This is a genomic window from Hymenobacter psoromatis (genome assembly GCA_001596155.1).
In the GTDB taxonomy this organism is placed as follows: Bacteria; Bacteroidota; Bacteroidia; order Cytophagales; family Hymenobacteraceae; genus Hymenobacter.
On sequence record CP014771.1, the window covers coordinates 692056 to 749726 of the forward strand.

The following is a 57671-nucleotide window of genomic DNA, read 5'->3' on the forward strand; positions in this document are numbered from 1 at the left end:
GGCTGGCCGCCGCCTTCAACACCCCGCTCGGCGGCATCGTGTTCGTGGTGGAGGAGCTGACCCAGATTCACTTGTCGCGCTTTCGCATGGCCGTGTTCGCGGCCGTTATCATCGCTGGGCTCACGGCCCAGCAGTTTCTGGGCCCTTATCTCTACCTGGGCTTCCCGAAGGTGACCTCGCCGGCTGGCTGGTTTCAGGTGCTGGCAATGGGCTGCGCGATGGTCTGCGGCCTGGCGGGGGCGCTTTTTGGCAAAACCCTGCTGGGGGTGGCGCAGTACCGCAAGCGCTTCACCACCCTGGGCGCGCAGATGGGCTGGGTAGTGGGCTGCGGCTTCGCGCTGGCCACGCTGGCCTACTTCGTCGGCGTGGATGGGGTAGGAACCGGCAAGCCGATTATCAACCGCCTGCTGTTTCAGAACAGCGGCACCACGCCCTTCTACCTGTTTCCGGTGCGCTTCGCGGGCATGGTGCTCAGCTACAGCGCCGGCGGGGCGGGGGGCATTTTTTCGACTTCGCTGAGCGCGGGCGCGCTGCTCGGCGATGGCCTGGCCCGCCTGGCCGGCGTGCCCATCGTGGACCGCAACCTGCTGATTCTGGTCAGCATGGTGGGGTTTCTGACCGGCGTGGTGCGCTCGCCTTTCACGGCCGCCATCCTGGTTTTGGAGATGACGGACCGCCATTCGGCCATTTTCCAGCTGCTGATGGGCGCGCTGCTGGCCCAGGCCGTGGCCGCGCTCGTGGACCCGCACTCGCTCTATGAGCACCTCAAGCACGGCTTCATCCGCGAGGCGCTGGCTCAGGAGCTGAGCCCGCAGGCCGCCGCCCTACCCCCCGACCACGACGACGAGCACGACCACGAGCAGGAAAACGTGAAGCCCCAGAAAACGCAGCCAACCGAGTAGCGCGAACTTTCCAGTTCGTGCGCGAGCGCAACGAGCAGGCGGGGCCGCGCGGCGCGAATGACCCTGCTCGCTGGTGCTCGCGCACGAACTGGAAAGTTCGCGCTACTTACTTTTTCAGCTGCCTGAGCATTTCCTCGGCGGCGGGGCCTGACGAGGCGGGGTTCTGGCCCGTGATGAGGTTGCCGACCGTCACCACGTGGGGCTGCCAGTCGGCCTTTTTCGAGTAGATGCCGCCGTTTTCCTTCAGCATATCTTCCACCAAAAAGGGCACTACGTTGGTGAGCTGCACGGCCGCTTCCTCGGTGTTGGTGAAGCCCGTTACGGCCTTGCCTTTCACCAGCGGTTCGCCGTTGGCGGCCTTCACGTGGCGCAGCACGCCGGGGGCGTGGCACACCACGGCTACCGGCTTGCCGGCGGCGTAGGCCTTTTCAATCAGCGCGATAGAGTCCTTATCCTCAGCCAAATCCCAGAGCGGGCCGTGGCCGCCGGGGTAGAAAACGGCGTCAAAATCCGCAGCCTTAATCGTGTCGAGCTTCACGGTGTGGGCCAGCGCCTGCTGGGCCGCCGGGTCTTGCTTGAAGCGCCGGGTGGCATCGGTCTGGGTATCGGGCGTGTCGCTGGCCGGGTCGAGCGGCGGCTGGCCGCCCTGGGGCGAAGCCAGTGTGAGGGTCGCGCCGGCATCCTTGAATACGTAGTAAGGCGCGGCAAATTCTTCCAGCCAGAAGCCGGTTTTGTGACCCGTGTCGCCGAGCTGGTCGTGCGAAGTCAAAATGAGGGCAATTTTCATGATTTTGCGAAATAGATGGGGTAAGAATAAACGGATGACCGCGAAAGCGAACCCGGAATGCTTTTATAATTAAAAATTAAGAATAATAAATAAAAACTATGGTGACTACATTTTTAAATTATCATTCTTAATTTTTAATTCAACTAAGCCACTTTCACCACCGCCTTGCCCGTGTTGTCGCCCGCGAACAGGCCCAGGAAAGCAGCCGGAATCTGGTCGAAGCCTTCGGTAATGGTTTCCTCGCCCTTCAGCTGGCCGGCCGCGTACCATGCGGTCAGCTGCTGCACGCCTTCGGGCCAGCGGCTGAGGTAGTCGCTCACGATGAAGCCTTGCAGCTTGGTGCTGGTTTTGAGGATTCCCTTCCGGGCGCGGCCCCATCGGCGTTTCCGTCGCGTTATAAGTTGAAATCTGGCCGCAGAGCGCGATGCGCGCGTGCTTGTTCAGCAGGTCATACACGGCGTCGGTGATGGCCCCGCCCACGTTGTCGAAATAGCAGTCCACGCCGGCCGGCGCGGCGGCGGCCAGCGCCTGGGCCAGGTTGGGCGTAGTCTTGTAATTGATGGCCTCATCAAAGCCCAGCTCCTTCAAATAAGCCACCTTCTCATCGGAGCCGGCGGTGCCGACCACGCGGCAGCCCCGGATTTTGGCCAGCTGGCCCACGATGCTACCCACCGCGCCCGCTGCCCCCGACACCACCACCGTTTCGCCGGCCTGGGGCTGGCAAATGTCGGGCAGCCCGAAATAGGCCGTGAGGCCGGGCATGCCCAGCAGGCCCAGAAAGTAGCTGGCCGGCGCCTTATCGGCCGGCACGCGGCTCAGGCCCGTGGCATCGGCCACGCTGAACTCCTGCCAGGGCAGGTTGCCGACCACCACGCTGCCCACCGGCAGCGCCTCGCTGTGGCTGGCCACCACCTCGGCCACCACGCCGCCCGCGATGGGCTGCCCCACCTCGAAGGGCGCGATATACGACTTCGCCGCGCTCATGCGACCCCGCATGTAGGGGTCCACGGACACGTACAGCGTTTTGAGGAGCACTTGCCCTTCGGCGGGCACCGGCACCTCGCGGGTTTCGAAGCGGAACTGCGCGGCCGTGGGCACGCCCTGGGGGCGGCTGGCCAGCAAGATGGTATTGGTAGTCATAAGGTATTGAGTAACAGTCGCCCCAAGTGGGGGTAGGGAAATAAAAAACGCCCAGGCTCAACCCGAGCTTTTTTAAGGGAGTTAAGAGTTGAGAGTTAAGAGTTAAAAATCAGGCGAAAAGGTTTTTAACTCTTAATTCTTAACTCCCTTAATTCTCGCCTAAATACAGCTGCGCGGAAATTGCTTTAGGCGTTGGTCGTAGTGGTGAGGGTAACTTCGATGTTGCCCCGCGTGGCGCGCGAGTAGGGGCAGATGCCGTGGGCGGCTTGCACCAGCTCCTCGGCCTGCGCCTGCCCGAAGCCGGGTAGGTTCACGTGCAGGTCGGCCGAGACGCCGTAGCCACCATCTTCGGCCTGGCCAAAGCCGATAAATGCTTCTACCGACACGTTTTCGAGCTTCACTTTGGCCTGGCGGGCGGCCACGCCGAGAGCGCCCTCAAAGCAGGCGGCGTAGGCGGCGGCAAACAGCTGCTCGGGGTTGGTCGCGCCGGTTTTGCCGGGGCCGCCCATCTCCTTGGGCGTGCTCAGGGTGAGGTCGAGCACGTGGTTGTCGGATGTTACGTGGCCGTCGCGGCCCCCGATGGCTTTCGCCTGCGCGGTAAATACTTTGTTGATTTTCATGGTTTTATAAAAAATGCCTGGCTAAGCCAGACGGGTAAGAATCTGCGTGAGCTGCGTGCGCAAAGCGGCCAGCTCGGTCAGCGTGAGGCCCACCCTGGCCAGCAGCTGGGCCGGAATGTGGCCGGCCCGCGCTTCGAGCGCCCTACCCCCCGGCAGCAGCCCGATGACGACCGAGCGCTCGTCGCGCGGGTCGCGGCGGCGGCTGAGCCACTGTTGCTGCTCCATGCGCTTGAGCAGCGGCGTGAGCGTGCCCGAATCGAGCAGCAGCTTTGTGCCCAACTCCTTCACCGTCAGCTCCTCATGCTCCCAAAGCAGCAGCAATACCAGGTATTGCGGGTAGGTAAGGCCCAGCGCCTGCAAGTAAGGCTGGTAGGCTTTGGTGAGCTGCCGCGACACGGCATAAAACGGAAAGCAAAGTTGGTTTTCCAGCTTCAACAGCTCGTTCGGCGCGGAAGGGGGGGTAGGGACGGTTGGCATGGCGTTCGGGTAGTAAACTACGGTTGATTGCGCAATGTTTAATTGTGCGCAATTTATTTTTATAAAGGTTGTGTACTACCCCGGTAATTGCTGATTGCCTTCACGCTTTGGCCGTCGGCCAGCGCGGGATTACGCTGCGGAACTCGCCCTAGTTGGGAGGTGCCTAATTATCATCAGGGTATCGCTCGCTTGGTTCTTCATCCCAGCTTTGAACGAAACGAAAGCCTGTGTCGAGTAAAAGTGTTCGCAGCTCAGGAGCATCCAGGCTTTGCGCAGGCCGATAATGCCAATGGTAAAAGCCGTATTCCAGATTATAAAGCTCCTTGGTTTGCTTAAATCCTAATGCCATTATTGCTTCACCGAAGCTGATAAATAGTTTTTCGTCTTGGGTCTGAAAAAATATCTTCTTATGCTCATTGAGGGTAAGTATTATTGTATCAGAGTTCAGAGTAACGGCACACTCCACAAAGCCATTCCGCAGGATATTCTCCTTATTTTCAAGCAAAAAATATTCTATACTGGTTGGTAATTTGCTGGTATCAATGGCCCATAATTCACTCTTTTGATTATGCCAATGGCCCTTTATACATACTTCTATTCTGTCTGGCGATGGGATAAATTTTAAAGTTTTAATAAATGTCTCCAATAATTTATCCTTTCCCACAACTAACTCAAAATCAAAGCTATTATTATCCTTATCGTGAAGCGCGATAAACCCTTCTTTAATCAATTCATACTCGAACTCGCCATCTTCATTCGATTTAATAATTCCAGTTGGTGAAATAAAATCCTTATCCTGTGAGTCCAAAGGATAAGAGTAGCTTTGCGGTCCGGTAAGGACTAAATCGGTAAGATTGATAAGGTCCTCGGGCTCTTCAAAATTATCAAGTATATCCAGCCGAGCAGCTTCCGTAGCTTCTGGATTAAGTATGCCAAGTTCTTCAGCAGCAGCTTGTAAAGCATTATCCAAGGCTTCGCCACAATGCTGCCCATAAGCATAGAAATTAGCAACAGTGCCAGAAAGCTCGTTGGTCGGGCCACCAATCAGAAAGTACCAGTATTGATTTGGGGTTGGCATATAATTGCTTTGAGGAGAGATGCACAAATCTACTGTCTTCTTAACATTAGAAACTTCTAATTTGCCTCCAATCCTACGTTAATACCCCTGCCGCACCTTTGGGTAATTCCTCCGCGAATAACTCACTGGTATGGTCACTTTTATGCGTTTCTTCGGGCTGCTGGCAACGCCGGCGGTGGCGTGGTCGGCCGCGACGGGGCCCACCGCGCCGGCGCGGGTGCTGACCCTGCCCGAGGCGCTGACCCTCAACCAGACGAGCGACCCGGTTATCAGGGCGCAGCAGGCGCGGCTGCAAGGCGTCACGTTTCGCACGGCCGAAGCGCAGCTCACGGCCGTGCCCAAAGTTATTGCGCAGGCGCAGGCGTTTTATGCCACCAGCAACCAGATTCGGGGCGCGTTTTTTCCTAATGGCGGCTCGGTGCCGGCCATCGAGGGCGGCTACCGGCCCAACGGTGCTAACCAACAGCAGGCCAACGGCAGCCCGCTCACGTGGTCGAGCTTCGGCACGCTGCTGGCCGACGGCCCCATTGCCACCTTCGGCAAAACCCGCGCGGCCATGCAGGTGGCCCGCACGGCCCAAAACCGCCAGCAGGCGGCGGTCGATAACACCGTTTTCCGGCAGCAGGTCGAAACCGCCAGCGCCTACGTGGCCGTGCTCGATGCCGCCGCTGAGGCCCGCGTGTGGGCCGGGCAGGCGCGCCGCCTGGCGGCCTTGCGCCAGGTGGTGCTGGCCCGCACCCGCAGCGGCCTGCGGCCGGGTGCCGACTCCTCTTTAGTGAATGCCGATTATGCCCGCGTGCACCTGCGCGCCCAGCAGGCCCAGTTGCGCGAACAGACCGAGCGCCTGCGCCTGGCCGAGCGGGTAGGGCTGCGCGCTAGTGAGTTTGTGGTTGATACCGTGTCCTTTGCGCGCATCGCCCCCAGCCAGCTGCCCGGCGCGCCCGTGGCCGACAGCCTGCTGCTGGCTGCCCACCCCGCCGCCCGCCTCCGCCAGGCCGACCTCGACCTGACCCTGGCCGGGGCCGAGGTGCTGCACCGCGCCCGCTGGCCTAGTCTGCGCGGCATCGCGGCTTTCTGGACGCGCGGCTCGGGCATCGGGCAGGGCGAGTATAACGAGCTGAATTACAACACGAATATCTGGGCTGGTTTGCAGCCGCGGGTGTTCAATGGCATGGTGGGGGTAGCGCTGGTGTGGGACTTCACCGAGGCCTGGCACCTGCACCACGCCGAGCAGGAAACCCGCCTGTTCGCCAGCGCCCGCCGCTACGACGCCCAAACCACTACCCTGGCCCTGCGCCGCGCCTTTGCCACCGCCGACCTCGACGCCCGCGCCAGCCAGCAGCTTCAGCAGCAGGCCGCTACCCAAACGGTGGCCTCCCGCGCTGCCTACACCGCCCTGCTGGCCCGCTACGACAACGGCCTTGCCAATGCCGCCGACCTCAACCAGGCCCTCGACGTGCTGCAAACCGCCGAACTGCGCGGCCAGCAAGCGCGCTTCCAGGGCTGGCAAAGCCTGCTTAACCAAGCGGCGGCCGCTGGCCGCCTGCCCGATTTTTTAACTGCTTTGAAAGGATAAAAAATAGACTTGTTGTGATTTGAAAGTCAAGGACATAGATAAAAATTCCACAACCCTGCACAAACTCCTAACACGTTGTCGTAGCGTTTCCAATCGTGCATTCGTAGACGGTCACTCAAAATCCGATAACGTTTCCAGCCACCGATAGCATGTTCCACTATAATACGTTTACTCGCCTGTTCTTTATTTAGGGCTCGCTGCTCCAGGGTCAATTCTTTTCCCTTAGGTTTTTTAATTGGTAGAAAATAGGTAGGACACTTATAATCCTTACCAAACCCCAGAAATCCTAAATCCAGGCGAACAGTAAATTTTCTAAACCACTGTTTATCAACAGGAAAGAGTTGTTTAAGTAACCCATAATCATGCTGTTTTCCCGGTTGAAAATGACTTAAAAACCCAATCCACCTAGTGGTAGTAGCAATGACTATTTCTTTTAAGGTATTCGCTTTTTTTTACCACTATACGAGTCTTTCTGAGTAGTATAATCTTGCGGTCGTTGTATCCGTTGTTCCGTTCCGTCTAGTAACAACGTTTCGTGCTGGCTAAAATAAGCTTCAAATTCGTCTACGCTAGCAAACGCTCGTTTAGGCAAATGACCAGACAGTGTTAAAGCTTCTTGAAGCACCATAATTCCTCGGTCTTGATAACGTTTAGCATTCGCGGTATCCATCCCACTTACAAAACCAAGTAAATCGTAAGTTAAACTGGTTTTAAAGCTAAATAGGGTAAATAGCAGCAGTTCTTCTTCCGTTTTAATAATGGACTCATGAATGGCAAAAGCATCACGGTCAGCTATTTGTAAATCAAATAAGCGCGAATAAGCTTGCTTAAAATGAGTCAGTAATTTTTCAAATCGAGCTTGTGTCAAGCCAGTTGCTGCTCGCCATTTACGTTCGGTAGTAAGGGTCGAAGTGGAAAGTTGCATAACCTAAGCGGAAATATATTTCTCACAAATTTACGTCACCTTGTACCTCGCAACAAGTCTAATAAAAAAGAACGTCGTGTTTATCTGGCGTTCGCTTGTCAAAGCATGACGTTCTGAATTGCCTCCTAATTTCCATGAAATCGCTCCTACCCCTCCTTCTTGCTCTGGCCGCGCCGCTGGCGCTGCTGGCCCAGCCGGCGGCCGGGCCGCCGCCGCTACCCCTGGCGCAGGTGCTGGCCCTCACGGCCGCGCACTACCCCAGCATCAAGGGCCGGCAGGCGGAGCTGGACGCCGCCCGCTACGCCGTGAAGGAGCGCCGGGACGACTACCTGCCCAAAACCGTGTTTCAGACCCAGGCGCTGTACTCGACCAGCAACCAGGTGCAGGGCACGTTTTATCCTAATGAGGGCTCGGCCATTCCGGTGGTGGGCTCGATTAAGCCCAACACCAACACCTCCGACATGACTTGGACCAGCGGCTCGACGCTGTACACCGACTGGTCGTTTTTTAACTTCGGCCGCGTTAAGGCCGGCGTGCAAGTGGCCAGGGATGAGGTGATTACCCGGCAGGCGGCGCTCGACAATGAGGTATTTCAGCAGCAGATTCAGGCCGCCGACGCCTACCTGCTCGTGCTGGTGAATGAGGAAATTGCCGAGCGCCAGGCTGCCAACGTGCGCCGGGCCGAGGTGTTCCGGCAGGTGACGGCGGCGCGGGCCGCGTCGGGCCTGCGACCGGGCGTCGATTCGTCGCTGGCCGATGCTGAGGTGGCCCGCGCCAAGCTGTTGCTGACCCAGGCGCGGCAGCAGGCCCAGCAGCAGCGCCTGCGCCTGGCCGAGCTGACGGGCCTGCCGGCCGCCAATATCGCCGTGGACACGGCCAGTTTTTACCAGCAAATGCCTACCCCCCCCACTTCGCCCAATGCTGGCGGCGTGCCCGATTCGCACCCGATTTTGCGCCAGGCGCTGGCCGAGGTGCGCCGCAGCCAGGATGCCGTGCGCCTGGCCCGGCTCTCGTGGCTGCCGGGCATCCGGCTGTTTGCGGCCGGCTTCAGCCGGGGCTCGGGCATCGATAATGAGAAGGCGGCCGACGGCGGCCTCATCTACCACAAGGGCCTGTGGGACGGCATGAAATTCCGGGCTTACGACTTCATGGTGGGCCCCATTACGTACTGGAACCTGACCGATGGCTTCCGCGCCCACAACCTCGCTCAACAGGCTAATTTCCTGAGCCAGAGCCTACAATTTGACCTCGATGAGCAGCGCCTCGGCCTGGAGCGCGAAAACGAGGTAGCCGACCTCACCATCGCCTACGCCACCGAAAACGTGACGGCCGCCGACCAGCAGCTCGCCGCCGCGCGGGCGTCCTACGGCCAAAGCCTGGCCCGCTATCAGGCCGGCCTCGCCAACGCCGTGGAGCTAACCCAGGCCGTGACCATCCTCAACCGCGCCGAAATAGACCACGCCGTGGCCGTGGCCGGCACCTGGCAGGGCTTGCTGAAAAAAGCCGCGGCGACGGGCGATATGGCGGTGTTTACGAGTCAGGCGAAGTAGGGGGTAGGGCCACCCACCTGTCCTTGCGAGCGCAACGAAGTGGAGCGCGGCAATCTTTCCTGGTCGTTCGCTTCACCAGGTTAGTAACCCCGACGTGAAGGAAAGATTGCCGCGCTTCACTTCGTTACGCTCGCAAGGACAGACGATTTATTGGAAATAGTACTAAGTTGATAAACTATGAATAAACTAATCATCGCGGCCCTTACCCGGCCCGTAACGCTGGTGGTGGCCGTGCTCGGGCTGCTGGTGTTTTCGCTCATGGCCGTGATGAGCATCCCGGTGGACATCTTCCCCAAGCTCAACTCACCGACGATTTACATCGCGCAGAGCTACGGCGGGATGCTGCCCTCCCAGATGGAAGGCTTCATGGCCACGCGCTACCAGAATCAGATGCTGTATGTGTCTGGTATTAAGAATGTTGAAGTAAAGAACGTGCAGGGCCTGACCCTGGTAAAGTGTTCTTTCTACGAAAATACTAACATGGCGCAGGCGGCTGGCGAGGTCGCTAATCAGGTGTCGCGGGTGCAGTCGTACCTGCCGCCGGGCTCGCAGCCGCCGGTGGTAGTGCGCTTCGATGCCTCCACGCTGCCGGTGGGCGAGCTGGTTTTCAGCAGCGCCACGCGCTCGCTGAGCGAAATCCAGGATTTGGCTTCTACCAAGATTCGGCCGCTGCTGGCGCGCATTCCGGGGGCCTCGTCACCACCGCCGTTCGGGGGCAATGAGCGCACGATTGTCATTCGGGTGGACCCCGACAAGATGCAGAGCTACGGTTTCACGCCCGACCAGATTGTGCAGGCCATCGTGAAGGAAAACCAGATTTCGCCGGCCGGCGTGGTGCGCTCGGGCGACATCGCCTACCTGGCCCCCAACAACTCTACGGTGGACAAAGTATCCGATTTCGGGCAGATTCCGCTGCGGCTCGGCACCGGCCCCACGGTGCTCGTCAACGACCTGGCCACGGTGACCGACGCGGCCGACCAGACTGTGGGCTACGCCCTCGTCAACGGCAAGCGGGCAGTGTATATCCCGGTTACGAAATCGGGCGATGCCTCCACCATGTCGGTGGTGAAAGCGTTGAAAGCCAGGCTGTCCGAAATGCAGAGCCTCCTGCCCCCCGACGTGCGCCTGAGCTACGAGTTTGACCAGTCGGTGTACGTGTCGAACGCCGTGAGCGGGCTGGTGAGCGAGGGTTTGATTGGCGCGATTCTGACCGGCCTGGTGGTGCTGCTGTTCCTACGCGACTGGCGCTCGTCGCTCATCGTGGTGCTCACGATTCCGGTCGCCATCCTGGCTTCGGTGATGCTGCTCAACATGACGGGTAGTACCATTAACATTATGACGCTGAGCGGCTTGGCGCTGGCCATTGGCATTCTGGTGGACGAGGCCACGGTGACGATTGAGAACATTCACCAGCACCTCGAAATGCGCAAGCCCAAGGCCCGCGCCATCCTCGACGGTTGCCTGGAAGTGGCCTTCCCCGAGTTCCTGATTCTGGTGTGTATTCTGGCCGTGTTCGCGCCCTCGTTCCTGATGACGGGCATCCCGAAGGCCATGTTCCTACCCCTCTCGCTGGCCATCGGCTTCGCCATGATTGTGGCCTTTTTAATGGCCCTGACGCTGGTGCCGGTGCTCTCCAACTGGTGGATGAAGGTGCATGGCACCGAGCACTACCACGTTGCGCAGGTGCTGGATAAGCGGGAGTTGCAGGAGGAAGAAGGCCACTTGCGGTTTGAGCACCATCCGCAGGCCAGCCAGCCGCGCCAACCGCGCCAGCGCATTTCGGGCTTCGTGAAGATTAAGCTGACGTACCAGCGCCTGCTGCGCCGCCTCATGCCGCACCGCGGCCTGGTGGTGGGCGGCTACCTGGTGGTGACGTTTGGACTGGCGGCGCTGCTGTTTTTGAATATTGGGCAGGATATGCTGCCGCACAGCAATGTGCACCAGTTTCAGGTGCGCCTCATTGGCCCCACCGGGATGCGCATCGAGCGCACCGAGCAGCGCGTGCGCAAGGTGCTGGCCATTATTGACCAGATGGTGGGCCACCAGAATGTGGAGATTTCCTCGGCGTTCGTGGGCCTCACGCCCAGCAGCTACGGCACCAGCAACCTCTACGTGTTCAACGCCGGCCCCCACGAGGCTACCCTGCAAGTAGCGCTGAATGAGGACCTTAAAATCAACATGGATGCGTTTAAGGACCAACTGCGGGCGGCGGTAAAAAAGGATATTCCGGGCGAAAGCCTGAGCTTCGAGCCCATCGAGCTGACCGAGAAAATCATGAGTCAGGGCGCATCCACGCCCATTGAGGTGCAGGTGGGGGGTAAGAGCCTGGAAGACGGCAAAGCCTTCGCCGACAAGCTCTTGGCGAAGATGAAAAACGTGCCCTACCTGCGCGACCTGCGCATCAAGCAGCCCCTCGACTACCCGGCCCTCAACATCAACATAGACCGCCAGAAGGCTGCCCAGTTTGGCCTTACGGCCGAGGACGTGTCGAAGTCGCTGGTAGCGGCCACGTCATCCAGTCGCTTCACGGCCAAGAACTTATGGCTGGATAAAAAGTCGGGCTACGCCTACCAGGTGCAGGTGCAATTGCCGGAATACGACATGTCATCCATCGCCGACCTCGAAACCTTGCCCCTGGTGCGCGGCCAGCAGCGCCCCACGCTGGGCGACGTGGCCACGGTGACCCGCGAAACCATTCCCGGCGAGTACGACCGCAGCGGCCCGCGCCGCTTGGTCACGGTGTCGGCCAATATCTCGGGCAAGGACCTGGGCTCGGCCTCCCGCGAGGTGCAAAAACTGATTGACGGCCTGGGCACGCCGCCCGCCGGCACCACCGTGGAGCTGCAAGGCCAGGCCCAGTTGCTGACCGAAACCCTGAGCAGCCTCCAGACCGGCCTGGGCCTGGCCATCGTGGTTATCTTCCTGGTGCTCACCGCTAACTTCCAGTCGTTCAAGATTTCCATAGTGGTGCTTTCCACCATTCCAGCCGTGCTGGCGGGTTCGCTGGGTCTGCTCTGGCTCACGGGTAGCACGCTCAATTTGCAGTCCTACATGGGCATTATCATGTCGGTGGGCGTGTCGGTGGCCAACGCTATCCTGATGATTACCAACTCCGAAACCCTGCGCGTGCAGTTCCGCGACTCGACGCGGGCGGCCGTCACGGCGGGCGGAATGCGCCTGCGCCCCATCCTGATGACTTCCATCGCCATGATTGCCGGGATGCTGCCGATGGCCTCGGGCCTGGGCGAAACCGGCGACCAGTCGGCCCCGCTGGGCCGCGCCGTTATCGGCGGGCTGTTTTTCTCGGCCATCGCGGCGCTGCTCATCCTACCCCTGGTTTTTTCGCTGGTCATGGGCAAGTCGTCGGTTGACTCGGTATCGCTGAACCCGGACGACACCGATAGCTTGGTATATGACGCGCCGGAAATGACGCTGAAAAAGGTGGCGTAGGCGGGGCTTGGTACTTATTGAAAATTAATTGAAATTAAAAAGAACGTCATGCTCATCTGGTGTCCGCTTGCCGAAGCATCTCTACCGCGTAACTAACCTCTAACGTTAAGATTACTAACGCGGTAGAGATGCTTCGGCAAGCGGACACCAGATGAGCATGACGTTCAATAAAAAGACTTTCCCCATGATATCCCGCCGCCTCCCTCTCCTAGCCCTCGCCGCCAGCCTCGCCGCCTGCTCCCAAAATAAACCCGATGCGGCCGCCGCCACCGCCACCGCCCCGGCCGAGCCTACCTACGCCACCATCCAGGTGGCGCGGCACACCAGCCGCCAGGAGTTGAAGCTGCCCGGCGAGCTGCTGCCGCACTTTGAGGTGGCGCTGTATGCCAAGGTGAACGGTTTCGTGAAAAGCATTTCGGCCGATGTAGGCGACCGCGTGCATAAGGGCCAGGTGCTGGCCCGCATGGAAGCCCCCGAAATGGCCGCCGACCTCAACCGCGCCCAGGCCGATATTCAGGCCGCCCGCGGGAAGCTTAAAATCAGCCAGATAACCTACAAGCGCCTGCACCAGACCGCCCGCACCGCCGGCGCGGTGGCCCCGCAGGAGCTGGACCTGGCCCGTGCCAACGTGCAGGCCGACAGCATTGCCCTGCTGGGCAAGTACCAGCTGGCCGCCGGCTCGCGCCAGATGAACAGCTACCTGACCCTGACCGCGCCCTTCGACGGCATCGTGACCGAGCGCTTGCTGAGCCCCGGCGCGCTCGTCGGCCCCGCCGAAAAGGATGCCCAGCCCATTATCAAGCTCAAGGAAGTGGACTTGCTGCGTTTGCAGGTGGTGGTGCCCGAAGCCTACGCCGGCCAGCTGCACGAAAACGCGCCCATTACGTTCACGGTCAACGCGTTTCCGGGTGAGGAATTTGCGGGCAAAGTCAACCGCGTGTCGCACAACGTGGAGCGCGCCGTGCGCGGCGAAATGGTGGAAATGGAGGTAAAAAACCCCGGCCTGAAACTCGCGCCCGGCATGTTTGCCAGCGTGGAGCTGCCGGTGCATCGCGACGCGAAGTCGCTCTTCGTGCCCAAAACCGCCCTCGTGGTGAGCATGGAAAATAGCTACGTCGTGGCCGTGCGCAACGGCAAAACCCACCGCGTGCCCGTGCAGGCCGGCCCGGAGGAAGGCTCCGCCATTGAAGTAACCGGCGACGACCTCCAGCCCACCGACCAGGTTATCGCCAAAGCCAGCGACGACATCGCCGACGATATCGCCGTGCATACTACGGCTACCAAGGCCGACGATAACGTGGCCGTGAAGTAGCGGGCGGCGCACACGCGTAGTCCCTACCCCCGCCTAAAACGCGTAAGCCCTTTAGCCCCCGAAAAAATAGGTGGCTGTGAGTTGCGCCACGCGGTTGTGAGCCACCTCGTCGCTGAACTGGCGGCCGTAGTCGCGGTTGCTGAAGGGGAATAGCTCAGCGGAAGTTTTATACGCGTTGAGCAGCCCCAGACCGTAGCCCAGCTGCACTTGCAAAGGCCCCTGGCGGTAGCCGATGCCAAAGTTCAGGCCCGCGTCCAGGCGCTGGTTGCTGGTGCCATAAGTGATTGATTTATCAAAATCAGCTACCTGCCCAGGCAATGGGTCAATAGCTGGAGCATAGTAAGTGCGGGTACCCTTCTGCCGCCCACCTATGGCTAGTGCCACATATGGCCCGGCAAATACTTGCAGGCCGTGGTTGCCATGCAGCGTGTATACAAAGTTTAGTGGCAGTTCCAGCCAATTGGTGCGATTAGTGCCGGTGGCTTCCTGAGCGCTGTAGCCAATCACGCCGCTCGTGTAGGTGGACGTATGGAACTGGTTGCCCTTCTGCGAAAACACTAATGCTGGCTGGAAGGCAAATTTGCCGGAGCGAATTTCGCTTACTACCCCCGCCTGCCAGGCATACAGCGCCGACTTATCCGTGGAGTAACTATAAGGGTAGCTGCCACTGGAGTTGCTGGCCGGGTCCACCGTCGTCAACGCCCGGTTGAGGCCGCCGCGCAGGCCGAAGCGGAAAGTGGTTTGGGCCGAAGCAGCGGCGGCGCTCAGTAGCAGGGCGGCCGCCAGCGGGAGGGTAAGCAGTTGTTTCATGGGAGAAGGAAGAATGGGCTGTTTTGATGAGTGCCTGGCGATAGGATAGGGTTGCATGCGCCCCGCCCCACTCCGCTAAAACACATCCCCCAGATTAAAAAACACGCCCTGCGAACCCTGAATGCCGAAGGCATAATCCACGGCCAGGTACGTGCTGGACCGCTTGCTCAGGCACAGCCGAAGGCCGGTGCCCACGCCCGGTGCCACGCGCCCGTAACCGGTTTCGGGGTTGCGGGCCGTTTCGCCATTCAGAAACACTACCCCCCCCAACACCCGCGAAGGCGTGAGGTTGAAGCGGTATTCGGCCTCGCCATACACGAGGCTGGTGCCCCGGAAGCGGCCCTGAATGTAGCCCCGGCCGGTGACGCTGTAGGTGTCCCAGCCGGTAGAGGGCAGGTCGAGATACGGTGCGGCTTGGCCCAGGGCAAAGTCGCCGTAGAGCCAGAAAGCCAGCACGTTGCCGCGCGGCCCGGCCCGCAGGTAGCGCCGGGTGTCGAACTGCGCGAAGCGGTAGTTGGCATCCGAGCCCAGAACCTGCATATTGGACCGCAGGGCCAGAAACAGGTAGCTCTCGCCGCCGGCGGGGCGCAGCTGGTTGTCGCGGGTGTCGCGCAGCACCGACACCACCAGCCCCGACGACGTAGAGCGCCCCGCCACTCCCGGCCGGTAGCCCGAAATGACGTACACCTGCCGCCCGTTGCCATCCACGGTCTCAATATTCCAGCGCGAATCCAGAAAATAGCCGCCGCCCACGTAGAGGTTGCCCCTGGGGCCGATGCGGTGGTAGTAACTCTGATGCACGCGCAAGAAGTTGTAATCCATGCCGATAGCATCGCCGATGTTCGAGCTGCTGCCCAGGCCGTAGGTCTGCTGCGGGTAGTGCAGCAGGCGGTAGTCGGCCAGCCACAGGCTATGGTTGTGGCTCGTCCAGAGCGGCCCGTTGAACGCCAAAATCAGCTGCTGATTCTGGGTATAAGTGAGCGTGGCCGCCAGCGCCGATAGGTTGGCCTCGGGCCGCTGAAAGGTGTAGCTGGTGGTGATGGTGGCCAGTAGGCGGGCCTCCAGGGTGTAGGCCACGGCCGGCAGCGGCACCAGCGAGTGCGTCTTGGGCGGGCGCAGGTGGGCCGAATCAAGGGGGGTAGGGCGCGGGTGTCGGTGCGGAAATACCTGGCGCACCAGGTCGCCGAGGTCCTTGGTGGGGTGGGGTAGCGAGTCGGGCCGCGCCGGGCTGGGCGTTTGGGCCTGGGTGCAAAAAGTAGTTAGCGCCAGCAGCGCCAGGATGCGTAGTCGTTCAGCAATCATCAGTTCTCAATCCGCCATTCAACCAGCAGACGCGGCTAATGATTTGATATTTTCAATGGGTAGTGAGTAAACCAGAACGTCATGCTGACGACAGGAAGCATCTCGCTCGCGTAAGTAATTCTACCTTTTGGAGTTAGTGACGCGATAGAGATGCTTCCTTCGTCAGCATGACGTTCTGGTTTTGCTCAATATGCACCGCGCTACAACTCGCCTACCCGTCGTCCAACCTGCCGGCCCAATAACGGGTGTTTGGCCCCGCCCACCATCTGCGAGCCGTAGATGCCGCTGTGGCCCGAAAACAAATAAGCCATTACGCAGCTCAGCCCCAGGTAGATACCCGCCTGCGCGCCAAACAATTCGAGCCCCATCAGCACGCAGGCAAGCGGCGTGTTGGCCGCCCCCGCGAACACGCCCACGAAGCCCATGCCCGCCAGCAGCGCCACCGGCAGCGGCAAAATGCCCGCCAGCGCCGAGCCCAGCGTGGCCCCGATAAAAAATAGCGGCGTCACTTCGCCCCCCTTAAAGCTGGCCCCCAGCGTGAGGGCCGTCAGCAGCAGCTTCAGGGCAAAATCCTGCGCCCCGAGCTGGTGCCCAAACGCCTCCACGATGACGGGCACGCCCAGGCCGGCGTAGCGCATGGTGCCCAGGCCCCACATGGCCGCCGCCACCAGCGCGCCGCCCACCACCGGCCGCAGGGGGGGGTAGGGAATTGTGTTGGCAAAAACCTTCGAAATGGCGTGCGTGAGCATGGCAAATGCCCGCGCCGCCAGCCCAAACAGCGCGCCCGCCAGCAGCGTGGCCCCCAGCCCGCCCGCCGTGAGGGGCAGCGCCGCCAGGGGGGGGTAGGCGGTGTGGCCCACGCCCCAGGCGCGCGTAACCGCATCGGCCACCACGGCCGCCAAAAAGCTCGGCAAAATGGCCTCGTAGCGCACCTGGCCCAGCAAATACACCTCCAGCCCAAACACCGCGCCCGCCAGCGGCGTCCCAAAAATAGAGGCAAATCCCGCGCTCATGCCCGCGATGAGCAGCAGCCGGCGCTCACGCCGGGGCAGCCAGCGCGCCAGCTGGTCGGCCAGGGCCGCACCCATCTGCACGGCCGTGCCCTCGCGCCCCGCCGAGCCGCCAAACAGGTGCGTGAGCAGCGTGCCGCCCAGCACCAGCGGCACCAGCCGCAGCGGAATCGTCTCGCTGGGCGCGTGTAATTCGTCCAGTATCAGGTTGTTGCCCTTCACCACCCGGTTGCCGAAGTAGTGGTAGGCCAGGCCCACCACCAGGCCGCCCGCCGGCAGCAGCGCCAGCGCCCAGGGGTGGGCCACGCGCCAGCTCGTCACCCACTCCAGGCTCACTAAAAAGCCCGCCGAGGCGGTGCCCGCCAGCGCGCCCACCAGGGCGGCTAGTAGCAACCAGCGCAGGGTGAAGAGGAGGGTAGGGGCCAGGTTTTGCCGGCGAAAGAATAGAAGCGCGGAAGTCGTAGTCACGGCGCGAAGTAACGAGACGTTTACCTAGTGGCCTTATGACGGGTTAGGTTGCCGCTTCGACCTGTTGGGCAGCCCAGCCATCTTTTCCCTTCTTTTGGTCGAATTGCGCCACGGCGATACCGCGTACCATCTGGCCAGTTTGCCAATCCTGCTGGCTTACGAAGCGGGCCGGAATAAAAACGCCTTCTACAAACCCAAAGCCAGCTGCTTGTACTCGTAATATGCCTTCGAATGCCTTGGTAGCAGTTGCTGCGGTTGGGGCCGGCTGAGCGGTTAGGCGGGTATCCCAGAGCTGCCCACCGGGGCGGGGTATTAACTGAACTACCCGTAGCCGCTCGGCCACTACTTCGCTGCGCACTTGCAACGGGCTGCCTAACGGCAGCTTTTGCAGCCAACGGTATTTTTTGAGCGGTACACTCATCGGCCGGGCATCCAGCCCAGCGGGTAGCAGGCGGGCCAGCGCCATCTTTTCAGGGGTTTCGTCGGTGATGGCTTGCAGCACCACGGGCTGCCAGGGCAGGTCGCCGTAGGTAGTCTGCTCGGCCAGGGCCAGCCATTCGCGGCGGGCGGTTTCGGCGGGGGCGGGTGGGTGATTGGCTAGCTGCGCGGCCAGCAGCAGGGTTTCCCCCTTCGTGTTCCAACCTTCGGCGGCGTAGGTGGCCTGCGCTTTTTCGAGCTGCCAGCGGGCTTCGCCGGGATGGGTATCGGCCAGCAGCCGGGCCAGCTTGAGGCGCAGCTTACCCAGAAATTTTTCTTCGCTGCCGCAGGCGCTGGCTTTATACAAGCAGGCCAGCGCGGCGGCCGGGTCGGTGGGTTCCAGGGTTTCGGCCAGCAAGTTCCAGGCCCAGAACTCGCCGCTTTTCTGGCGCACCACGGGTAGCAGCGTGGGCAGGGCGGCGGCCGCGTCGCCGGTGCTCAACTGAAGTTTAGCCTTAAAAAACGGCAGCCACTGGTAACTGGGATGCTGCCCAATGGCCGCCGCTAGCTGCGGCAGGAAAGCGGCAATGTTGGCCTGGTGCTGGCTGGCTTCGGCTAGTAGCTCGCGTGCCAGGGCCATGTAGGCCTGCTCGGCCAGCGGCATTTGCTTTTTGCCCTGGTATTCTTCGCCTTGATAATCTTCGGGGCGCAACGCATCGGCTAAGGGTCTGGCCAGTAGTAATTTTAGCGGGCAGGCTTTTTCCTTGAAATGCAGCGTGGCTTTGAGCAGCGCCGAATGTGGCTCGGAAGCAATAGCGTAGGGGAACCGCGCCACCTGCGCCAATAGCTGATGGGCTTCGGTCTGGTGGCGGGCGCGGCTATCGCTACCGGGCAGGCTGCTGCGCGTCCAGGTATCCTGCTCATTCACTTGCACTTTCACCCAGCCGGCAATCGGGTAGCTGGCTTTCGCCAGGGCGTACAACCGCCTAACCACCTGCCAGATAAGGTTGGGATACAGCATTTCCTCCTCCGGTCCTAGCCCCAGCTTCGCCACGGCGGCCAGAGCCTGCAAAAACCCGAACGAGTTTTCACTAGTCAGGCCCTTCAACTGGTCGTGATACACCCAGGCTAGGTTGCGTTTGGCCCACACGTCGGTTGGTTTGGCCGCCAGTTCGGCCAGCCCTTGTGCCAGGGCTTCCGCCAGCTGGCCGCCTCGGCGGAGTTCGGTAACGGTGGGCATAGCGGCGGGGTAAAGGGTTAATCCAGGTTTTGCAGAATGGTGTGCAGGCGGTTCATAAGCTCCGGCGAATCGTGCTGCGTGAGCCGCGCCCCGGTAATGCGGCCTTTGCCGTCATAATCCAGGTTCAGCACCGCCCGGCCCGTGGCATCTTGCAGCAGGTAGCGCTCCACGTATTTATGGTGCTGCACTATCAGTATCATGATTTCCTGATTGGCGGCAGCCTCGGCAAACTGCTCGTAGAAGCCCGCCAGCGCGGGCGGGGCATCGTCGGCAAAAGTGGCTGGCACCACGGCAATGCCGGGCGGTAGCGGCTCGTTGAGCCGGGCAACTGCGTCTTGGGCGAGGGCGCTAGGTTTGCCAATGGCCTGCGCCTTACTCAGGGGGACGTCATTTTTATAGTAAGCCAGTAGTTCGCTCTGCTCTTCGCCCCGGTGCAGGGTGTAGCGCAGCGCGTGCTGCTGGTCGGCCACGGCGGCCACGGTCACGCCCATTTCCCCAAGCTGTCCTGCTACCCGCCGAAACTGCTGTATTTGCGCCGGGGGGCGCTGCCCAATGCCCAGCCGGGCTTCCAGCGCATCTAGCGGGTCGAACTGCGCCGTTTGTGCCCGCAACACTTCGGGCCACAGCTGGACCCCGCCCGGCGCAGGCGGAACGCCTACCGGGTCAAACAATCGCAGCTCACCCCAAGGCACGAAATCCGGCGGATTCAGTAAGTACAGGTGCTTGGCGGCCCGCGTAATGGCCGTATAAACCCAGCGGAAATACGAGGCGTTGCGCTGCCCGGCGTACCCCTGAAAATCTACGAAAGCGGTATTCCAGGTGCCGCCCTGCGCCTTGTGGCAGGTAATGGCGTAGCCATACTTCACCCGCAACGCCTGAAACTGCGGGTCTTTTCTAAGGAAATCGCTGAACTCGGGGTGTTTGTGGTCGTGCCCGGTTTTGCCCCGCCACCGGATAACCGCGTCAATGTAGAGCGCCCGCATTTCGGCGGAGGTCAATTTCCCTTCAATGCGGTTCAGAAAACTTTCCAGGAGTAGCCGCTCGGCTTCGTAGGTGCTGCCATTGGGCCGGGTGAGGCGCAGGCGCACCCAGCGCCATTGCAACGGTACATAAACTTCGGTTCGCTTTTCTTCGCCGGTCTGCTTGTCGGTAGTGGTAATGGCCACCTTCCGCGAACTGCCGAATGATTCGCCCACTTCCAGCACGGTGGCAAATTCGCCGTTGTAAATTGCCTCCTCGGGGTCGAGGTAATTATTCTGGCTGATAATAAGCCAGTCGCGGGTCGCGATGGTGGCCAGGCCCGGAAAAAAATGCGCCCGTATCTGCTCGTTGTACTGGCGGGCTAGGTTGTTGGAATACGTAACGATAACCGTTTGATCGCCCGCTTCCGGGCCACCCCCGGCCGCCAGGTAAGTGGTGAGAATTCCACCCGCCGGCACATCCTGCACATCGGCCGCCCGCGTCAGGCGCAGGCGCGCGAAGTTGCCGGTGCGGATGCCATCGCGCACGGCCGTGGCGTTTTGCAGGATGCCACTACCGGCCTGTTGGCGCTTTACCTCGGTCATCTCGACCTCGCGCACGGCTTGGCCGCCCAAGCGGGCGCGAAGCCAGTCGGCATCGAGCGCCCACGAGTCGCGGTCGCCTACGGGCTGCAACTGCGCCCGGTCGCCCACAAACAGAATTTTGTAGCCATTGCTGGCCGAAGGCTGCACGTAGCGCAGGAAGTCACTCAGCAGCTGCCCGCTACCCAACCGAAAAAACTCGCCCTCGCTAAAGTTATCGCCTACCATCGAGGCCTCGTCCACGACGAACACCGTGCCGGCCGGTGCTTGGTTAATAGCTAGGTCGAAATGGTATTTGAACGACTTAAGCGCGTCGTCCTTGCCCGTATTGTCTTCCCGGTTTTCCAGCCGCCGCAGCTTCTCAAAATTGTAGATGCCCCGGTGAATGGTAGTAGCCAAGCGCCTCGTTTGCCGGGTCATCACTCGCGCCGCCCGCCCGGTAGGAGCCAGCAACACGGCGGGCTGCCGCAAGTCGGCCAGCAGCTTTTTCAGCAAATACGTTTTACCCGTGCCCGCATATCCCCGCAACAGAAACACCAGTTCCTCGGGGCGCGTGAGGAAATTGTTGAATGCAGCGAGGGCATCAGCTTGAGTAGTGGGAGGAAGGGTCATGGGTTGAGAGGCGTAAATACCATCTGGCAGCCTAACGCGGCCCCAAAAAACGGTCGCCGTTGAAGTGAATCATGTTACCCGGCATTTCCTGAATCCAAACTTCGGTGTGCCAGGCCAGGGCGCTGCTGTATTTTTTAAATAGCTTGAAATCAGGGAAGGCTGTCACGTACACCGGGCCGGCCGGGCAACTCTTCAGCATTTCCTGCAGCTCCAGTTTGCGCTTGGGCGATACCGGGCCGTGGCTGGTTACGACTTCAATGAGGAATAGCCATTCGCTGCCATCGGGGCGGGCCTGGAGCACCACCACATCGGGCAGCTTGCTGTGCTGGCCCAGCGGCACGCCTAGGCGCTGCAAAGTGGCGGCATCCTCAAACAGATGCTTTTGTTCGGTATCGCCCAGATAAAGCAGCTGAGCACTGGGGGCGAAGGTCGGTAAGAACTGCTCAAGCACGGCTCGTTGCACCTCGTTGTGCAAACCGGGCGAAAGGGCTACCGGGCGGCCATCCGGTAGTACTAGCTCAATGCGCTGCTGGTTGCGGGCCGCGGCGTATTGGGCGGTCAGGGCTGCGTGTTGGGCCTGAAAAGCGGTGAGCTGCGCGGGCCACTGGTCGGTGCCATAAGCTTGCAGCAGGCTGACGGCTTCGGCCGTAAGCGCATAATGCGCCTTGGGACTGTTGACGGGCAGGGCGGGCGCATCGGGGTTGTAGGCCACCAAGCCAGCCTGCACAAACTGGTGCAGCACCTGGCGGCGGAATGTTTCGCGGGTATTTTCCTTATACACCTGATTATAGGTAGCGGCGATAAAGTCGCTGATGCCCCGCGAAACCCGTTTGCTCTGGCCGGTGGCGGCCCCCCACGGGTCGGCCGGCCCCAGGCTGGCCAGGGCCAGCAGCGTATAAGCGGAAACCTTGTTTTGCTGCGCGGCCGGCATTCCTACGGCGCTTAGCAGTTGCTGGGCCTCGCGGACTTTGGGCGGCAGTTCGGCATCGGGGTTCGCGTAGGGTAGGGTGGGCTCAGCCATAAAATTAGCGGGGAGTGAATAGGCAGCGGTTGGCAGTTGCAAAAGGTCGGCTACCAGTTGGTCGGCTACGTCCCAGCCGTGGGCCTGCACCCGCGTCCCCAGGGCCTCGATAGCTGGCCAGGCGGGCACGGGCAACTCGCGGGCCTCAGTGGCGCTGACTTGCGTATTGCCGTTGAAAAGCCTAAAAAACTGGTCGTAGGGCCGGCTGCTCAGCAACGCGGCCAGGCCAATGGCCTGCACCGGCGTAAACTCGCCCCGACGGGCGTAGAGGTAGTTGAGCTTATTCTCAAAGCCCAGGTGCGAAGCGGCCCAATCGGCGGCCAGGCACGGCGCGGCCACGATGCGCCGGGTCTCATCTTTGGCGCTGATGCGGCGCATCAGCACGTAGTTACGGTTGGGTACCAGTTGCGCCTTTGGCGTAGCCGCGGCCAGGTATTGGGGTTTGGTGCGCGCGGGGAGCGGCCAGCGCCAGCGCCCGCCCGGCCCTACGTTATCCATCCAGAGCAGGGGTAGCGCTCCCGGCGCGGGCTGTTCACGCAGCCACTCGGCGGCCCGAAAAGCCACTACCGGCCCGGTGGAAACCCCCACGCCCAGGTCGGCCAGGCGGTGCGTCCAGCTGCGAAAACGGGTCAGCAGGGCGTTTTCCTCGGCATCAGTGGGTAAAAAAAGTAAGCTGCCCTGGCGTTCGGGACCAACCACTTCGGCTGGTGGCTGCGCAAACTCGCTGGCTTCGCCCAAATCGTGCATCCCGGCCGAAGCAGAAATAATAACCGCGGGCGCGGCTGCCAGGCCGGGGTTGGCACCGCCGTGGCGAACAGCTTTGAACAAAACCGTTTCCTGCAATACGGCATCCTTCTTAAACGCCGCCCGGCGCGAATGAAACAGGTGAAACCGCGCCCAACGCCACTGCTGCTGGGCAAAGCGCCGAAACCGCGCAAAATAGGGACCCGAGCTAAAGCTACGCGGCACCAGGAAGAGCAGTTCGCCCCCCGGCCGGACGAGCTTGCCGGCCAGCACGGCAAACAGCGCGTATATATTGGGCTGCGCGTAGGCCGCCCCAGCCAGCACATTGCGCGGGTCGTGCTGCCCAAGCTTAAAATACGGAGGATTGGCAATAACTACGTCATAAGCGGCGGGTGGTGCTAGTGGAAACTGCCAGACGGCAGCGTGCGCCAATATAAAGTCAGCCGTGTGCAGGCGAGTAGTCAGTTCGATGCCCCGGCTGGCCAGCCAAACAGTGAGGTGACCCATTACCGCCTGGGCAGTGGGTAGTAGGCTTTCATCTACATCGTATGCTTCCAGCGCTATCAGCCGTAGTGCGGGGGAGTTTTCTGCAAAATGCTCTAGTAGGCAGCAACTTAAAATTCCCGTCCCAAAGCCTGGGTCAAGCACGCGAACAGCCTCGGTGCTAGGCGGAGTGGCCCAGTGAGCAAGGTATTCACCGATGAGCAACGGCGTAAAAAACTGGCCTAACTCCTTTTTGCGGGCCGAGGAATTATGGCGGGCATAGTGCTCACCAAGCCGGGCAGCTACTGCGCTGGGTCGCTCCCTGTCGGGGGTAGTAGAAGGTAAGTCGGGGGCAACTAATTCGGCAACTAACATGACGCAAGATAAGTGGCCGGCACTAGCCGCAACGCCCCTCAGAGAGTAGCAGCCCGCTGGTAAGCGACGATGTGGCCGGGTTGCGACAGGTCCTCAGTTCGTTGTAACGTGGGGCTGGGCGACAAGCTATTCTTTGAGCTTGCGCCCGCTTTTCTTCTTTTCCACCACCGCTGCCGGCACCTCCGCCGTCACCAGCAGCCCTTCGCGCCGCAGCACGTCGCGCAGTCCGTGCAACGTCGGAAACTCCGTGCGCAGCTCCTGGGCCAGGCGCAGCACCGGGTCGGTGAGGCGGGGCGCGGTGCCGCGCATACTCACCAGCCAGCGGCCGATGCGCTCGTATAGAAATGCCCCGCGCTTGGCCCCGGCGCGGCCGTTGAGGTAGGCGGGCAGGCGGGTTTCCAGCTCCAGCATCAGGGGCGTGGGGTCCACGGCGGCCAGGCGCATCAGCGCGATTTCGGAGTGGTAGGGCGGGCTCACGTTCAGCCACTCCAGGCCCAGCACGAAGGCGCGCAGCTCCTCTACATTGCCCTCGCGGGCCAGCAGCTCAGCGGCAAAGGCCACGCTGCCGCGCCGGGCGGTGGCGGCGGCCACGGCCTCGCGCACCAGGGCGGCGGTTTCGGTCGCGCTTAGCAGCGGGCGCAGGGCGGCGAAGTCGTCGAGGCTGTGGTTGGCCAGCGTGCGGTAGCGCAGGGCGGCGGGGTAGAGGGTAGGGGCCTGGTCCACGGCAAAGCTGCTGAGCACGTAGTCGGCAAACTGGTCGGGCCAGGTGGCGAAGGCCGTGGTGGCGGTGCGCAGGCGGGCGGGCAGGTCGCCCTGGTTGGCGTGGTAGCTGAGCAGCTGCCGGGCCACCTGGGCATCGTCGGCCACGAGGGTTTCGGCGGTGGCAAGCCAGGCCGCGTCGTCGGCCAGGGTGCGGGCCAGGCGCAGGCGCAGGTGGGCCAGGGTGGCGGGGGCCAGCTGCGCGGCGGCCAGCAGCGCCGGAAAAAGCGGCGCGGCCGTGGGGTCGGCGGCCAGGCTTTCGAGCAGCGGCTGCCAGGTAGCGTCATAGTCGGGCCAGCGGGCGGGCGGGTCGGCCAGGTGCTTGGTGAGCCAGGTAACAGCACTCTTTATCTCGCGGGCGGGCAGCACGGCGGTGGTCAGCAGCAGCGGCCAGCCTTCGGTAGCCAGCACCTCCTGCCACTGCTCCAGCGCCTCCTGTCCATAGTCGCCAAAGGCCCCGTACTCGTCGCTGGCCGGCTCTTCGACCTGAAAAATGGCCCCGCAGGCGGTGGTCCAGTAGCGCAGCGCCTCTTTAAGCTGGCCGGCCCGCGCCAGGGCCAGCAGTTCGGCGGCAAAGGCGTGCAGCTCCTCGCGCACCAGCTCGCAGGCCCCTTCCCTTAGCGCGTCGCCCTCGTCGTAGCCGTAAGCCGGGTCGCTCTCAAAAAAATCGTCATCAAATTCCAGGGTTTCCAGCGCCTCGCGCAGACGCTCGGCCAGGTGCTTGGTGGGGTCGGGGGCCTTGGCCTTTTTTTCGGGCAGCGCCGCCGGCTCGTCGAAGGCCAGAAACTGCCGGGCCAGGTCGTCGCTCTTGCGCAGCGCCAGCTCCAAAAAGCGCAGGCGCTCGGCCTCGGGGCGGGCGGCCCAGGTGCGGGCCACCTGCGCGGGCAGCTGGTCGGCGGCGGTGGCGGTGGCGGAGGGGGTAGGGGCGGCGGTTTCGGCCGGCAGCTGGCCCAGGCTGTTGCCATAGGTGGCCAGCACGGCCAGGCCCAGCGCCACGCTGTGCTTGCAGATGCCCTCCCAGTCGTAGGCGCAGTCGCAGCTAAACTCGGCCGCGCCGCTGGCCAGCCACAGCTGCACGCTGTAGCGGTAGGTGCCCTTTACGCGGGCGCTGAAGCGGGTCGGGGCCGGGCAGGCCAGCTTCTGCACCGCGCCGGCATCGTAGAGCGCCTGGCCGCGGTCGAATACTTTGGCTTCGGCCAGGCGGCGCAGGGTTTGCTGAGTAAACATGGTAAGTAGGAGCAAGTAGGACCGGGGCAAAAATAACGCGGTGCGCCCTACCCCCCTCCCCTGTAATGACCGCTGCCCTACGGCGATATAGGAGGGCGACCGGCAAAAAATGCTAACTTGCCGCCGTTCACCTTCATTTCACGTCATCCCCTTCTCCGGCGCCCGGCGCTTCTGCCTATGTCTTTTTCGTTGGTCCTCCTTGGCCTTGCGCTGCTGACCTTGTTTCTGAGCTACGTTATCGTGCCGCAGGGCACGGTGGCGGTAGTCACCGTCTTCGGCAAATACCGGCGCGTGATGATGCCGGGCCTGAATTTTAAGATGCCCTTTGTGGAGAATGTGTTCAAGCGCATCTCCATTCAAAACCGGTCATTAGAACTGGAATTTCAGGCCATTACCATCGACCAGGCCAACGTCAACTTTAAGGCCATGCTGGTGTACTCGGTGCTCAACCAGGCCGACGAAACCATCAAAAACGTGGCCTTCAAGTTCGTGGATGAGCGCAGCCTCATGCAGGCGCTCATCCGCACCGTGGAGGGTAGCATCCGGGCCTTCGTGGCCACCCAGCGGCAGGCGGCGGTGCTGAGCCTGCGCGGCGAAATCGTGCTGCACGTGAAGGACCAGCTCGATGAAACCCTCGAAAGCTGGGGCTACCATTTGATTGACCTGCAATTGAATGACATCGCCTTCGACGAGGAAATTATGCGCTCGATGGCTAAAGTCGTGGCCAGCAACAACCTCAAGGCCGCCGCCGAAAACGAGGGCCAAGCTCTGCTCATCACCAAAACCAAGTCTGCCGAAGCCGAGGGCAACGCCATCAAGATTTCGGCCGAAGCCGAGAAAATCGCGGCGCAGCTGCGCGGGCAGGGGGTAGCGCTGTTTCGGGAGGAAGTGACCAAGGGCATGGCCCACGCCGTGCAGGAGCTGGCCGATAACAACCTGGACCCCAGCCTGGTATATTTCTCGATGTGGACCGAGGCCATCAAGCACTTTGCCGAGCAGGGCAAGGGCAACGTCATCTTCCTAGACGCGTCCAACGAAGGCCTCGAAAAAAACCTCAAGCAAATGACCGCCTTGCAGCACCTCGACCGCGGGGCCGACCTGCGCTAGGCGCGGAAATGGAATTGATTAAAAAGTAAAAAGGAAGAGTTAAAAATTTGGCGGTCAAATTTTTAACTCTTCCTTTTTACTTCCTCACAAAATAGCCATGCGTTACCTGTGCGTTGCGATTTTGGGGCTGGCGGCGCGCGCCGCCCAGGCCCAATTGCCGGCCGCCAGCCTCGCTTCGGGGCCCGATTCGAGCCGCTATGAAACGGCCCTCGACCAGCGCCGGGCCGGCTCCTACACTGACTCAACGGGGACCTGCACCGAAGAAATGGAGTGGGGTGAGCCCAGCGGCCTGGTGCGGGTGTACTACCCCTCAGGCCACCTTAAAGAATACGTGCCCTACGCCGACCTGGCGCGGGGTTACCGGTGGGGGGTAGCCACCTCGTGGTACGATAATGGCCAGCTCAGCACCTGGCAGGCCTACCAGGAAGGCCGGCGCCACGGCCCGCTGCTGCTCTACTACGAGTCGGGCATGTTGAAGCGCCGCACCGAGTACGTAGCCGGCAACGAGCTGCCTGGCAATTGTTATGATGCCGATGGTCAGGCTGTTGCGTACTTCCCGTACGAGCAATTGCCCCTCTACCCCGGTGGTCACACCCAGCTCAACAAGGATATAAATAAAACCCTGCGCGTGCCCCGCCAGCTGCCGGGTTTCTACTACGGCCAGCATTATCTGGTTGACGTGGCTATTCAGGTGGCCGAAGACGGGAGTATTCAGAACCCGCAGGTGGCGGTATCGTCGCGGGTGCCCGCGCTCGACAAGGCAGTTCTCGCGGCGGTGGCCAGCCTCTCCAAGCGCTTCAACCCCGGCAAGCGCGATGGCCTGCTCGTGCAGTGCGTCTATCATTTGTCGGTCGAGATTGTCGGCCCCAACCCGCCAGCCAGGCGAGCCGACAAACTCTGAGTCCAGCGAAAGCACAACTAAAACTTCGAAAAAACAGTAACTGTGCCCTGTGGCTACCTTTGTGGCGGCCTCAGCATGCCCCTTGGCCTATTTGGGGGGGGTAGGCGGGCCAGCGCAAGCATCCAGATGGGTACTACGCTCCTCGTTCTCAGTTATCTTTTTTCACCTTTCCTTTTTTTCTAATGAAGCACCCACTATACACCACAGCTCTACTTGGGCTGGGGATGCTGGCGGCAGTGCCGCGCAGCCACGCGCAGACTGTCGACCGCAAGTTCGGCGTCAGCGGCTACGTGACGACTCTACAATACCGGGGCGACCTGGGCAGCAGTTTCTGGGACCTGCGCAACGCCACCTACGGCGGCGGCCTGACCCTGAGCCGCTATCTAACCAAAGGCTTAGACATCAACCTGTCGGCTAATCAGTCGCTGCTCCGCTTTCCGGGCCAGGACAACACGTTCGCTTCGCCCACCACGTCCGGCAACTACGCCACGGCCCGCCGCTTCTCGGCCAACGTTACTACGTTTGGCCTGGGTTTCAAGCTGAAGCTGCTGCCCAATTCGCCGGTAGTCCCCTATATCCTGCTTCAGCCGGGTCTGGCATTGGTGTATTCTGACCGCTACGTTGCCACGGCGCCCAACGTGAGCAATCACACCAGCTTTGGTTCCTTCGATGGCCAGGCTGCGCTGGGTCTGGACTTTCACCTGTCGCCCGGTTTCGGCATTTTCGTGCAGGCCGGTCAGCACTTCCTCGACCGCGATGATGACCGTCTTGATGGCGTGAACAGCGGCAGCAGCAATTTCTGGGATAAATACGACCGCTACATGCAGTTCTCGGCCGGTGTGACGGCTAACCTCGGCAAAGCCAAGGACACGGACGGCGACGGCGTGCCCGACCGCAAGGACAAGTGCCCCGACACACCTTCGGGCGTGAAAGTGGATGCCAATGGCTGCCCGATTGACACGGACGGCGATGGCGTGCCCGACTACCAGGACAAGTGCCCCGACGTGAAGGGCCTGGCGGCCCTGCAGGGCTGCCCCGACGCGGACGGCGACGGCGTGGCCGATGCCGACGACAAGTGCCCCAACACCCCGGCCGGCGTGCGCGTCGATGCCTCGGGTTGCCCGCTTGATGCTGACGGCGACGGCGTGCCCGACTACCTCGACAAGTGCCCCGGCACCCCGGCTGGCGTGAAAGTGGACGCCACCGGCTGCCCGCTCGACCGCGACGGCGACGGCGTGCCCGACTACGAGGACCGCTGCCCCGACCGGGCCGGCCCCGCTTCCAACAAAGGCTGCCCCGAGATTAAGGCGGAGGACAAGAAAATCCTCAACGAGGCCACGAAGTACATCAACTTCGACTTCAACAAGGCCACGCTGAAAGCCTCGTCGTATCCGAAGCTGCAGCAGATGGTGCAGATTATGAACGAGTACCCGGACTACTCGCTCAGCATCGCTGGCCACACCGACAGCAAGGGGGCCGACGACTACAACCTGCGCCTGAGCTACGAGCGCGCCGCCGCGGCCCGCAAGTACATGCTGGAGAAGGGCATTTCGGCCGACCGCATTGAGGCCCGTGGCTACGGGGAAACCAAGCCGATTGCCAGCAACAAGACGGCCGCTGGCCAGGCCCTGAACCGCCGGGTGGACTTCGACCCCTACCTGACGGGCGAGACGAACGCTGCCGAAGCCAAGTATGGCCCGGCCCCGACCATTTCGGACATCAAAGCTGAAGGCAAGAAACTGCCCGGCAAGAAGACCATCGGCACCGGTGCCCCCCGCAGCCGCAAGGCGCCGATGAAAAAGGCATCGATGAAAAAGGCTCCGGTGCGCAAAAAGTAAGCGCGACCCAGCCATTCGGCTAAGTTGAAAAGCAGCTCGTTCCACGTTGGAACGGGCTGCTTTTTTTGCGTAGCATAACTTTTAGCTTGTGCGTAGTCGGGCACAGGCCCCGGAATCGGCTTTAACTTGCGGCCACGTTGCGACGGTAATGCTCGCGACCGCTCACTTCTGCTTATATGGACGACGCTCTGCTTGCCAACTACCAGCCCGTGATTGGCCTGGAAGTACACGCTCAACTCTTGACGCACAGCAAGATGTACTCTTCGGATGAGAACGAGTACGGCTCCTTGCCCAATACTAACCTCTCGGTCATTACCCTCGGCCACCCAGGCACGCTGCCCCGCGTGAACCGCACGGCCGTGGACTACGCCCTGAAAATGGGCCTGGCCACCAATTGCCAGATTACCCGCGAGAACCTGTTTGCCCGCAAAAACTACTTTTATCCCGACCTGCCCAAGGGCTACCAGATTACCCAGGATAAAACCCCGATTTGCGTGGGCGGCCACGTCGATATCCGGCTGGCCGACGGCAGCACCCGCCGCATCGGCATCACGCGCATTCACATGGAGGAAGACGCGGGCAAATCGATGCACCTGGCCGGCGAAACCGAAACCCTGGTGGACCTGAACCGCGCCGGCGTGCCGCTCATCGAGATTGTGAGTGAGCCCGACATCCGCACCGAGGAAGAAGCCTACGCCTACCTGGCCGAAATCAAAAAGCTGGTGCAGTACCTGGGCGTGTGCGACGGCAACATGGAGGAAGGCTCGCTGCGCTGCGATGCCAACGTGAGCGTGATGAAAAAGGACGCCACCGAGTACGGTACAAAGGTGGAAGTCAAAAACATGAACTCCTTTCGCAACGTGCAACGGGCCATCGAGTACGAGGTGCGGCGGCAGGTCGAAATCCTGGAAAACGGGGGGGTAGTAGATTCCGAAACGCGCGGCTTCGATGCCGCCACCGGCACCACTAACGGCCAGCGCTCGAAGGAAACGCTGAACGACTACCGCTACTTTCCCGAGCCCGACCTACCCCCCCTCCTCATCGACGATGCCTGGCTGCACCGCGTGCAGGCCGAATTGCCGGCCCTGCCGCAGCAGCTCTACGCCCGCTTCACCGGCGAGCTGGGCCTGAACGACTACGACGCCAACGTGCTGACTGACCAGAAGGATGTGGCCCTGTTTTTTGATGAGCTGGCCCGCCTCACGCCCAACGCCAAGGCCGCCGCCAACTGGGTGATGGGCCCCGTGAAGTCGTATCTCAACGAGCGCGCCCTGGACCTGGCCGATTTTCCCCTCGACCCCGGCCAGCTGGCGGGCATCATCGAGCTGATTGACGCCGGCAAGCTCAACTATTCCGTAGCCAGCAAGCAGCTGTTCCCGTACCTGCTCGAACACCCCACGGCCAATGCCACCGGCGCGGCCGAGCAGTTGGGCCTGCTCACCCAGGCCGACGCCGGCGAGCTGGAAGCCCTCGTGCAACAGGTTCTAGCCGCCAACCCGGCCAAAGTGGCCGAGTACCGGGCCGGTAAAAAGTCGCTCACCGGCATGTTTATGGGTGAGCTCATGAAGCTGACCGGTGGCAAGGCCGACCCCAAGCTGGCCAACCAATTGCTCCGCCAGGGGCTGGAGGGGTAAGGAAGTTTGACCGCGCGCGTCTACCCAGGTGTTCGCGCCGGAACCCGCCGGCCCGTTTGCGTGTCCGCAGGGTAGCCGCGTGGCGCTACCCGTGCCAACCCGTTCTTATTCAGTAGTAAATGACTCATTTTATGAAACCTGCCCTCGTTGCCGTGGCGTTGCTCGGCCTCACCAATGCCTGCCAGAACGCCAGCGCCGCCGAAGGCTACCAGATAACCGGCCAGCTGCGCAACTTGCCGGCCGGCACCACTCTGCACCTTTCGGAGCTCACCAGCAGCCAGTTTGTGGAGCGCGGCACGGCCAAAACCGATGCCCAGGGCAAGTTCACCTTCAAAGGCACGCTGCCCGTTGCGGCGGCCGTGTATCAACTCAAGGTTGACGAGCCCAACCAGGTTCTCTTGGTGCTCGATAACAACACCCACCTCACGCTCTCGGGCGATGCTAAAAGCCTACCCACCACCTACTCGGTGAAGGGCTCGAAAGACTCGGAGGTGATTCAGCAGCTGACGCGCACCATGAACGCCAGCCGCGACCAGATGCAGCGCCTGGCTCAGCGCTACAACGCCGCCGGCCAGGCCGGCCACGCCGATTCGCTGGCCGCTATCGAGCAGCAGTACAACACGTTGCAGCGCGGCACGGCCAACCGCGCCAAGGCCGTGATTCGGCGCAATGCTACCTCGGTTGCCGCCGGCTTTGCCACGCTCAGCTTCGTGAGCCCCGACGACGATTTTGCGTTTGCCGACTCCATTGCCACGGTGCAGCGCAAGGCCCAGCCGGCCTCGCCCTTCACCCAGGCCCTCACCGAGCGCCTGGCCCCGCTGCGGGCCACGGCCATCGGCACCGAAGCCCCCGAAATCAACCTGGCCACGCCCGAGGGTAAAGCTCTCTCGCTCAAAAGCTTGCGCGGCAAGTACGTGCTGGTCGATTTCTGGGCCAGCTGGTGCGGCCCCTGCCGCCAGGAAAATCCCAACGTGGTGAAGGCCTACAACCAGTTCAAGGACCAGGGCAAAGGCTTCACCATCTACAGCGTGTCTTTGGACCAGAAGAAGGAAAACTGGGAAAAGGCCATCGCGGCCGACCATTTAGTGTGGCCCAACCACGTTTCGGACCTGAAATTCTGGCAGAGCGCCGCCGCCGCCGCCTACGGCGTGCAGGCCATCCCGCAGTCCTTTTTGCTTGACCCGAGCGGGAAAATCATCGCCAAAAACCTGCGCGGCCCCGCCCTGGAAGCCAAGCTGGCCGAGGTGCTGAAGTAATAGCAACCGTTTGTCCTTGCGAGCGCAACGAAGTGAAGCGCGGCAATCCTTCCTAATCGTCGGGGTAGTAACCCTAACGTGCAGGAAAGATTGCCGCGCTTCACTTCGTTGCGCTCGCAAGGACAAACGTCTTTAAGCTACTTCGGAAACAGCCGCTGCAAGCCGCCCCACAGGCGCTTTTTGAGGCTCACGTCATACTCAATCATCTCGACCTCGGCACCGGCCAGGTAGGAGAGGCCCACGGCCGGAAACTGCACCGGCTCGTAAATCTGGGTGGTGCGCACGGCCACGTCGAGCAGGTTTTTGCCGAAGGCCAGGATGGTCGTGGCGGCGATTTCTTTGCGCAGGTTGGCCAGCGCCACCGGGTAGGGGCCGTCCACGTTCACCAGCACCACGTCGGCCATCACCAGGCCAACGGCTTGCAGCAGCTTGTTGAGAAACACGTTGCGCGGCAGCTTCACGAACTGGGCGGGGGGTAGGCGCACCACCAGCACCACGCCCGCCACATTGGCACCCAGCGTGTCGAACGTCGTGAGCAGATAGGGTGCCACGACCAGCGCATCGGCCGGGCCGGCGGGTGGCGCAACTGAAGGCTGCACCGGCGTGCTGACGGGAACTGGAATGGGCGCTGCCACCGGTGCCACTGGCGGGGGTAGGGGCGCGCTGGCTGGCAGCCTGGCCGGCGCGGCGGGGGGTAGGGGCACCACCGGCAAAACTGCGGCGGCCAGCGGGGCCGCGGCGGGCGCGGGTGGCGGTAACGCCGCGAACGCGGGTGTGGGTGCGGCCGCCGCTGGCTCACTTGTCACCAGCGGCTCCTCAGCCACGATGGGCATGTAGAGCGTCACGCCGGTGTAGAAGTTTTGCAGGAAGGCCAGGGTGCCGCTTTGCTCGTCCTCAGTCATGTATGATGAAGCGTTAGGTTAGCTCGAACAGCGCTTTCAACTCGGTGGCGTCGCTGGGCTTCATGCGGCCGGCCAGCACCAGGCGCAACTGGCGGCGGCGCAGGGCACCGTCATAGAGCACTATTTCGTTGGCGGTTTTGGGCACGGCCTCGGGCACGTCGATGGGGCGGCCCGACTGGTCCACGGCCACGAAGGTGAAAAACGCCTCGTTGGTTTTGAGTTTGGTGCCGCTCGGAATATCCTCGGCCCACACATCGATGTGCACCTCCATGCTGGAGCTGAACGCGCGCGTGACCTGCGCCTCCAGCGTCACCACGTTGCCCAGCTGGATGGGGTCGCGAAACGACACGTTATCGACCGAGGCCGTGACCACGATGCGGTTGGAATGCTTCTGGGCGGCGATGGCGGCGGCAATATCCATGAGGTGCATCATGCGGCCCCCCATCAGGTTATGGAGCGTGTTGGTATCGTTGGGCAGCACCAACTCAGTCATAATGACGAATGAGTCGGAGACGGGACGTTGCTTTTTCAAGTAAAAATTAAAAATGATAAATTAAAAATGGAGCAGCGGGTGGGATAAAATATGGCAGGATGAGAGAATGCCGTGCAAAGGTAAAGACGCTGCCTACCCCCCGCCCAGTAGTCAAGTCGCTTCACTTTTAATTTTTAATTCATACTTTATAATTCAAACAGCCCAGCCCGCCGCGCCCAGCAGGGGCACGAAGCGGCAGTCGCCGAAAGCTTCACGGGTGAAGGTTTCGGGGCCTTCGCGGGTGATGCGCAGCAGTTGTTGCTGGCCCATGTCGGCGGCGCCCACTGGCACCACCAGCCGCCCCCCAATGCGCAGCTGCCGCAGCAAAGCGGGGGGTAGGGCCGGCGCGCCCGCCGTGACCAGAATGCCATCGTAGGGCGCCAGGGCGGGCAGGCCCAGCGAGCCATCGCCCAAGTGCAGGCCCGCCGTGGGCAGGCCCAGCGCCGCCAGCCGCTGCCGGCCCCGCTCAAAAAGCACCGCGTTAAACTCGATACTCTGCACCTGGTCAGCAAGTTGGCACAGCACGGCAAACTGGTAGCCTGAGCCAGTGCCAATCTCTAAAATGCGCTGGCCGGGGCGCACTTCCAGCAGCTGGGTTTGGTAGGCCACGGTGCTGGGCTGCGAAATCGTCTGGCCTTCGCCAATGGGAAAGGCCTTGTCCTGGTAGGCGTGGGCCTCAAAAGCCGGGGCAAAAAACAGGTGGCGCGGCACCGCGCCAATGGCCGCCAGCACCCGCTCGTCGTGGATGCCACGCTGCGCGCGCAGCAGCGTAACCAGGCCGCGGCGCTGGCCGCGGTGGCGGTAGGTATCGGGTAGAGAAGGCGTAATGGGGTAGGAGATTAAGCGTTAAAAACTGATGGTTAAGCGTTGGAAATCAAGGCCCAGTAACAAGAAGCAGGTAGAAATTCTACCTCTTACCTCTCTATTCTTCCCTCTTAACACCCAACTCTACCATCCGGCCGACCTATTTTTGCGCAGCCCCACAAAAATACACGCTACCCGTTCCCCACCTTGTTGCTCCGCCGAATTCAGTATCTTAAGCTTGTGGCGGCCGATTTCGGGGCGGCGCTGCTGGCCTGGGTGGCGTTTTTTCTGGTGCGCAAGTACCTGCTGAGCGAGCTCACGGGTTACCCGTTCAGCGAGGGCGTGCTGTTTTACCTGTCGGGGGCGGCCGTGATGATTGGCCTGTTCTGGACCACGCTCTACGCGCTGCTGGGCGAATACCGCGACATCTTTCGCAAGTCGCGCCTCAGCGAGCTGATTCGGCTGGCGCGGGCCTCCTTGCTGGGCACGGTCGTTATTTTCTTCGCCCTGCTGCTCGACGACCAGGGCGTGAGCAATTACCGCGCTTATTACAAGACGTTTACGGCCTATTACCTGCTGCATTTCACCATTACGGCGGTGCTGCGCATCTGGGCCGTGAGCAGCGTGCAGGGCTTGGTGCGCGGCGGGGTTATTTCGTTTCCTACCCTCCTAATTGGCTCCAACCGACTGGCCCTGAGCACGTACCGCGAGCTGGCCCGCACCGGCCGGCACCTGGGCCTGCGGCTGGTGGGCTTCGCGCCCATTGGCACGGCCATCGACCCCGAGCTGGCCCAGGCCCTGCCCGAAGTGGGCTCGTATCAGCAGGTGCCCGACCTTATCCAGCGCCTGGCCATCGAGCAGATTATCATTGCCATCGAGCCCAGCGAACACCTGCGCATTCAGGAAATTCTGACCCTGCTGGAGGGCTTGCCGGTGCGCATCAGCGTGCTGCCCGATTTGTACCAGATGCTGCTGGGCTCGGTGAAAGTCAACCACTTATTCGGCACGCCGCTCATCGAAATCAAGCAGGATTTGCTGCCCGTGTGGCAGCAGGTGCTCAAGCGCGCCCTCGATGTGGGCGCCTCGGGGCTGTTCTTGCTGCTGGCCTGGCCGGTGTACCTGTTCACGGCGTTTATGGTGCGCTCGTCGTCGCCGGGGCCTATTTTTTACCGCCAGCAGCGCGTGGGTAAGAATGGCGTGCCGTTCGATATTATCAAATTTCGCTCGATGTACGTCGATGCCGAGCGGCTGGGCCCGGCCCTCAGCTCCGACCACGACCCGCGTATCACGTCCTGGGGCCGCTTTATGCGCCGGGTGCGGCTCGATGAGTTTCCGCAGTTCTGGAACGTCATTAAGGGCGACATGAGCTTGGTGGGGCCGCGCCCCGAGCGCCAGTTTTTCATCGACCAGATTGTGAAAATCGCGCCCCACTACCGCCACCTGCACCGCGTGCGCCCCGGCATCACCAGTCTCGGCCAGGTCAAGTACGGCTACGCCGAAACCGTGCCCCAGATGGTCGAGCGCCTTAAATTCGACATTTTATACATCGAAAATATGAGCTTGGCGATGGACTTTCGGGTGCTGCTCTACACCTTGAAAATCATCGTAGAAGGGCGAGGCAAATAAAATCGCGGATTTCGCGGATTTCGCGGATTCTAATGGCGCTGGCGGCTTTTCCGGTCGTCGCGGCCATCTTTTTTCGGTGTTGCTGGTTTTATTTCCGCTAGTCATCCCCTGCCGCCGCCATTTTCCTCTAATTGGCAGCCGCGGGCCATCCGAATCCGCGAAATCCGCGCAATCTATTAAATCTGCGATTCATGTTCACCGGAATTATTGAAACTGTCGGCACCGTTGTCGGCACTGCCGAGCAAGGCACCAACCGCCATTTCACTATCCAGTCGCCCTTCGCCAGTGAGCTGAAAATCGACCAGAGCGTGGCCCACGACGGCGTGTGCCTCACGGTAGTAGCCCTCGATGCCGCAGCCGGCACGCACGTTGTGACGGCCATTGACGAGACGCTGCGCAAGACTAACCTGGGCCAGTGGCAGCCCGGCCGCCATATTAACCTGGAGCGCTGCCTGGCTGCCGGCGGGCGCTTCGACGGCCACATCGTGCAGGGCCACGTCGATGCCACCGCCGAGTGCCTCAGCGTGCAGGACCAGGATGGCTCCTGGCTCTTCCGCTTCCGCCACGAGGCCGGCCCGCAGCGCCTCACGGTGGAGAAAGGCTCCATCACCATCAACGGCGTGAGTCTCACCTGCTTCAACTCGACGCCGACCGAGTTTTCGGTAGCCATTATCCCCTATACCTATGAGCACACCGGCTTCTACCAGTTGCAAGCCGGCGACCGCGTGAACCTGGAGTTCGACATCGTGGGCAAGTACGTGGCCAAGCTGCTGGCCAGCCAGGGCCTCATAGCCAGCGTCGAAGCCTAACCCGCTGGCCTTAGGCGCGAAAAGTGGGGGTAGGGGGCCGGTTACATCCCGGCCGCCTACCCCCCTCATGGCCCACCAACGCGAAGAACTCGAACCTAATCCCGGCGACAAACGCTACATCCGCCGCGACGACGACGGCCAGATTGAAACCTCAGTGGACCTCAACCGCTCCCTTACGCAAGACGACCGCCACAACGCCAAGCAAACCAGCAAGCCCGGCCAGGGCGACCACGGCGACGGCCACATGGGGGATAGGGAGCCGGCGGAGTGATTGATACTGAGCGAACAACGGTAAGTTCGATGGCTGCAGATTTTATAACATATAGGACTTACGCAAAAGCTGTAACTTGAAAAGAAAAGCGATGAAAGCGACCGCGCAACTTTACGGGCAGTTTTTGGTGAGCAGCCAGGTAAATTACACGGGCACGTACCTGGCTGACCATCTGGAGGGCCTGACGCACGACAATGTGCGTTACTTCTTCAAGACCAACCAGTTTACGCCGCGCCAGCTCTGGCAGCAGGTGCGCCCGCAGCTCGTACCCAGCGCGCGCGGGTACGTGTTGTTCGATGACACGGTGCTGGATAAACACCACAGCCGGCGCATTGAACTGGTTCGCCGGCAGTACAGTGGCAATGCCCACGGCGTGATTGCCGGCATCGGCCTGGTCACCTGCGTCTATGTTAATCCCGACACCGACCAGTTCTGGCTGATTGACTACCGCCTCTTCGCCCCCGACACCGTTGGCAAGACCAAGCTCGAGCACGTGGCCGACATGCTCGGCCAGTTGGCCCCACGCGGCCTTACGTACCGCACGGTCTTGATGGACAGTTGGTACGCCACCACAGCCCTGTTCAAGTGGCTGATGAAGGCCGGCAAAACGTTTTACTGTCCGCTGAAAACGCGCTTCAAGCGTTTGGGAGCAACCGCTTGGTGGACGATTCTGGCGGCCAGCAGCCCTACCAGCCCGTGGGCTGCCTGAGTTGGTCGACTGCGGAAGTGGCGGCTGGCAAAACCCTGAAAGTAAAGGGGATGCCGAAGGAGTGCAAATTGAAGCTTTTCCGCGTACTGGTGTCTCCCCACCGGACGGACTACCTCTTGACCAACGAGGTAGAGCCCCGCGACACGGCCGCTGCCGAACAAGAAAGCAGCGTTCGCTGGACGATTGAGCAGTTTCACCGCGAACTCAAGCAGCTTACCGGCGTGCAGGCCTGCCAGTGCCGGCTGGCCCGCAGCCAGCGCAACCACATTGCCCTGGCCGTGCGGGCCTGGACCCAGCTCAAACAAGCCGCGTACCAAACTCAAAAAACGGTTTATCAGCTCAAGCAAGGCTTTTTGGATGCATATATGCGGCACGAATTGACACAGCCAGCATTGGCTTTTGCGTAAGTCCTAAACTGCTTAAAAAGGAGTTTGATGTAAACCTGGGGCTGCTCGACCTCTTCGACTTGTTGGCCGATTTGGGTTATTTGGGGCTAGTCGCCGACTACGAGGCGGCTCCCCAAAGTTTGCCCCATCGCAAGCCCCGCCGCAGCAAAAAGCGCCCCGACGCGGCCCTGACCGATGCTCAACGGGCCGACAACCGCCTCCACGCTAGCCGCCGCGTCAAGGTCGAACACGCCATCAGTGGGGCCAAACGCCTGGGCTGCGTCGCCCAAACCTGCCGCAATAAGTCCGCCTCGTTCAACGACCGTTTGTTGGCCCTGGCTTGCGGAATCTGGAACTGGCATCTCGGCAAACAAAAAGAAGTTATTTAGGAACAAGTCTATTATCAAGGTCTTCATGCTCAGTAACCTAGTTGCTTTCTTCGCCCCTCTTCCCGACCCGCGCTGTGCTGGCCGCACCCGGCACCGCTTACTTGATGTGCTCGTTATCGCCGTTTGTGCCGTAGTGGCCGGTGCGGAGACTTGGGTCGATATCGCCGACTACGGACGGATGAAGCACGCCTGGCTGGCCACTTTTTTGGATTTGCCCCACGGCAGTGCCTACCACGACACGTTCAGGCGCGTGTTCTCGCTGGTGGACCCGCAGGGACTGGAGCAGTGCTTCCGCCAGTGGATAGCCAGCGCCGCCCCGCCCCTACCGCGCGAAGTAGTCGCCATCGATGGCAAGACGGTGCGCCGCTCCTTTGACCGCGGGCGGGCCCAGGGGCCCCTACACGTAGTCAGTGCGTTCGCCACGCAGCAGGGCCCAAGTCTGGGGCAGGTAGGGGTTCTTGTTCCTATCGAGCGGCCCGCGCGCGCGACCGTCAGGCGGACTGGCACAACGTAACCCTATCGGCGTGGCTAATTGAACCGTCGGTTAAGGCTACTGACCTACATACCACAGTCGTAGTGGCAGGTGGTGATGCCTACAACATGTCGAGCAACATCTACACCGCTTGGGCTTTAGCGGATGCTGGCTACCGCTCCCTGTTGTTCGATTACCGAGGGTTTGGGCATAGCCAGGCGTTTGCCATTGACAAGCAACGGCTTTACTATGAAGAGTTTGCCACTGACCTACAAGCAGCTCCCCACGACCAGGTGGGCATTTTGGGGTTATCTATGGGAGCCATCGTGGGCTCGGAAGTAGCGGCTAAAGACAAACCGGCCTTTTTAATAACGGAGGGGTACGCAGGTAATTTACCCGCTATAGTGGCTCACTTTAAGACCGTTAACGATGATATCGTGACGCTCCCTACTGAGGCCACCGCTTACCCTCGTATAGCTCCCCAAGTGAACTGCCCTTGGTTACTTATTGCTGGCACCAAAGATGAGAATACCCCTTTAGCTGATTCTCTTGCTGTTATACAAGCAGCTCGCCGCCGTCAGCGCCGCCAAGTGCTGACGGTAGACTGTGGCCATTTAGGAGTGCAAGACAAGCTAACAGAAAAGTTTTTTGCGGAAGGGTACGTTCGGGCAATTGGCCGTTTTCTAGCAGGTGGCAAGATTTAAATATAACATTGTATAATTACATAGAAATATTTATCATTTTCAAAATCTATTAACTATCCAGCAACAAGCGCACTACTTTTACATGTAGTAAACGGTGAATCACAACATGTAAACAGTAGAGATATCCTGTGAGCTAATGGCTCCAAAAGGCATACATTAAGTGCCAGGCTACTTGGCACCACCATTGGCTTACCGAGTAGGGAAGCGCACTGAGCCACCTGCTGTTAGACCTTACCAAGGGTAATGGGACCTACGCTGTTAGCCAACTTAAGGGTGACCTGACTAATGGGTCAGTCCACTGCCTCTGCACTGTGTTTGCAGACAAGCCAAGTCTGACCAAGTGCAGTTGCGGGATAGCGAGGGGCTCTAAAATGTAGCTCCTTAGCCACCTAGCTAGCCGGTCGGCTGGACCAGCAGACACGCTGCTCAGACTATAAAATTCCTTACGGCAGAAAGGTGGTACCTTACATGGCAGTCAGGTGTATGCTGCATATAAGTTTGCATTATTTTTGCATTAAATCAATACGAAGTAATTTTTATTAGGTAGGGCTAGCCTCTGTTCACCTGGTATGCTCATGCCACAACTATAAAGAATTAGGCGCTTGCCTTCATGGCCGGCGAACTATCCACGATGAAGGAAAGCGAAAAAAAATACCGACGCTTGCTTGAAGCAAGCCAAGATTTAGTGGTTACTCTTGATGTAGCGGGTAACATCCTCGATACCAATGAGGCAGCGGTAACCCTGACGGGCGTAGAACGTGATACCTTGATAGGGGCCAACTTCTTTGCCTTTTTTACCGAGCCGGAATTGGTGGGGGAGGCCTATCAGGAAGTGCTGGCCAATGGGGCGGTCCGCAACGTGCCGTTTACGCTTCGGTACACCACTGGCAGGCTGACCGAGGTCTTGTTTGACGGCTCCGTGAATAAAGACAACCAGGGTGCCGTGCTGGGTGCCGTAATAGTAGCCCGGGAAGTGGCCGGGAAAAACTGGGCTACCGAGCTAGGTATTGCCAATAAAGAGTTGGCGTTTCAGCACAACGAAAAGGAAAAGCGGGCTGACGAACTCAGCATTGCCAACGAGGAGTTGGCCTACCAGAACGACGAGAAAGAAAAGCGGGCCCAGGAGTTGAGTGTGGCCAATACGGAGTTGGCTTTTCAAAACGACGAGAAAGAAAAGCGCGCCGCGGAGCTGAGTATCGCCAATGAAGAACTGGCCTTCCAACACAACGAGAAAGAAAAACGAGCGGCCGAACTTGGCATTGCCAATGAAGAACTAGCCTTTCAAAACGACGAGAAGGAGAAGCGCGCCGCCGAGCTAGGCATTGCTAACAAGGAGCTGGCGTTTCAAAACGATGAGAAGGAAAAGCGGGCTCAGGAGCTCCTCATTGCGAATACCGAACTGGCTTTTCAGAACGACGAGAAAGAGAAGCGCGCCCAGGAACTAGGCATTGCCAACACTGAATTGGCGTTTCAAAACGATGAGAAAGAAAAGCGCGCGGCGGAGCTCAGCATTGCCAACAAAGAGCTGGCGTTTCAGAACGACGAAAAGGAAAAGCGGGCCCAGGAATTAATCGTGGCGAACGCGGAACTGGCGTTTCAGAATGACGAAAAGGAAAAGCGGGCGCAGGAATTGAGTATTGCCAACATTGAGCTGGCTTTTCAGAACGATGAGAAGGAGAAGCGGGCCGCCGAACTGGTCATTGCCAACAAGGAGCTGGCGTTTCAAAACGACGAAAAGGTGAAGCGGGCCGCCGAGCTGCGCGTGGCCAACTACGCCCGAAGTCTGATTGAGGCCAGTCGCGACCCGCTCGTTACCATCAGCCCGGAGGGGAAAATAACGGACATGAACCTGGCCACGGTCAACATCACCGGCATGGAGCGTGCGCAGCTGATTGGGTCCGATTTCTTCGCCTATTTCACCGACCCGCAGATGGCGCGCGAGGTGTACCAAGAAGTGTTTGCCAAGGGCACGGTGGCCGATTCGCCCCTCACCCTGCGTCATAAAGACGGCAAGCTGACGGATGTGCTCTTCAACGGGTCGGTGTATAAGAACGACGAGGGCAAGGTGCTGGGCGTAGTGATTGTGGCCCGCGACGTGACGGACCAAAAGCGCATTGCCACCGAGCTGATTGAGGCCAAATTTGCGGCCGAGCGCGCCACCGTGCGGGCCGAAGAAGCCCAGGCCAAAGCCGAAAGCGCCACCGGCATCGCCGAAAATGCGGTGAAAGCCAAGCAGCAGTTCCTCAGCAATATGAGTCACGAGATTCGCACGCCCATGAACGCCATCATCGGCTTCACGAAGGTGGTGCTGAAGACCGAGCTCACCGACAAGCAGCGGGAATACCTAACGGCTATCAAACTCAGTGGCGACACGCTCATTGTGCTCATCAATGACATTCTGGACTTGGCCAAGGTGGACGCGGGCAAGATGACCTTTGAGCAAATCCCGTTCAAGCTCTCGGCGTCGGTAGCGGCGATGGTGCATCTGTTCGAGACTAAGATTCAGGAGAAGAACCTGACGCTGGTGATGGACTACGACGCCAAAATTCCGGAAGTGCTGGTGGGCGACCCGGTGCGGCTGCACCAAATTATTCTTAACCTGGTGAGCAATGCCGTCAAGTTTACCAGCGAAGGCACCATCACCGTGGGCGTGCGGATGCTGGTGCAGGACCAGGAGAAAGTCATCCTGGAGTTTGCCGTGACCGATACCGGCATCGGCATTGAGCAAGAAAAGCTGGGTACCGTATTCGACGATTTTCAGCAGGCTACGAGCGGCACGAGTCGCCTGTACGGCGGCACGGGGCTGGGACTGGCCATTGTCAAAAACCTGGTGGAACCCCAGGGCGGCACCATCCACGTAAAAAGTAAGGTGGGCGGGGGCTCGACCTTCAGCTTCATCTTGAGCTTTGGTAAAACTACCGAGAAGGCCGACACCGAGTCAGGCCTGACCATTGAGCTGGAAACCGGGTTTCAGGATGTCAGAATCCTGGTAGTAGAAGATATTGCCCTGAACCAGCTCTTGATGAAGACGCTGCTGGAAGACTTCGGCTTTGAGATGGAGGTGGCTGGCAACGGCAAAATAGCTCTCGAAAAGCTGCGCACCACCCGCTACGACATCGTGCTCATGGACCTGCAAATGCCGGTTATGAATGGGTTCGAGGCCACCGAATACATCCGTAACGAGCTGCACTTAACCGTGCCCATTATTGCCCTCACGGCCGACGTGACGACGGTGGACGTGGAGAAATGCAAGACCGTGGGGATGAACGACTACATCTCGAAACCAATTGATGACAAGCTGCTCTACAGCAAAATCATCAAGTACCTGAAGCAGTCCGATTTCGACCAAACCGCGGTGGCACCGGCCGCCGGCCACCTGCCAGCCCCGCCCCAGACCTGCGTCAACTTCGACTATCTGAAACGGATAACCAAAAGCGACGCCCGCATGGCCGAAATGATTGGCCTCTACCTGCAGGAAATTCCGCAGCTGGTGCAAACTATGAAAAAGGCCATTGCCGAAAAGGACTGGCTTGCCCTAAAGCGCGCCACGCATTCCCTCATTCCCACCTTTGCCACGATGGGCATAGACCCGGCATTTGAGGACATTACCAAAGCCATTCAGGTCTTGGCAGTGAGCCTGATTTCCGTGGGCGAAGGCACCAGCCGGGAGACTATGACCGGCTTGTTGTCCTTGTTTTCGAAGATAGAAACTGTCTGCGCCCTGGCCGCCCAGGAACTGGAGGAAAAGCTCCGCTCACTTTCACGTAGCCTTGCCCAGGCGCAGGCCACTGGATAGCAGGTGAAGTAATCGAGTAAATCGAGACAGTTAAGGCCTTATTTTCCTTCGTTCTGAAAAATATTCCCAGGCTCGTTGTTAGGCGCAGGGGGGGGGCATCAGCAAGGCACACCTTTCTAGACCTGCCTTCAGTAGCCGCCTTGGCTAAGCGCCACTGAGGACGGCCAGTCAGCAGGTTGGGTACCCGTTAGGTCACTTCTTATGGCAGGTCTAGGCAGTCCACTTAGATGAGCCAAAAATCGCCCTTATTCCGGTAAGTGTCCGACAACTTCCTTTTTGTTAAGGGATTAAAAGGAGAATTTAACGCTGACCCAGGAGAAAATGATTATCAATCCAGTTAAATTCACGCATCCTGACTTACCTAACCAGTCCGTACCCCATCCCAGCGCCGAAAGGCCCACGCCGCGCCCGCGCCCAGCGCCGCGCCCAGCAGCCAGCCGCCCAGCACGTCGAGGGGGTAGTGCGCGGCCAAATATACTCGGCTGTATGAAATCAGCAGCGCCCACAGAAACACGCCGATTTTGAGGGCGCGAAACCGGCCGGCTGGTAGCGTCAGCAGCAGGAAAACGGCCAGCCCCATCGCGTTGGCGGCGTGCGACGACATGAAGCCATATTGCCCGCCGCAGCCGTCGGGCAGGTAAAGCTGCGCGGCCAGGTCGGCAGCGTGGCAGGGGCGGGGGCGCGCCGCCCAGGGCTTGAATATGCGGCTCGTGATGCTGTCGGCCAGGGCCACGGTGGCAGCTAGCAGCAAGAGCAGACGCCCGGCGCGGCGCCGAAAGTGGTAAATAAGCCAGCCCAGCAGCACCGCGTAAAACGGAAACCACACCTTAATCTGGGAGGCGAACGTCATCACCGCATCCAGCGCCGGCGTGCGGGCGTGGTTGATGGCCAGCAGCACGCGGTGGTCAGCATTAATTATGAATTGTGAAGTATGAATTATGAATGGCGTTCGGAGCAGTAGCCCACCCGACGAAAGCAGGCCAGCCAGCGCCTGATAATACCACCCGCCCATTACCAATTCATAATTCATAATTTCTAATTCATAATTCAACTACGCCCACTCCACGCCCTTGCGGAGCCAGGCTAGGGTAGTGGCCTCGGGGGTGCCGGGCTCGGGCGGGGCGGGGTTATAGCTCCAGCCGCAGCGGGGGGGTAGGCTCATGAGGATGCTCTCGGTGCGGCCGCCGGTTTCGAGGCCGAAGCGGGTGCCGCGGTCGAAGGCCAGGTTGAATTCGGCGTAGCGGTTGCGGCGCAGCAGCTGCCAAGCTTCCTCGCGCTCGGCGAAAGGCAGGGCGTGATTTTCGCGCATCAGTTCGGTGAAGAAGGGGCCGAAAACCTCGGCCACGTCGCGCACGAAGGCGAATAATTCTTCTACCGAGCCGTCCTGACCCACGGTGAGGCGGTCAAAGAAAATGCCGCCTACCCCCCTGGTTTCGTGGCGGTGGGGCAGGTAGAAGTAGTCGTCGGCCCAGCGCGTGAAGCGGGGGTAGTAGGTCGGGTTGTGTTTATCGCAGGCGGCCTTCAGGCGCTCGTGAAAGCGCCGGGCCTGGGCCTCGTCCACGTAAATGGGCGTCAAATCGATGCCGCCGCCGAACCACGCCTCGCCGTTGCCGGCCTCAAAATAGCGCACGTTCATGTGGATAATGGGCACGCGGGGGCTGCGCGGATGCAGCACCACGCTCACGCCGGTGGCGAAAAAGTGCGGGTCGGGCAGGTGCAGCTGCCGGGCGGCGGCGGGGCTCAGCTCGCCCTCCACTTCCGAAAACCCTACCCCCCCTTTTTCGAGGATAGCGCCGCCTTCGAGCACCCGCGAGTGGCCGCCGCCGCCACCGGGCCGCTGCCAGTCGTCTTGCCCAAAGCGGGCGGTGCCGCCGTCAGCGGCTTCGAGCTGGGCGCAGAGGCGGGTTTGAAAATCCTGGAGCCAGGCGGCAATATCGTGGCGGGACATAGAGAGTAGGAACTGAAAAATGCTTGTCAGTGCGCGCGCAACAAAGTGGAGCGCGGCAATCTTTCCTGCTTGTAGAGGATAAAAATCCGGGTAGTGAAGGAAGGATTGCCGCGCTCCACTTCGTTGCGCGCGCACTGACAAATGCTCCTGCACTACCAAGATTCCCCGCAAAGGTCGGGCTACGGCGTAATTTTACCATTCCCACTGGCTCTCCCTACCCTGCCCATGCCCGCTGATGCCCCCGCCGCCCCCAACGCGGCTACTCCGGCCGTTCCCGAAACCAACCTGCTCGCCCGCGCCTACCTGCTCATGCACACGGCCGCCGAAATGGCGGCCCTCTACGAAGCCCAGAAAACCGTGGCCGCCCGCTACGTGCACGCCACTGCCCGCGGCCACGAGGCCGTGCAGCTGGCGGCCGCTTTTCTGCTCACCGAGCACGACTACGCTACCCCCTACTACCGCGACGACGCCCTGCTGCTGGGCCTGGGCCTGCGCCCCTACGAGCTGATGCTCCAGCTACTGGCCAAGCGCGACGACCCCTTCAGCGGCGGCCGCACTTACTACAGCCATCCCAGCCTGCGGCGGCCGGGCATGCCCGTTATTCCGCACCAAAGCTCAGCCACGGGCATGCAGGCCATCCCGGCCACCGGCATGGCGCAGGCTATTAAGTATTTGGAGTTAATGAAGTTAAGAGTTAAGAGTGAAAAGTTAAAAGAACAGCAAGCGCCAAGCGGAGCCAATGTCACAGCTCTTAACTCTCAACTCTCAACTCTTAACTCCAACCCCCTGGTGCTCTGCTCTATCGGCGACGGGGCCATGACCGAAGGCGAGGTGAGCGAGGCCCTGCAAATGGCCGTGCTGCACCAGCTGCCTATCGTGTACCTGGTGCAGGACAACGACTGGGGCATCTCGGCCACGGGCAAGGAAATGCGGGCGATGGATGCCTACGAGTTTGCCGCCGGCTTTCCCGGCCTGCACCGGGTGCGGGTCGATGGGGCCGACGTGGTGTCGTCGTACATCGGTCTGCACGAGGCATTTGCGCACGTGCGCCAGCGGCGCGGGCCGGCGCTGGTGCACGCCAAGTGCCCGCTGCTGGGCCACCACACCAGCGGCGTGCGCCGCGAGTGGTACCGCGGCGACAATCTCCCCGAACATCAGCTCAACGACCCGCTGCCGCGCCTGCACCGCCGCCTGCGCCACACCGGCGCCAGCGAAGCCGACCTGGCCGCCCTGGTGGAGCAGGCCCGCGCCACCGTGGCCGCCGACTGGGCCGCCGCCCTCGCCGCGCCCGACCCCGACCCCGCCACCTTCGCCGACCACGAGTTTGCGCCGCCCGCCGTGACCGAAGAAGCCGGCGAGCGTACCCCCGCCGGGGCCGAAAAAGTGCTGATGGTGGACGCCGCCCTGCACGCCGTGGACGACATTCTACGCGAGTTTCCCGAAGCCTTGTTCTATGGCCAGGACGTGGGCGGCGAACTGGGCGGCGTATTCCGCGAAGCCGCGCTGCTGGCCAAAAAGTATGGCGACCGGCGCGTGTTCAACACGCCCATTCAGGAGGCGTATATTGTGGGCAGTACGGCGGGCATGGCGGCCGTGGGCGCGCGGCCCATCGTCGAGATTCAGTTTGCCGACTACATCTGGCCGGCGCTCAACCAGCTGGTCGAGGAACTGTCCAAATCGTGCTACCTGAGCATGGGCAAGTTTCCGGTGCCGGCACTCATTCGGGTGCCGGTGGGGGCCTACGGCGGGGGCGGGCCCTACCACTCGGGCTCCATCGAAAGCACGCTGCTCACCATCCGGGGCATCAAGGTGGTGTATCCCAGCAACGCGGCTGATATGAAGGGGCTGATGCGCGCCGCGTTTCTGGACCCCAACCCGGTCATTATGCTGGAGCACAAAGGCTTGTACTGGAGCAAAGTGCCCGGCACCGAAGACGCCAAAACCGTGGAGCCGGCCGCCGGCTACGTCATTCCGCTGGGCCTATCCGCCGTAGCCCAGGCCGCCGACGCCGAGGCCCTGCGCCGGGGTAGCACCTGCGTGGTCATCACCTACGGCATGGGCGTGCATTGGGCCCGCACCGCTAGCCGCGCCTACCCCGGCCGCGTGGAAGTACTCGACCTGCGCACCCTCAACCCGCTCGACTGGGACGGCGTGCGGGCCGCCGTGCGCCGCCACGGTAAAATCCTGGTGCTCACCGAAGAACCCCTGCTCAACTCGTTCGCCGAAAGCCTGGCCGGCCGCATTCAAACTCACTGCTTCCTGGAGCTCGATGCGCCCGTGCGCACCCTGGGCGCCGCCAACCTGCCCGCCATTCCGCTCAACGTGGAGCTGGAAAAGCAGATGCTGCCCAGCGCCGAAAAAGTAGGGGTAGTGCTGGGTGAGCTGCTGGCTTATTAGAAATAGAGGTTACAAAATAATGTCATGCTCATCTGGCGTCCGCTTGTCGAAGCATCTCGCTCGCGTAACTAACTCCAAACGTTAGAATTACTTACTGCTGTTACGTAGCGGGGAGTAGCGCGAACTACAAAGTTCGCGCTACTCCCCGTTTCCATCTCGAACAAGGGAGTGCGTAACAGCAGTTACTTACGCGAGCGAGATGCTTCGACAAGCGGACGCCAGATGAGCATGACGTTCTTTTTAGCCCTACCGCCCTTAAAACGGATAACCCAGGCCCACGTTGATAACCGTTTGGTTGGTGGTTTGGCGCAGGGCATTGTCGATGCGCCACGGCTGCTCGTTGGTGGGGTCATAGACCTTAGTGGCAATGTCGAAGCGCAGGATGAGGAAGGTAAAATCCATGCGAATGCCAAAGCCCGAGGCCACCGCAAACTGCTTGTAGAAGCGGTCAACCAGAAACTCAGCGCCCGGCCGGTTGGTATCGGGCTGCAAGGTCCAGACGTTGCCAAAGTCCGTAAATAGCGCGCCTTTAATAAAAGAATATACCGGGAATCGGTATTCCACCGAGCCTTCGAGCAGCACCTCGCCCGGCTGCTCGGTGTAGTAGTCGCGGGTGCCGTTGGGCAGGCGCGTGGCGTAGGAGCCGGTGCCGAGGCGGCGCGGGCTCCAGGCCCGCACGCTGTTGGAGCCGCCCACGAAAAAGTATTTATCGTAGGGCAAAATATAGCGGTCCACGGTGCCGTGGCCGTGTTCGCCGGTGGTGTCGGGGGTAGTGGTGAGGGCGTGAGCCAAGCCGCCGTTGAGGCGCCAGGCCAGGTAGGTTTGGGGCGAAAGCTTGTAGTAGCGCCGGTAATCGACCGATATTTTGGCAAAGTTGTACACCGAAAGATTGGTCTTCATGAACCAGTCGGTGTTGCGGTACGCGCCCCGCGTGAGACCTCCCAGCTCGACAAACAGCCGCAGAAAGCGGGCGTTGCGCGTCTGGTTGAGGTCATTGGAATTATATAGTGAGGTGAAGCTGAAGCTCGGCTCGTAGATGGGCCGAAACGAGCGGTAGAGCGGGCTGCCCTGAAAAATGCGCAGGCTGTCGAGGCGCTTCTGGTAAAACTCGCTGGTGTAGGGCGTGCTGACAATGCCCAGGTCAACGGGCGTGAAGATATACTGCTGGTAGGTAGAGGTTTGCCACAGGTAATCGAACGTAAACTCGGTGTTGCTGCGGGTGTAGTAAGGCGAAGAAGTGTAGGTGGTGGAGAGCGCAAACCGGGTGCGCGGCTGGTCATTCACCAGAAAATTACCGAGGTGAAACGGCACCAGAAACTGGGGCACCACCAGCGCCGCCGTGGCCCCATACTGCACCGTGTACACGGCGTCGGTCGTGTTGTTGTCGCCGATGCGGGCCAGCTGGCCTTCCAGGCCGGCGCGGGCGCTCAGCTCCAGCACTTCGGCCCCGCCAAACGGGTTGCGCCACTTCAGGCGCAGGTTGCCAAACGGCCCCACTTTGGTAGCCACGTAGGTGCCGCCAAACTCGGCCGTCTCGGAAAAGCGCGGGCTGGGCGACGTCGTGATAATGGCGTCGAGGTAGCCCGGCGCGGAGGGGGTAGGGCTGCGCGGGGGCGCGGTGGGCGTAAGCTGCCGGCTGCTGTCGGCGGCCGGTGCCTCGCCGCCGGCCGGGTCAGCCACCTTGCGGTAGCTCAGGGTATTAAACCGATACATATCCAGGCTCGACAGCTGGCGCTGGGTGCGCTGGGTGCGGGTAAGGTTGTAGAGCTGGTTGGGGCGCACGGCTATTTGCCGGGCCAGAATGCTGGGGCTGATGACCGCCGGGCCCCGGCTCAGAAACAGCACCGAGTCCTGGCGCAGCGTGTCGCGCGGCATCAGGGCGCGGCCCGTGCGCCGCAGCTGCCGGGCCGCGAGGGTATCGGCCACGGCGGCCGGCGTCACGCCCGCCGGCATGGCCGCCGTGGAGATGCGGCCGGTGCCGGTAGTCGTTTGGCCGGGTAGGGCAGTGGTGTCGGCGGCCGCCGCCTGGCGCAGCCCGCGCCGACCGCGCCGGGTCGTGTCGCCCGAGGCCAGCCGCAGCGCCCGCGCCTGGCTCACGTCGCTGATTACCAACACGTCGCGCAGCCGGTAGGCGCGGTGGCCACCGGGCGGGCTGGCTATTTGCAGGCGCAGCCGCACCTGGTTTTTCTCGAAGCTCGTATCCGCCTCCAGGGTAATATATTGGGCCCGAAAATCGTAGTAGCCCGAGTTCTTGAGCAGCGTTTCGAGGCGCTGGCGCTCCTGGCCAATAATGTCCTCGTTGTAGGCAGCGCCCACGTGCAGCAGGGTAGCGGCCTGCGCCCGGCGCACCACTTGGGCCACGCCCGAATCGGGGATGCTGCGCGTGAGGCGGCTCAGCGTAAACTCGTGGCCTTCTTTTACTTCGTACGTCACGGTTACCAGCCGGTGCAGCCGCTCGCCGGCCGAGTCGCGCAGCGGCACGGGGCGCACGGGCTTGCGCAGGCCCACCGCGCGCAGGGCGCTGGCAACGAAGCTGGGCTTGGAGCGGGCCGAGTCGGTGTAGCGCACGTGCGCCCGGAAATAGCCCTGCGAACGCAGGTAGGTGGTGAGCTGGTCCACGGTGCGCTGGCTCAGGGTAGGGTCGTAGATAACGGGCGGCTCGCCCAGGCGCATAAGGGAGTTGCCTTTTTCAAGGGCCGTGCGCTTGCGGGCCAGGCGGCGGTCGCGGCGGGCCAGCAGCTTGCCGGTGCGCGCCGAGTCGCCCTGGGCGCTGGCCAGCTCGCCGGCATACTTGCGCTTGATGCCCGAAATCTTGCGCTCGATGCGCGTCGAGTCGTAAAACGAATGCCCGAACTGGTAGATGGCCAGCTTGGGAATGGGAATGGTGCGGTTGGGCTTTTGCTGCACCAGCGTCAGCATGCGTTCCTGCTGGGCGGTGCTCAGGCCCTCGCTTTCCACCGCTATTTTGGTGAGCAGGCGCTGCTTGGGCCCCAGCAGCCGCAGCGGCGAGCAGCCCACGGCCAGCAGCAGGGCAGCCAGGCCCAGCAGCAGCCAGGCCCCCAGGCGATTCAGACCGAGGCGCGCCCGGTCGTTACTTTGTCTTTCTAATGGTTTCAAAAGCTCTCGCCAAATACGTTCGGTCGCTGCATCAGCGCAAATATCGGCAGCGGCACGCCGCCTTTCTGGTCGAAGGTGCCAAAAGCGTGCTAGAACTGCTCGCCTCGGGCCTCGAAGTGGAGCACTTGCTCGCTACCCCCGCCTTCGCCGAGCACCTGCCCGCCGCCCCCGCCTGCCCGTTGCACCTGGCCACCGAAGACGAGCTGACCCAGCTCGGCACCCTCCAGACTAACGCCGCCGCGCTGGCCGTAGTACGCCGCCCGCCCGTGCCGGCCCTACCCCCCCAGCTGCCCGCCACCCGCCTCGTGCTGGCCCTCGACAACGTGGCCGACCCCGGCAACCTCGGCACCCTCTGGCGCCTGGCCGACTGGTACGGCCTGCCCGGCCTGGTCCTGTCCAAGAATTGCGCCGACCCCTTCAACCCCAAAGCCGTAGCCGCCAGCATGGGTGCCTTCGGCCGGGTGCCCGTGTGGGCCGACGTGGACCTGCCCGCCTGGCTGCAAGCTTTACCCGAGGGGGTAGGGGTCTTTGGTGCTGACCTAGAAGGTGATAACGTGCACAAGCTGCACCTGCGCCCGGCCGGCGTGCTGATGATGGGCAGCGAGAGCCACGGCCTCAGCCCGGCCGTGGCCGCGCGGCTCACCAGCCGCCTGCACATCCCGCACGGGCGGGGGGGTAGGGCCGAAAGTCTAAACGTGGCCGTGTCAGCCGCCATTCTGCTGGATAACTTTTTCCGCAACGAGTAGCGCGAAGTTTTGCCGTAGCGCGAAGTTTCCACTTCGTGCGCGAGCGTCAGCGAGCAGGGTCGTTCGCACCGCGTGGTGCCGCCTGCTCGCTATCGCTCGCGCACGAAGTGGAAACTTCGCGCTACGGCAAAACTTCGCGCTACTGGAGCAGGCGCAGGCCGAAGCTCAGCGTTTGGGCCTGGATGCCCTGGCCGTCGCGGAAGAGGGGATTGAGATTATACTTGGCAAAGAAAGTCAGTGACTTAAAGCCGATGATGCCTTGCAGGCCACACTGCCAGTCGTTGAGGTTATACGAGCCGTAGTCCTTGTCCTTGTAGCTCGTGCCTTCTTCATAATATTTGAGCTTGGTCCAGCTGGCCAGGCGGTAGCCCACGAAGCCACCCGCGCCCAGGTGAAAGTGGCTGTTGCCGTGCGTGTTGAGTTGCAGCATCAGCGGCACGGTGAGGGTAGAGGTCGCCAGCTTGGTTTTCTGGTACTGCCGGCTGCTGGTTTCGGGCACCACGCTGGTCAAACCATTCTGGCTCACCCACTTTTGATTGCCTTCGAGCATGTAGTTGTTAAACGCAAACTCGGGGCCGACCATCAGGTAGAGCGGGCTGCGCCGTGCGCCCAGCCGCTGCTTGAAATTGAAGCCGAGATTGACGTAGCGCGAGCCGCCCGTGCGCAGGTCGAGCGGCGAGGTAGGTGCCTGCCCGGCCGGCGTCACGCGGTCGATATGATTGTTAACGAGCGCATTAAGCCCCAGGTCAAATATAAAGTCCGTCGAAGACGACTTGCGGTCGTTGCGCGCCTCCCGCATCGAGTCGCGCTCGGCCTGGCTGCCGCCGCCGATGGTAATATTTACCTTCCGGGACCGCTTGCTGCCCGAATCGGCAGTTTTCTCCTTATCCAGCAGCACTTCCACCCGGTTGCTGGAGCCACGGCCCGTACCGCCCGCCTTGTGGGTCGTGATGCGGATTTCCTGGGGCAGGCTCTGGCCGGGCTGGTCCTGGTTGGGGTGAAAGACGGTGGTCAGGCGCTCGGTATCAGCTACTTTGGCCGCCGCGTCGGCTCGCTGAATGTAGCCGCCCAGCCGCGCCACCAGCGAGTCGAGGTGGTACTGCGGCAACTGGCGCAGCTGCTGGGCATCGCGCACCACCAGCGTCATCACCGCCTTGTTGGGCAGGCGCACCACAATGGTATCGGTGGGGGTAGGGGCCAGATTACCAGCCCGCGAAGTGAAAGTGGAGGCCACCAGCAGCGCCCCAAAAGCAGCAGAAAAAAGGATAGATTTCATGAGTGAAAAGACGTTGAGAAAGACGTTGAATAAAGGCTGTGAAAAGAAAGTCCGACCCAAAAAGGAGCAGAAAAAAAGTAAATAAGTGCGCTGGCTGGCGCGCTATAATTGAATGGTCCGGCTGATAGTGCGGCCGCCGAGGCGGGCCTGCACGGTCAGGCTTTCAGGCAGGCCGGTGGCCTCGGCCAGGCTCACGGGCTCGCCGTGTACCAGGTGGTCGGCCTGGCGCAGCAGCCCGCCGAGGCGGAGCCGCCGCCGGGGCTGGTCGGACGCCGGGCTGGGCGCGGCGGCCACTACTGCCGCTACCGCTGGGCGACTGGTTTCGGGGCCGCGCCGCACATCTACCTCAATAATGCCGGCCGGGGCAGCTGGCACTGCGGCAACCGCAACTTGCGTGGGTGTTTCAGACGCGGCCGGCGTTTCCGGGGCCACGCGGGGGTAGGCAGGTGAGGCTGGCCCGCCGGGCCGTTCCGCCGCCCGGTGGTAGCCAACTGGCCGGCGGCCGCGTCCGGCTGCCGGGATTGTAAGTGAGAGCCGCTAGCTGCCTGGGGCACCGTGGTGGGGCGGCGCGGCCGGGTAGTAGTGGCTATCGGGTTACTAGATGGGGAAAGCGCCGAGGCCGTTGCCTGGCCGGTCATATTTTCCTGGTTTTTCTTTTCTGACTGACCTATCGTATTAGTAGGGAGGTTGTTGTCAATTAATTGATTTGAAGCTGTTGCCGTAGCTGCGCTGCCAGCCGCGGCCGAATGCCCGACCGCCGGCCGCGCCGCCGGCTTACTCACGGTAAGGCCGGGGCGCTGGCCCAGGTAGCCGCCGCGCCACAGGCCGCCGGCCAGCAGCGCCAGCAGCAGCATGGCCGCGGCCGAGAGCTGCCACCAGGCTACTACCCCCCGCCGGCGGCGCGACCGCGGGTGCAGGTGCTCGTCTTCGAGGCGCTCCCACAGCTCGCGGCGGGGCTGGGAAGCATGGCTCCCCAGCCCCGTGCGAAACAGGCTGTCCAGGCGCTCGGCCTCGGCCAGCTCGGCCAGGCGGCGCTGCAAGTCGGCGCTTGGCGGTGAGGCGTGCTGGCCCAGCTGCTGCCGAAAAAAGTCGTCAATATTATCAGAAGGCATAAAATATACAGGCTAAAAAGACGTGGTTTGCGGCGCTAGCCGGCGCTGGAGCATGGCCCGCGCCTTGCTAAGCTGCGACTTGCTGGTACCCTCCGAAATGCCCAGCGCCTCCGCGATTTCGAGGTGCGAGTAGCCTTCCAAGGCATAGAGGTTGAAGACGGCCCGGTAGCCGGGGGGTAGGGTTTGCAGCAGGGCCAGCAGCTCGTCGGCCTGCAGCTGGGTATCGGCGGTGGCGGGGGTGGTGGCCAGGTTTTCGGGCTGCGCAAAGTCCTCAAATGAGAGGTGCAGCGGCTCGCGGCGGCGCAGCTCCATAAGCGCCTGGTTCACCATAATGCGCCGCACCCAGCCCTCAAACGAGCCCTCCTGCCGAAACGTGGGCAGCGCCTGAAACACCTTGGCGAAACCCAGCAGCAGCGCTTCTTCAGCGTCTTCGGGGCGCTTGAGGTAGCGGCGGCACACCGTCAGCATCAGCCCCGCAAACTGGTTGTAGAGCTGGCGCTGGGCGCGGGGCTCGCCCCGCAGGCAGGCGGCGATGAGGTCGGGCTCAGTCACAATAAAGAGGAGAAGTAGGGCAGCGGCGAAAGAATGTTTGGGGCGTTAGATGCGGCGCGGGGGGTAGGGGTTGCCTGGGGCGGCAAAAGTTTTTTTCCAAAAAAGGCCCTGCCGGGTGGGCAGGGCCAGGGGCTGGGCGGGCGGGAGGCTACAACTTCACGCGCAGCCTGGCTTCGCGCCCGCCGCTGCTATTCATGGGCATCAGGGAATTGATAGTGGTATCGGCTTTTACATCGACGTCCACCACTATTTTCATGGTGATGTAAACCGTTGAGGGTAGCGCGCCCGAGCGGGTGCTGGCCGGCGATAGCGCGCCCGTCGTGGTGAGGATGTGCCCGGCCGCCATATTGGTTTCGTTATGCTCGAAGCTCGCGTAATAGTAGCCGCCCCGGCCGCTGTCGTAGGCCAGCGGCTGCTGGTTGCCCTTGTACTCGTCGTTGACCTGGTAACTCCAGTTATAGTCGGCCGAAAAGGGTATTTTCAACTCTACCCGCACTTTTACATCGTGCCGGGGTCCCGGCTCCAGGTCAGGCTTGGCGCAGCCGCGTAGTCGTGCTCGTGTTGCAGTAGTCCAGGGTTTTGGGGGCAGAGAAGGAGGTAGGGTAGCAGCGCGAGCTACTAAGTGATGTTACGCAAAGCTTATCGCCCTCCGCGTTCACCTCACCTCCTAGCCCCCTCTCCTGCGGAGAGGGGGGACTAGCTTTTAGTTCTAGCTCTAATTTAACTAATTGATTTGCAATATAAAACTAAGCTAGAGCTAGTTCCCCCTCTCCGCAGGAGAGGGGGCTAGGGGGTGAGGTGAACGTGGAGGGCGATAAGCTTTGCGTAACATCAGCTACTAAGTTCGCGTTGCTACTCATTTTCAAGCAAGTGTCAATCCCGGTAGTTCAAGGCCGGCTTACGGTCGCCGAGCAGGGGTTTGTACACGTAGCTGCCTACCTTCTGCTTCAGCTCGGCCTTGGCCTGGGTCAGCAGCTCGGGGGTAGTAAAGAGGTCGATGGCGGTGAGAGTCATGGTTTTGGCGGCCACCATCATACCCTTGCTGCCAATTTCCTTGCCGCTGCACGCCACGGCCTGCCAGCTGTGGGCGGGCGTGCCGGGTATCCAGGTGGCGGCTTGCAAGCCCACGGTGGGCACCACGTAGCTCACATCGCCCACGTCGCTGCTGCCGCCCAGGTCGCGCGCCAGGTAGGGCTCCACCACGGCGGCCTGCGCCACGGGCGGCGCGGGCGCGCCCAGCGACTGCTGAATCTGCTGGCCAAAAGCCATTTCTTCGGGCGTGTAGGTCACGCCGCCTACCTGTTCTAAATTCGTTTGCAGCGCGTGGGCCAGGGTTTCGTTGATGAGCAGGTCGTGGGTGCCGCCTACGATTTCGTAGTCCATGGTGGTGCCGGTGCCCAGCGCGGCCCCTTCGGCGGCCTTCACCACGCGCTCGAAAATGGCCTGCACATCGGCCCGGTTGGGGTGGCGCACGTAGTAGTACACCTCCGCGAAGTCCGGCACCACGTTGGGTGCCTTGCCGCCGTTGGTGATAACGTAGTGAATGCGGGTTTCCTGGGGCACGTGCTCGCGCATCATGTTCACCATGTTATCCATCGCCTCCACGCCGTCGAGGGCGCTGCGCCCGCGCTCGGGGGCCGCCGCCGCGTGCGCGGCAATGCCGTGAAACCGGAACTTAGCCGACGAATTGGCGATGTACCTGCCGGCCATCGTCGCGTTCTCGCTGCTGGGGTGCCAGTGAATCACCGCGTCCACGCCGTTGAACAGGCCCTCGCGCACCATGTACACCTTGCCGCTACCCCCCTCCTCGGCCGGGCAGCCGAACACCTTCACGGTGCCGCGCAGCTTGCCGGCCTTCAGCAGTTTTTGCAGCTCCAGGCCGGTGGCCACGCTGGCCGTGCCAAAGAGGTTGTGGCCGCAGCCGTGGCCCGCGTTCTGGCCCGCGATGGGCGTCTTTTCGGCCACCGCCTGCTGGGCCAGGCCGGGCAGCGCATCAAACTCGGCCAGGATGCCAATGACCGGCTGGCCGCTGCCGTAGGTAGCCACGAAGGCCGTCGGGATGCCCGCTACCCCCGCCTGCACCGCGAAGCCGTGGTCGCGCAGCGTTTTTTGCAGCAGCGCCGAGCTTTGGGTTTCCTTATAGCCCACCTCGGCAAAGCCCCAGATGCGCTGGGCCAGCTGCCGGTAGTCGGCGTAGTGTGCCTGCAAATCCTGGATGGCCTCAGCCTTGAGCGCCGCCGGGGGGGTAGGGGCCGGCCGAAACGCCAGCAGCCCAGCGCCGAGCAGCCCGAGTAAGTAGGTTTTTTTCATGTGGTTAGGTCTGATTAAAAAGACGTTGCCTCGCCCAGAGGCCAGGCGAAAGTCAAGCTGGCGCAAGGTAGGGTTGCACCAGATAGCGGGCAGCACGCGGACCACAAAAAAAGCGCTACCGGCTAGGTAGCGCTCTGGTTTTAAGGGGCCTGAAAGAAAAAGCAACGGCCTAAATCGGCCATTTCCTGCAAGGCCAGCCGTGCAGTTCGTCGCGGGTGGTTAGCCGGTGG

The 57671-nt window shown here is 61.4% G+C and carries 42 protein-coding genes and 2 pseudogenes (1 of these 44 running past the window's edge); 19 read left to right on the forward strand and 25 right to left on the reverse strand.

Annotated elements, in window-relative coordinates:
- A protein-coding gene (locus A0257_03055; GenBank protein ID AMR26168.1) for a chloride channel protein crosses the window boundary here: on the forward strand, positions 1 to 902 show its 3' portion. The gene continues 562 nt to the left of window position 1, outside the view; only the last 902 of its 1464 coding nucleotides appear in the window; its start codon lies beyond the left edge, outside the window; it ends in the stop codon at positions 900 to 902.
- A gap of 106 nt (positions 903 to 1008) precedes the next feature.
- Here the strand turns inward: A0257_03055 and A0257_03060 are convergent, their stop codons facing one another.
- The 5 genes and pseudogenes from A0257_03060 to A0257_03080 all read right to left on the reverse strand — a co-directional run bounded on the left by A0257_03060 (position 1009) and on the right by A0257_03080 (position 4734).
- Positions 1009 to 1689 (reverse strand): dimethylallyltransferase, encoded by a 681-nt coding sequence (locus tag A0257_03060; protein AMR26169.1) that lies wholly within the window; start codon positions 1687 to 1689, stop codon positions 1009 to 1011.
- A 143-nt stretch (positions 1690 to 1832) separates the two neighbouring features.
- A pseudogene (locus A0257_03065) lies at positions 1833 to 2829 on the reverse strand (NADP-dependent oxidoreductase).
- Between the two features lie 185 nt (positions 2830 to 3014).
- A complete protein-coding gene (locus A0257_03070; GenBank protein ID AMR26170.1) occupies positions 3015 to 3449 on the reverse strand; it encodes an Ohr subfamily peroxiredoxin in 435 nt (144 codons plus the stop codon).
- A 21-nt stretch (positions 3450 to 3470) separates the two neighbouring features.
- Positions 3471 to 3926 carry a MarR family transcriptional regulator gene (locus tag A0257_03075; protein ID AMR26171.1) on the reverse strand — a complete coding sequence of 152 codons (456 nt, stop codon included), beginning with the start codon at positions 3924 to 3926 and terminating at the stop codon, positions 3471 to 3473.
- 163 nt (positions 3927 to 4089) lie between these two features.
- The gene (locus A0257_03080) at positions 4090 to 4734 is read right to left on the reverse strand and encodes a hypothetical protein (protein AMR26172.1); all 645 of its coding nucleotides are present in this window, start codon (positions 4732 to 4734) and stop codon (positions 4090 to 4092) included.
- 400 nt (positions 4735 to 5134) lie between these two features.
- Between A0257_03080 and A0257_03085 the strand changes: the two genes are divergently transcribed.
- The 4 genes from A0257_03085 (at position 5135) to A0257_03100 (ending at position 13817) form a co-directional block, all read left to right on the forward strand.
- On the forward strand, positions 5135 to 6580 hold the full coding sequence (locus A0257_03085; protein AMR26173.1) for a hypothetical protein: 1446 nt from the start codon (positions 5135 to 5137) through the stop codon (positions 6578 to 6580).
- 1059 nt (positions 6581 to 7639) lie between these two features.
- On the forward strand, positions 7640 to 9055 hold the full coding sequence (locus tag A0257_03090; GenBank protein ID AMR26174.1) for a hypothetical protein: 1416 nt from the start codon (positions 7640 to 7642) through the stop codon (positions 9053 to 9055).
- Between the two features lie 177 nt (positions 9056 to 9232).
- On the forward strand, positions 9233 to 12505 hold the full coding sequence (locus A0257_03095; GenBank protein AMR26175.1) for an acriflavin resistance protein: 3273 nt from the start codon (positions 9233 to 9235) through the stop codon (positions 12503 to 12505).
- Positions 12506 to 12656: 151 nt separating this feature from the next.
- Positions 12657 to 13817 carry an efflux transporter periplasmic adaptor subunit gene (locus tag A0257_03100; protein ID AMR26176.1) on the forward strand — a complete coding sequence of 387 codons (1161 nt, stop codon included), beginning with the start codon at positions 12657 to 12659 and terminating at the stop codon, positions 13815 to 13817.
- A gap of 51 nt (positions 13818 to 13868) precedes the next feature.
- Here the strand turns inward: A0257_03100 and A0257_03105 are convergent, their stop codons facing one another.
- From A0257_03105 to A0257_03135, 7 genes are all read right to left on the reverse strand, one after another.
- Positions 13869 to 14627 carry a hypothetical protein gene (locus A0257_03105; GenBank protein ID AMR26177.1) on the reverse strand — a complete coding sequence of 253 codons (759 nt, stop codon included), beginning with the start codon at positions 14625 to 14627 and terminating at the stop codon, positions 13869 to 13871.
- Between the two features lie 75 nt (positions 14628 to 14702).
- Complete coding sequence (locus A0257_03110; GenBank protein ID AMR26178.1) at positions 14703 to 15929, reverse strand: hypothetical protein; 1227 nt, start codon at positions 15927 to 15929, stop codon at positions 14703 to 14705.
- Between the two features lie 200 nt (positions 15930 to 16129).
- A complete protein-coding gene (locus tag A0257_03115) occupies positions 16130 to 17365 on the reverse strand; it encodes a chloride channel protein (protein ID AMR29607.1) in 1236 nt (411 codons plus the stop codon).
- A gap of 85 nt (positions 17366 to 17450) precedes the next feature.
- Positions 17451 to 19064, reverse strand: coding sequence for a hypothetical protein (locus tag A0257_03120; protein AMR26179.1), 1614 nt, complete (start codon positions 19062 to 19064; stop codon positions 17451 to 17453).
- A gap of 17 nt (positions 19065 to 19081) precedes the next feature.
- Positions 19082 to 21238: a hypothetical protein gene (locus A0257_03125; GenBank protein AMR26180.1), complete on the reverse strand. Its 2157-nt coding sequence runs from the start codon at positions 21236 to 21238 to the stop codon at positions 19082 to 19084.
- 31 nt (positions 21239 to 21269) lie between these two features.
- Complete coding sequence (locus tag A0257_03130; GenBank protein ID AMR26181.1) at positions 21270 to 23510, reverse strand: hypothetical protein; 2241 nt, start codon at positions 23508 to 23510, stop codon at positions 21270 to 21272.
- Positions 23511 to 23987: 477 nt separating this feature from the next.
- Positions 23988 to 25847, reverse strand: coding sequence for a hypothetical protein (locus A0257_03135; GenBank protein AMR26182.1), 1860 nt, complete (start codon positions 25845 to 25847; stop codon positions 23988 to 23990).
- Positions 25848 to 26024: 177 nt separating this feature from the next.
- On the opposite strand from A0257_03135, the gene A0257_03140 reads away from it, so the two are divergent.
- The 5 genes from A0257_03140 (at position 26025) to A0257_03160 (ending at position 32583) form a co-directional block, all read left to right on the forward strand.
- Complete coding sequence (locus A0257_03140; protein AMR26183.1) at positions 26025 to 26954, forward strand: protease; 930 nt, start codon at positions 26025 to 26027, stop codon at positions 26952 to 26954.
- Between the two features lie 97 nt (positions 26955 to 27051).
- A complete protein-coding gene (locus A0257_03145; protein AMR26184.1) occupies positions 27052 to 27855 on the forward strand; it encodes a hypothetical protein in 804 nt (267 codons plus the stop codon).
- 224 nt (positions 27856 to 28079) lie between these two features.
- Positions 28080 to 29693: a hypothetical protein gene (locus tag A0257_03150; protein ID AMR26185.1), complete on the forward strand. Its 1614-nt coding sequence runs from the start codon at positions 28080 to 28082 to the stop codon at positions 29691 to 29693.
- Positions 29694 to 29869: 176 nt separating this feature from the next.
- Positions 29870 to 31327, forward strand: a complete 1458-nt coding sequence (gene gatB / locus A0257_03155) for an aspartyl/glutamyl-tRNA amidotransferase subunit B (protein AMR26186.1) — start codon at positions 29870 to 29872, stop codon at positions 31325 to 31327.
- Positions 31328 to 31458: 131 nt separating this feature from the next.
- On the forward strand, positions 31459 to 32583 hold the full coding sequence (locus A0257_03160) for a hypothetical protein (protein ID AMR26187.1): 1125 nt from the start codon (positions 31459 to 31461) through the stop codon (positions 32581 to 32583).
- A gap of 137 nt (positions 32584 to 32720) precedes the next feature.
- Here A0257_03160 and A0257_03165 read toward each other — a convergent pair whose 3' ends face one another.
- The 3 genes from A0257_03165 to A0257_03175 form a co-directional block, all read right to left on the reverse strand.
- Positions 32721 to 33485 (reverse strand): hypothetical protein, encoded by a 765-nt coding sequence (locus A0257_03165; protein AMR26188.1) that lies wholly within the window; start codon positions 33483 to 33485, stop codon positions 32721 to 32723.
- A 13-nt stretch (positions 33486 to 33498) separates the two neighbouring features.
- Positions 33499 to 33978 (reverse strand): acyl-CoA thioesterase, encoded by a 480-nt coding sequence (locus tag A0257_03170; GenBank protein AMR26189.1) that lies wholly within the window; start codon positions 33976 to 33978, stop codon positions 33499 to 33501.
- Between the two features lie 192 nt (positions 33979 to 34170).
- Positions 34171 to 34845 (reverse strand): protein-L-isoaspartate O-methyltransferase, encoded by a 675-nt coding sequence (locus A0257_03175; protein ID AMR26190.1) that lies wholly within the window; start codon positions 34843 to 34845, stop codon positions 34171 to 34173.
- A 198-nt stretch (positions 34846 to 35043) separates the two neighbouring features.
- Here A0257_03175 and A0257_03180 point away from each other — a divergent pair, with 198 nt between their 5' ends.
- The 4 genes and pseudogenes from A0257_03180 (at position 35044) to A0257_03195 (ending at position 38643) form a co-directional block, all read left to right on the forward strand.
- Positions 35044 to 36447 carry a polyprenyl glycosylphosphotransferase gene (locus A0257_03180; protein ID AMR29608.1) on the forward strand — a complete coding sequence of 468 codons (1404 nt, stop codon included), beginning with the start codon at positions 35044 to 35046 and terminating at the stop codon, positions 36445 to 36447.
- Between the two features lie 191 nt (positions 36448 to 36638).
- Complete coding sequence (locus A0257_03185) at positions 36639 to 37256, forward strand: riboflavin synthase subunit alpha (protein ID AMR26191.1); 618 nt, start codon at positions 36639 to 36641, stop codon at positions 37254 to 37256.
- Between the two features lie 67 nt (positions 37257 to 37323).
- Positions 37324 to 37527, forward strand: coding sequence for a hypothetical protein (locus A0257_03190; GenBank protein ID AMR26192.1), 204 nt, complete (start codon positions 37324 to 37326; stop codon positions 37525 to 37527).
- Positions 37528 to 37618: 91 nt separating this feature from the next.
- Positions 37619 to 38643, forward strand: a pseudogene (locus A0257_03195) (transposase).
- Between the two features lie 86 nt (positions 38644 to 38729).
- On the opposite strand, the gene A0257_03200 reads toward A0257_03195, so the two are convergent.
- Positions 38730 to 39038 carry a hypothetical protein gene (locus A0257_03200; GenBank protein AMR26193.1) on the reverse strand — a complete coding sequence of 103 codons (309 nt, stop codon included), beginning with the start codon at positions 39036 to 39038 and terminating at the stop codon, positions 38730 to 38732.
- Here A0257_03200 and A0257_03205 point away from each other — a divergent pair.
- The 3 genes from A0257_03205 (at position 39037) to A0257_03215 (ending at position 43983) form a co-directional block, all read left to right on the forward strand.
- Positions 39037 to 39525, forward strand: a complete 489-nt coding sequence (locus A0257_03205; GenBank protein ID AMR26194.1) for a hypothetical protein — start codon at positions 39037 to 39039, stop codon at positions 39523 to 39525. The two genes, A0257_03200 and A0257_03205, sit on opposite strands and share 2 nt — an antisense overlap.
- 86 nt (positions 39526 to 39611) lie before the next feature.
- Positions 39612 to 40187 (forward strand): hypothetical protein, encoded by a 576-nt coding sequence (locus tag A0257_03210; GenBank protein AMR26195.1) that lies wholly within the window; start codon positions 39612 to 39614, stop codon positions 40185 to 40187.
- 610 nt (positions 40188 to 40797) lie between these two features.
- Positions 40798 to 43983 (forward strand): hypothetical protein, encoded by a 3186-nt coding sequence (locus A0257_03215; GenBank protein ID AMR26196.1) that lies wholly within the window; start codon positions 40798 to 40800, stop codon positions 43981 to 43983.
- Between the two features lie 361 nt (positions 43984 to 44344).
- Here A0257_03215 and A0257_03220 read toward each other — a convergent pair whose 3' ends face one another.
- A complete protein-coding gene (locus A0257_03220) occupies positions 44345 to 45034 on the reverse strand; it encodes a hypothetical protein (GenBank protein AMR26197.1) in 690 nt (229 codons plus the stop codon).
- Positions 45035 to 45931: a coproporphyrinogen III oxidase gene (locus A0257_03225; GenBank protein ID AMR26198.1), complete on the reverse strand. Its 897-nt coding sequence runs from the start codon at positions 45929 to 45931 to the stop codon at positions 45035 to 45037.
- Between the two features lie 225 nt (positions 45932 to 46156).
- On the opposite strand from A0257_03225, the gene A0257_03230 reads away from it, so the two are divergent.
- Positions 46157 to 48328, forward strand: coding sequence for a tungsten formylmethanofuran dehydrogenase (locus A0257_03230; GenBank protein ID AMR26199.1), 2172 nt, complete (start codon positions 46157 to 46159; stop codon positions 48326 to 48328).
- A 255-nt stretch (positions 48329 to 48583) separates the two neighbouring features.
- Here A0257_03230 and A0257_03235 read toward each other — a convergent pair whose 3' ends face one another.
- Positions 48584 to 51346 carry a hypothetical protein gene (locus tag A0257_03235; protein AMR26200.1) on the reverse strand — a complete coding sequence of 921 codons (2763 nt, stop codon included), beginning with the start codon at positions 51344 to 51346 and terminating at the stop codon, positions 48584 to 48586.
- Positions 51347 to 51435: 89 nt separating this feature from the next.
- Between A0257_03235 and A0257_03240 the strand changes: the two genes are divergently transcribed.
- Complete coding sequence (locus A0257_03240; GenBank protein AMR26201.1) at positions 51436 to 52191, forward strand: RNA methyltransferase; 756 nt, start codon at positions 51436 to 51438, stop codon at positions 52189 to 52191.
- 139 nt (positions 52192 to 52330) lie between these two features.
- Here the strand turns inward: A0257_03240 and A0257_03245 are convergent, their stop codons facing one another.
- The 6 genes from A0257_03245 to A0257_03270 all read right to left on the reverse strand — a co-directional run bounded on the left by A0257_03245 (position 52331) and on the right by A0257_03270 (position 57441).
- Positions 52331 to 53467 carry a hypothetical protein gene (locus A0257_03245; protein ID AMR26202.1) on the reverse strand — a complete coding sequence of 379 codons (1137 nt, stop codon included), beginning with the start codon at positions 53465 to 53467 and terminating at the stop codon, positions 52331 to 52333.
- 102 nt (positions 53468 to 53569) lie between these two features.
- The gene (locus A0257_03250) at positions 53570 to 53806 is read right to left on the reverse strand and encodes a hypothetical protein (protein AMR26203.1); all 237 of its coding nucleotides are present in this window, start codon (positions 53804 to 53806) and stop codon (positions 53570 to 53572) included.
- Positions 53807 to 53808: 2 nt separating this feature from the next.
- Complete coding sequence (locus A0257_03255; GenBank protein ID AMR26204.1) at positions 53809 to 54579, reverse strand: hypothetical protein; 771 nt, start codon at positions 54577 to 54579, stop codon at positions 53809 to 53811.
- A gap of 12 nt (positions 54580 to 54591) precedes the next feature.
- Complete coding sequence (locus A0257_03260) at positions 54592 to 55131, reverse strand: RNA polymerase subunit sigma-70 (GenBank protein ID AMR26205.1); 540 nt, start codon at positions 55129 to 55131, stop codon at positions 54592 to 54594.
- A 148-nt stretch (positions 55132 to 55279) separates the two neighbouring features.
- Complete coding sequence (locus A0257_03265) at positions 55280 to 55627, reverse strand: hypothetical protein (GenBank protein AMR26206.1); 348 nt, start codon at positions 55625 to 55627, stop codon at positions 55280 to 55282.
- A gap of 377 nt (positions 55628 to 56004) precedes the next feature.
- A complete protein-coding gene (locus tag A0257_03270; protein ID AMR26207.1) occupies positions 56005 to 57441 on the reverse strand; it encodes an amidohydrolase in 1437 nt (478 codons plus the stop codon).
- Between the last annotated feature and the right edge of the window lie 230 nt (positions 57442 to 57671).

Bases quoted from the DNA above. Each gene is read 5' to 3' on its own strand.
- A0257_03060 (AMR26169.1), bottom strand. From the start codon at position 1,689: ATGAAAATTGCCCTCATTTTGACTTCGCACGACCAGCTCGGCGACACG.
- A0257_03070 (AMR26170.1), bottom strand. From the start codon at position 3,449: ATGAAAATCAACAAAGTATTTACCGCGCAGGCGAAAGCCATCGGGGGC.
- A0257_03075 (AMR26171.1), bottom strand. From the start codon at position 3,926: ATGCCAACCGTCCCTACCCCCCCTTCCGCGCCGAACGAGCTGTTGAAG.
- A0257_03085 (AMR26173.1), top strand. From the start codon at position 5,135: ATGGTCACTTTTATGCGTTTCTTCGGGCTGCTGGCAACGCCGGCGGTG.
- A0257_03090 (AMR26174.1), top strand. From the start codon at position 7,640: ATGAAATCGCTCCTACCCCTCCTTCTTGCTCTGGCCGCGCCGCTGGCG.
- A0257_03095 (AMR26175.1), top strand. From the start codon at position 9,233: ATGAATAAACTAATCATCGCGGCCCTTACCCGGCCCGTAACGCTGGTG.
- A0257_03100 (AMR26176.1), top strand. From the start codon at position 12,657: ATGAGCATGACGTTCAATAAAAAGACTTTCCCCATGATATCCCGCCGC.
- A0257_03105 (AMR26177.1), bottom strand. From the start codon at position 14,627: ATGAAACAACTGCTTACCCTCCCGCTGGCGGCCGCCCTGCTACTGAGC.
- A0257_03110 (AMR26178.1), bottom strand. From the start codon at position 15,929: ATGATTGCTGAACGACTACGCATCCTGGCGCTGCTGGCGCTAACTACT.
- A0257_03120 (AMR26179.1), bottom strand. From the start codon at position 19,064: ATGCCCACCGTTACCGAACTCCGCCGAGGCGGCCAGCTGGCGGAAGCC.
- A0257_03125 (AMR26180.1), bottom strand. From the start codon at position 21,238: ATGACCCTTCCTCCCACTACTCAAGCTGATGCCCTCGCTGCATTCAAC.
- A0257_03130 (AMR26181.1), bottom strand. From the start codon at position 23,510: ATGGGTCACCTCACTGTTTGGCTGGCCAGCCGGGGCATCGAACTGACT.
- A0257_03135 (AMR26182.1), bottom strand. From the start codon at position 25,847: ATGTTTACTCAGCAAACCCTGCGCCGCCTGGCCGAAGCCAAAGTATTC.
- A0257_03140 (AMR26183.1), top strand. From the start codon at position 26,025: ATGTCTTTTTCGTTGGTCCTCCTTGGCCTTGCGCTGCTGACCTTGTTT.
- A0257_03145 (AMR26184.1), top strand. From the start codon at position 27,052: ATGCGTTACCTGTGCGTTGCGATTTTGGGGCTGGCGGCGCGCGCCGCC.
- A0257_03150 (AMR26185.1), top strand. From the start codon at position 28,080: ATGCTGGCGGCAGTGCCGCGCAGCCACGCGCAGACTGTCGACCGCAAG.
- gatB (AMR26186.1), top strand. From the start codon at position 29,870: ATGGACGACGCTCTGCTTGCCAACTACCAGCCCGTGATTGGCCTGGAA.
- A0257_03160 (AMR26187.1), top strand. From the start codon at position 31,459: ATGAAACCTGCCCTCGTTGCCGTGGCGTTGCTCGGCCTCACCAATGCC.
- A0257_03165 (AMR26188.1), bottom strand. From the start codon at position 33,485: ATGACTGAGGACGAGCAAAGCGGCACCCTGGCCTTCCTGCAAAACTTC.
- A0257_03170 (AMR26189.1), bottom strand. From the start codon at position 33,978: ATGACTGAGTTGGTGCTGCCCAACGATACCAACACGCTCCATAACCTG.
- A0257_03185 (AMR26191.1), top strand. From the start codon at position 36,639: ATGTTCACCGGAATTATTGAAACTGTCGGCACCGTTGTCGGCACTGCC.
- A0257_03190 (AMR26192.1), top strand. From the start codon at position 37,324: ATGGCCCACCAACGCGAAGAACTCGAACCTAATCCCGGCGACAAACGC.
- A0257_03205 (AMR26194.1), top strand. From the start codon at position 39,037: ATGCTCAGTAACCTAGTTGCTTTCTTCGCCCCTCTTCCCGACCCGCGC.
- A0257_03200 (AMR26193.1), bottom strand. From the start codon at position 39,038: ATGAAGACCTTGATAATAGACTTGTTCCTAAATAACTTCTTTTTGTTT.
- A0257_03210 (AMR26195.1), top strand. From the start codon at position 39,612: ATGTCGAGCAACATCTACACCGCTTGGGCTTTAGCGGATGCTGGCTAC.
- A0257_03215 (AMR26196.1), top strand. From the start codon at position 40,798: ATGGCCGGCGAACTATCCACGATGAAGGAAAGCGAAAAAAAATACCGA.
- A0257_03225 (AMR26198.1), bottom strand. From the start codon at position 45,931: ATGTCCCGCCACGATATTGCCGCCTGGCTCCAGGATTTTCAAACCCGC.
- A0257_03230 (AMR26199.1), top strand. From the start codon at position 46,157: ATGCCCGCTGATGCCCCCGCCGCCCCCAACGCGGCTACTCCGGCCGTT.
- A0257_03240 (AMR26201.1), top strand. From the start codon at position 51,436: ATGGTTTCAAAAGCTCTCGCCAAATACGTTCGGTCGCTGCATCAGCGC.
- A0257_03245 (AMR26202.1), bottom strand. From the start codon at position 53,467: ATGAAATCTATCCTTTTTTCTGCTGCTTTTGGGGCGCTGCTGGTGGCC.
- A0257_03255 (AMR26204.1), bottom strand. From the start codon at position 54,579: ATGCCTTCTGATAATATTGACGACTTTTTTCGGCAGCAGCTGGGCCAG.
- A0257_03270 (AMR26207.1), bottom strand. From the start codon at position 57,441: ATGAAAAAAACCTACTTACTCGGGCTGCTCGGCGCTGGGCTGCTGGCG.